Origin of the sequence: Ruminococcus sp. CAG:57 (assembly GCF_000435935.1) — a bacterium.
In the GTDB taxonomy this organism is placed as follows: Bacteria; Bacillota; Clostridia; order Oscillospirales; family Ruminococcaceae; genus Hominimerdicola; species Hominimerdicola aceti.
The window spans coordinates 1-44,949 of record NZ_FR890735.1; the positions used below are offsets into that span (position 1 = coordinate 1).

Annotated in this window: 46 protein-coding genes and 1 pseudogene; 27 read left to right on the plus strand and 20 right to left on the minus strand. The window is 44.2% G+C overall.

Annotated elements, in window-relative coordinates:
• The first annotated feature begins 64 nt into the window (after nt 1-64).
• From QVO88_RS06525 to QVO88_RS06550, 6 genes are all read left to right on the plus strand, one after another.
• Entirely contained in the window at nt 65-607 is a 543-nt protein-coding gene (locus QVO88_RS06525) for a metallophosphoesterase (protein ID WP_022287694.1), read from the plus strand.
• Nucleotides 604-1,302 carry a metallophosphoesterase gene (locus QVO88_RS06530; protein ID WP_022287695.1) on the plus strand — a complete coding sequence of 233 codons (699 nt, stop codon included), beginning with the start codon at nt 604-606 and terminating at the stop codon, nt 1,300-1,302. The genes QVO88_RS06525 and QVO88_RS06530 overlap by 4 nt, the downstream gene beginning before the upstream one ends.
• A gap of 166 nt (nt 1,303-1,468) precedes the next feature.
• The gene (locus QVO88_RS06535) at nt 1,469-2,158 is read left to right on the plus strand and encodes a leucine-rich repeat protein (RefSeq protein ID WP_022287696.1); all 690 of its coding nucleotides are present in this window, start codon (nt 1,469-1,471) and stop codon (nt 2,156-2,158) included.
• Nucleotides 2,159-2,524: 366 nt separating this feature from the next.
• Nucleotides 2,525-3,088 carry a hypothetical protein gene (locus QVO88_RS06540; protein ID WP_288177849.1) on the plus strand — a complete coding sequence of 188 codons (564 nt, stop codon included), beginning with the start codon at nt 2,525-2,527 and terminating at the stop codon, nt 3,086-3,088.
• 122 nt (nt 3,089-3,210) lie between these two features.
• Nucleotides 3,211-3,819: a recombinase family protein gene (locus tag QVO88_RS06545; RefSeq protein WP_022287698.1), complete on the plus strand. Its 609-nt coding sequence runs from the start codon at nt 3,211-3,213 to the stop codon at nt 3,817-3,819.
• Between the two features lie 129 nt (nt 3,820-3,948).
• On the plus strand, nt 3,949-4,134 hold the full coding sequence (locus QVO88_RS06550) for a hypothetical protein (protein WP_022287699.1): 186 nt from the start codon (nt 3,949-3,951) through the stop codon (nt 4,132-4,134).
• Here QVO88_RS06550 and QVO88_RS06555 read toward each other — a convergent pair.
• Nucleotides 4,126-4,527, minus strand: a complete 402-nt coding sequence (locus tag QVO88_RS06555) for a helix-turn-helix transcriptional regulator (RefSeq protein WP_288177850.1) — start codon at nt 4,525-4,527, stop codon at nt 4,126-4,128. The genes QVO88_RS06550 and QVO88_RS06555 overlap by 9 nt on opposite strands.
• 194 nt (nt 4,528-4,721) lie before the next feature.
• The gene (locus tag QVO88_RS06560; RefSeq protein WP_022287700.1) at nt 4,722-5,069 is read right to left on the minus strand and encodes a sigma-70 family RNA polymerase sigma factor; all 348 of its coding nucleotides are present in this window, start codon (nt 5,067-5,069) and stop codon (nt 4,722-4,724) included.
• Nucleotides 5,070-5,325: 256 nt separating this feature from the next.
• On the opposite strand from QVO88_RS06560, the gene ptsP reads away from it, so the two are divergent.
• From ptsP to QVO88_RS06585, 5 genes are all read left to right on the plus strand, one after another.
• Complete coding sequence (ptsP, locus tag QVO88_RS06565) at nt 5,326-6,993, plus strand: phosphoenolpyruvate--protein phosphotransferase (protein WP_022287701.1); 1,668 nt, start codon at nt 5,326-5,328, stop codon at nt 6,991-6,993.
• A gap of 282 nt (nt 6,994-7,275) precedes the next feature.
• Entirely contained in the window at nt 7,276-8,007 is a 732-nt protein-coding gene (locus QVO88_RS06570) for a hypothetical protein (protein WP_022287702.1), read from the plus strand.
• Nucleotides 8,000-8,956 carry an ABC transporter ATP-binding protein gene (locus QVO88_RS06575; RefSeq protein WP_022287703.1) on the plus strand — a complete coding sequence of 319 codons (957 nt, stop codon included), beginning with the start codon at nt 8,000-8,002 and terminating at the stop codon, nt 8,954-8,956. Before QVO88_RS06570 ends, QVO88_RS06575 begins: the two co-directional genes overlap by 8 nt.
• On the plus strand, nt 8,949-10,271 hold the full coding sequence (locus QVO88_RS06580) for an ABC transporter permease (protein ID WP_022287704.1): 1,323 nt from the start codon (nt 8,949-8,951) through the stop codon (nt 10,269-10,271). The genes QVO88_RS06575 and QVO88_RS06580 overlap by 8 nt, the downstream gene beginning before the upstream one ends.
• Before the next feature lie 178 nt (nt 10,272-10,449).
• Nucleotides 10,450-11,301: a putative manganese transporter gene (locus QVO88_RS06585; RefSeq protein ID WP_022287705.1), complete on the plus strand. Its 852-nt coding sequence runs from the start codon at nt 10,450-10,452 to the stop codon at nt 11,299-11,301.
• A 116-nt stretch (nt 11,302-11,417) separates the two neighbouring features.
• Here QVO88_RS06585 and QVO88_RS06590 read toward each other — a convergent pair whose 3' ends face one another.
• The 6 genes from QVO88_RS06590 to sfsA form a co-directional block, all read right to left on the minus strand.
• Complete coding sequence (locus tag QVO88_RS06590; RefSeq protein ID WP_022287706.1) at nt 11,418-12,749, minus strand: sensor histidine kinase; 1,332 nt, start codon at nt 12,747-12,749, stop codon at nt 11,418-11,420.
• Between the two features lie 25 nt (nt 12,750-12,774).
• Nucleotides 12,775-13,452 (minus strand): response regulator transcription factor, encoded by a 678-nt coding sequence (locus QVO88_RS06595; protein WP_022287707.1) that lies wholly within the window; start codon nt 13,450-13,452, stop codon nt 12,775-12,777.
• A gap of 435 nt (nt 13,453-13,887) precedes the next feature.
• Nucleotides 13,888-14,154: a hypothetical protein gene (locus tag QVO88_RS06600; RefSeq protein WP_022287708.1), complete on the minus strand. Its 267-nt coding sequence runs from the start codon at nt 14,152-14,154 to the stop codon at nt 13,888-13,890.
• A gap of 216 nt (nt 14,155-14,370) precedes the next feature.
• Nucleotides 14,371-15,762: an NlpC/P60 family protein gene (locus tag QVO88_RS06605; protein ID WP_022287709.1), complete on the minus strand. Its 1,392-nt coding sequence runs from the start codon at nt 15,760-15,762 to the stop codon at nt 14,371-14,373.
• Nucleotides 15,763-15,934: 172 nt separating this feature from the next.
• A complete protein-coding gene (gene spoIIP, locus QVO88_RS06610; protein WP_022287710.1) occupies nt 15,935-17,098 on the minus strand; it encodes a stage II sporulation protein P in 1,164 nt (387 codons plus the stop codon).
• Between the two features lie 59 nt (nt 17,099-17,157).
• Nucleotides 17,158-17,844 (minus strand): DNA/RNA nuclease SfsA, encoded by a 687-nt coding sequence (gene sfsA / locus QVO88_RS06615; RefSeq protein WP_022287711.1) that lies wholly within the window; start codon nt 17,842-17,844, stop codon nt 17,158-17,160.
• 222 nt (nt 17,845-18,066) lie between these two features.
• Here sfsA and QVO88_RS06620 point away from each other — a divergent pair, with 222 nt between their 5' ends.
• From QVO88_RS06620 to dnaJ, 6 genes are all read left to right on the plus strand, one after another.
• Nucleotides 18,067-18,891: a hypothetical protein gene (locus QVO88_RS06620; protein ID WP_022287712.1), complete on the plus strand. Its 825-nt coding sequence runs from the start codon at nt 18,067-18,069 to the stop codon at nt 18,889-18,891.
• Nucleotides 18,892-18,921: 30 nt separating this feature from the next.
• Nucleotides 18,922-19,659, plus strand: coding sequence for a hypothetical protein (locus QVO88_RS06625; RefSeq protein ID WP_022287713.1), 738 nt, complete (start codon nt 18,922-18,924; stop codon nt 19,657-19,659).
• A gap of 221 nt (nt 19,660-19,880) precedes the next feature.
• Complete coding sequence (hrcA, locus tag QVO88_RS06630; RefSeq protein WP_288177851.1) at nt 19,881-20,939, plus strand: heat-inducible transcriptional repressor HrcA; 1,059 nt, start codon at nt 19,881-19,883, stop codon at nt 20,937-20,939.
• A gap of 22 nt (nt 20,940-20,961) precedes the next feature.
• The gene (gene grpE, locus QVO88_RS06635) at nt 20,962-21,534 is read left to right on the plus strand and encodes a nucleotide exchange factor GrpE (RefSeq protein ID WP_022287715.1); all 573 of its coding nucleotides are present in this window, start codon (nt 20,962-20,964) and stop codon (nt 21,532-21,534) included.
• A gap of 63 nt (nt 21,535-21,597) precedes the next feature.
• On the plus strand, nt 21,598-23,472 hold the full coding sequence (dnaK, locus tag QVO88_RS06640) for a molecular chaperone DnaK (protein ID WP_022287716.1): 1,875 nt from the start codon (nt 21,598-21,600) through the stop codon (nt 23,470-23,472).
• A gap of 157 nt (nt 23,473-23,629) precedes the next feature.
• Nucleotides 23,630-24,781 (plus strand): molecular chaperone DnaJ, encoded by a 1,152-nt coding sequence (gene dnaJ, locus QVO88_RS06645; protein ID WP_022287717.1) that lies wholly within the window; start codon nt 23,630-23,632, stop codon nt 24,779-24,781.
• An 87-nt stretch (nt 24,782-24,868) separates the two neighbouring features.
• Here dnaJ and QVO88_RS06650 read toward each other — a convergent pair whose 3' ends face one another.
• The 5 genes from QVO88_RS06650 to QVO88_RS06670 form a co-directional block, all read right to left on the minus strand.
• Nucleotides 24,869-25,240 (minus strand): metal-dependent transcriptional regulator, encoded by a 372-nt coding sequence (locus QVO88_RS06650; protein ID WP_022287718.1) that lies wholly within the window; start codon nt 25,238-25,240, stop codon nt 24,869-24,871.
• 184 nt (nt 25,241-25,424) lie between these two features.
• A complete protein-coding gene (locus tag QVO88_RS06655; RefSeq protein ID WP_022287719.1) occupies nt 25,425-25,577 on the minus strand; it encodes a hypothetical protein in 153 nt (50 codons plus the stop codon).
• A 113-nt stretch (nt 25,578-25,690) separates the two neighbouring features.
• Nucleotides 25,691-26,266 carry a M15 family metallopeptidase gene (locus QVO88_RS06660; protein WP_022287720.1) on the minus strand — a complete coding sequence of 192 codons (576 nt, stop codon included), beginning with the start codon at nt 26,264-26,266 and terminating at the stop codon, nt 25,691-25,693.
• Nucleotides 26,267-26,649: 383 nt separating this feature from the next.
• Complete coding sequence (gene fabG, locus QVO88_RS06665; protein ID WP_022287721.1) at nt 26,650-27,381, minus strand: 3-oxoacyl-ACP reductase FabG; 732 nt, start codon at nt 27,379-27,381, stop codon at nt 26,650-26,652.
• 64 nt (nt 27,382-27,445) lie between these two features.
• A complete protein-coding gene (locus QVO88_RS06670) occupies nt 27,446-27,640 on the minus strand; it encodes a hypothetical protein (protein WP_022287722.1) in 195 nt (64 codons plus the stop codon).
• Between the two features lie 137 nt (nt 27,641-27,777).
• Here QVO88_RS06670 and QVO88_RS06675 point away from each other — a divergent pair, with 137 nt between their 5' ends.
• On the plus strand, nt 27,778-28,326 hold the full coding sequence (locus QVO88_RS06675) for a hypothetical protein (protein ID WP_022287723.1): 549 nt from the start codon (nt 27,778-27,780) through the stop codon (nt 28,324-28,326).
• Nucleotides 28,327-28,416: 90 nt separating this feature from the next.
• On the opposite strand, the gene QVO88_RS06680 is transcribed toward QVO88_RS06675, so the two are convergent.
• The 6 genes from QVO88_RS06680 to QVO88_RS06705 all read right to left on the minus strand — a co-directional run bounded on the left by QVO88_RS06680 (nt 28,417) and on the right by QVO88_RS06705 (nt 37,953).
• Nucleotides 28,417-29,889 carry a hypothetical protein gene (locus QVO88_RS06680; protein ID WP_022287724.1) on the minus strand — a complete coding sequence of 491 codons (1,473 nt, stop codon included), beginning with the start codon at nt 29,887-29,889 and terminating at the stop codon, nt 28,417-28,419.
• Nucleotides 29,886-30,446 carry an RNA polymerase sigma factor gene (locus QVO88_RS06685; RefSeq protein ID WP_022287725.1) on the minus strand — a complete coding sequence of 187 codons (561 nt, stop codon included), beginning with the start codon at nt 30,444-30,446 and terminating at the stop codon, nt 29,886-29,888. The genes QVO88_RS06680 and QVO88_RS06685 overlap by 4 nt, the downstream gene beginning before the upstream one ends.
• A gap of 214 nt (nt 30,447-30,660) precedes the next feature.
• Nucleotides 30,661-31,659 (minus strand): aldolase catalytic domain-containing protein, encoded by a 999-nt coding sequence (locus QVO88_RS06690; RefSeq protein WP_022287726.1) that lies wholly within the window; start codon nt 31,657-31,659, stop codon nt 30,661-30,663.
• A 316-nt stretch (nt 31,660-31,975) separates the two neighbouring features.
• Nucleotides 31,976-33,241 (minus strand): 2-hydroxyacyl-CoA dehydratase, encoded by a 1,266-nt coding sequence (locus QVO88_RS06695; RefSeq protein WP_022287727.1) that lies wholly within the window; start codon nt 33,239-33,241, stop codon nt 31,976-31,978.
• Nucleotides 33,241-36,219, minus strand: coding sequence for an acyl-CoA dehydratase activase-related protein (locus tag QVO88_RS06700; protein ID WP_022287728.1), 2,979 nt, complete (start codon nt 36,217-36,219; stop codon nt 33,241-33,243). The genes QVO88_RS06695 and QVO88_RS06700 overlap by 1 nt, the downstream gene beginning before the upstream one ends.
• A 207-nt stretch (nt 36,220-36,426) precedes the next feature.
• Complete coding sequence (locus QVO88_RS06705; RefSeq protein WP_022287729.1) at nt 36,427-37,953, minus strand: AAA family ATPase; 1,527 nt, start codon at nt 37,951-37,953, stop codon at nt 36,427-36,429.
• Between the two features lie 354 nt (nt 37,954-38,307).
• Between QVO88_RS06705 and QVO88_RS06710 the strand changes: the two genes are divergently transcribed.
• The 9 genes from QVO88_RS06710 (at nt 38,308) to QVO88_RS06750 (ending at nt 44,486) form a co-directional block, all read left to right on the plus strand.
• Complete coding sequence (locus QVO88_RS06710) at nt 38,308-39,150, plus strand: aldose 1-epimerase family protein (protein WP_022287730.1); 843 nt, start codon at nt 38,308-38,310, stop codon at nt 39,148-39,150.
• Nucleotides 39,150-39,611: a D-aminoacyl-tRNA deacylase gene (gene dtd / locus QVO88_RS06715; RefSeq protein WP_022287731.1), complete on the plus strand. Its 462-nt coding sequence runs from the start codon at nt 39,150-39,152 to the stop codon at nt 39,609-39,611. Before QVO88_RS06710 ends, dtd begins: the two co-directional genes overlap by 1 nt.
• Nucleotides 39,608-39,949, plus strand: a complete 342-nt coding sequence (locus QVO88_RS06720) for an arsenate reductase family protein (RefSeq protein ID WP_022287732.1) — start codon at nt 39,608-39,610, stop codon at nt 39,947-39,949. The genes dtd and QVO88_RS06720 overlap by 4 nt, the downstream gene beginning before the upstream one ends.
• A 104-nt stretch (nt 39,950-40,053) precedes the next feature.
• Nucleotides 40,054-40,848 carry an amidohydrolase family protein gene (locus QVO88_RS06725; protein ID WP_022287733.1) on the plus strand — a complete coding sequence of 265 codons (795 nt, stop codon included), beginning with the start codon at nt 40,054-40,056 and terminating at the stop codon, nt 40,846-40,848.
• Nucleotides 40,849-40,881: 33 nt separating this feature from the next.
• Nucleotides 40,882-41,508: an SH3 domain-containing protein gene (locus QVO88_RS06730; RefSeq protein ID WP_022287734.1), complete on the plus strand. Its 627-nt coding sequence runs from the start codon at nt 40,882-40,884 to the stop codon at nt 41,506-41,508.
• A 14-nt stretch (nt 41,509-41,522) separates the two neighbouring features.
• The gene (locus QVO88_RS06735) at nt 41,523-42,029 is read left to right on the plus strand and encodes a DUF6106 family protein (protein WP_022287735.1); all 507 of its coding nucleotides are present in this window, start codon (nt 41,523-41,525) and stop codon (nt 42,027-42,029) included.
• 2 nt (nt 42,030-42,031) lie between these two features.
• Nucleotides 42,032-42,415, plus strand: a complete 384-nt coding sequence (acpS, locus tag QVO88_RS06740) for a holo-ACP synthase (RefSeq protein ID WP_022287736.1) — start codon at nt 42,032-42,034, stop codon at nt 42,413-42,415.
• Entirely contained in the window at nt 42,408-43,931 is a 1,524-nt protein-coding gene (locus QVO88_RS06745; RefSeq protein WP_022287737.1) for a bifunctional ADP-dependent NAD(P)H-hydrate dehydratase/NAD(P)H-hydrate epimerase, read from the plus strand. The genes acpS and QVO88_RS06745 overlap by 8 nt, the downstream gene beginning before the upstream one ends.
• 60 nt (nt 43,932-43,991) lie before the next feature.
• The gene (locus QVO88_RS06750) at nt 43,992-44,486 is read left to right on the plus strand and encodes a hypothetical protein (RefSeq protein ID WP_022287738.1); all 495 of its coding nucleotides are present in this window, start codon (nt 43,992-43,994) and stop codon (nt 44,484-44,486) included.
• Between the two features lie 47 nt (nt 44,487-44,533).
• Here QVO88_RS06750 and QVO88_RS06755 read toward each other — a convergent pair.
• Nucleotides 44,534-44,949 (minus strand): annotated as a pseudogene (locus QVO88_RS06755) (hypothetical protein); the annotation flags it as partial.

The following is a 44,949-nucleotide window of genomic DNA, read 5'->3' on the forward strand; positions in this document are numbered from 1 at the left end:
AGCGATGTGGCTCAGGTTTTTATTGACAAAGGCACTTTCGTCTAAATACAAGGAGGTATTCGTTATGTCGAAATTATACATCTCAGATTTGCATTTAGGTCATAAGAATGCTATAGTGCACGATAACAGACCGTTTGCCGATCTTGACGAAATGCACTCCTCAATTATCGCAAACTGGAATAATGTTGTCAAGAAAGAGGACGAAGTATACATACTTGGTGACTTTGCGTGGAAAAAATCAGTCGCTAATAAGATACTTCCACAGCTTAAAGGACATAAGTTCCTTGTTCGAGGCAATCACGACAAAATAAATGATGAGATGAGATCGTATTTTGTGTGGATAAAGAACTATTCGGTGATAACTGATGGCGAAACCGAGTTGGTACTTTCACATTACCCTATTGCTCATTGGTATAACCAGTACCGTGGAGCTGTGCATTTGTACGGTCACGTCCATAATTCGAAGGACTATAAAGCGTATTTGCAGTATTCAGATATATGCAGTAAAATGGGTATTCCTTTTGAAAGCTATAATGTCGGCTGTATGCTGCCATATATGGGGTATTCCCCTAGAACGCTGGAGGATATAAGGAGAAACATAAAATGATTTTGATAACAGGCGATATACACGGCAGTCACGATATTTCAAAGCTTGATAATACCAAAAATCCGATTTTTAAGAAACTGACTAAAGAGGATTATCTCATAATCTGTGGAGACTTCGGATTGGTGTGGTATAATGATATGGCAGATACGTTGTGGAGAACGTGGCTTGATGAGAAACCCTTTACTACTCTTTTCGTTGATGGAAACCACGAAAACTTTGATCTGCTTTATGAGTTTCCAGAGGAAGAATGGCACGGCGGAAGAGTTCACAAAATCTCAGACAGCATACTCCACCTTATGCGAGGTCAGCTGTTCGATCTTCAAGGCAAAAGCTTTTTCACAATGGGAGGTGCCGAAAGCCACGACAAGGCTCATCGCACGTTAGGTCGCAGCATATGGCTTCAAGAGCTGCCAAGCGATGAGGAGTACGCTAACGCTTTGACTACGTTGGAAAAATGCAATTACAATGTTGACTATGTTATCACACATTGTGCTCCTACTGATATTCAGAATGAAATAGCTGAGGTCAAGCAAAATTTCACGTATACTGATAATCGGCTTACTAAGTTTTTCAGCGATATAGAACCCAAGCTTCAGTACAAGCGTTGGTTTTGTGGTCACTATCACAGAAACTATGTAAGTCAGATAAACCCAAACTTTGAGATACTTTTTAATAAAATAGTTAAATTGCCTTAATGGGCAAAAAGCGTTCCTTGCTGTAATTGACATTGCAGCAAGGAACTATTTTTTCAAAATGAGATGAACTGAAACTCTTTTAAGTCAAACTTTGTTTGAAACAATATAGACTTACGATTATTTTCAGATAGACTATAATCAAAAATAAACTTATGAGGTGGTTAAAATGGCACTTGTAGATATAATCAATTTACCAAAATACTATGTTTGCAAAAATAAAGAAACTGATGAAATGTTCGTTTGCTATGTGAATGGCAGCTGTCACATTCCAGAACCTACAGGCGATAGTGTTCGCTCGTGTATGCTAACGAGTAATTGCAAAGGAAAAGTGGTTTATAAGATAGATGCTGAGGATTTGAAAAAACTTGATAAGATGATCCTAAGAGCCGTATTTGCAGGCGTTACAGTATACAAATTCGGTAATAACGGTATTGAGCTTGTAGACGGCACTTGGTTTATCAATAATGGTAAGGCGGTAATACCAAAACCAATTACTCACATAGGCAGCAATCCTTTTGGTGCGGCTGCAAAAGAATTGAAGACACTTCAGCTGCCATCATCATTGCTGACTATTGATTATTTTGCATTTCATCAATGTGAGGAGCTTTCCGTGATCGTTTTATCAGAGGGTATCAAGGAAGTAAACTTAGGAAAGTTTTGGAGATGTAAAGGTTTGCGAGAGTTCTATCTACCCAGAAGTATTACTAGAATAAGCTGTAATAATTTGACTCATGATGAGTTGAAGAGAGCATTCAAGAAGTGTGTGTTCTGCGTTTATAAAAACTCTGAGGCTGAGAGGTTTGTTGATTTAGTCGAACTGAAATATAGACTGATAGATGAAACAAGCCCAACTTGATCTGTTTTCAGTTGTTCTTAAACGCATTATCAGCTTATAACGTACAAACTTTCTCCAATGGTCTGTGCTGTGATTATTATATTGATTACTAAAAGTTTTTGAGATAGCAGCGAATGATTATGATTTGCGATTATATATATGTGTGAAAAGTAAACACTTTTTGCTTTTCACACATTTTTTCTTTTGAGAGCGGCATTTAATGCGGCTTTTGTGAGTCAAAAAATAATTTATAATGATTGGAGGATTGATTAAAATATGTCGTTTTTTAGTAGTTTCTTTGCCGTTAGTAAGGATATTACCAATGATATTAAAAACAGTCAGAACGGAGTCTCTGAACGCAGATACTCTCAAAATTCAGTTTTGTGTATGAAACTGATATGGACTTATATGATGAGCTGTAAATGGCACAATACAGAGCGAACAAAGAGGCTAATGACTTTTATCACTCTTAAAGATTCCGAAATTGCAGAGAGGCTTAATATTGAGAACAATACTGTGCGTTGTCACAAAAGCAATTATTCCGCTAAGTTATACGAAAAATTGGGAGATGATTGTTTTACGATCGTGTGTTCAAGTGATGAACAAGCAAAGCGAAATCTTATCTATAAGCTGCGTTATTTAATTGATGGTTACAGCGATATAACCTCGTTTGTACCATCATCTGTTGTTGACAGTATTATGCTTGCACCAAGAGAGGGTGATCAAGTGTATGATTTTAAAGACTGCATAAAGGAGATAAAGTTTTTGGCAAGATTTAGCCTTATTGATATGGCTAGATCAATAGATAATCTGGACGAGGATAAACTGGCATTTATTTTTGAAGTTCTAATGGATGCCAATGCTCATACAAATGAGCTCCAGAAAGAGAGATTAATAAAGCTAATTCTTATGGGCGAAGATAAAATCAAAGAAAAGTGCAAGTTGCTTTGAGTTAGCAGTTCGTAATTCTATACATTTACGAACCACAAAGAAAACGTCCGCAAAGTCTGTGTTTTTGACTTTGCGGACGTTCGTATATAAAATGAACTTTTACGAACAGGAGGACAATTTTTATGGTGTTTGGGTATGCGAGGGTATCAACTAAACAGCAGAACGAAGACAGGCAGCTTGCCGCCTTGAAAGAGTACGGCGTTGCCGATAACTGCATTTACATTGATAAGGAGTCGGGGAAAAATCTCCAGCGTGAACAGTATCAGATTTTGAGAAATGCCATTCTCCGTGAGGGCGATACGCTGGTAATCAAGGAGCTGGATCGCCTGTCGAGAAATAAGTCTGACATAAAAGCCGAGCTTGAGTACTATCAGCAAATGAAAATTAAGGTAGTAATACTTGATATTCCCACTACCAAAATCACATACGAAAATGAGAATAAATGGGTAGGCGATATGATAACCGCCGTGCTGATCGAGGTGCTTTCCAGTATGGCAGAGCAGGAGCGGCTAAAAATCAGAAAGCGGCAAGCAGAGGGTATCGCCATTGCCAAAAAGCAAGGCAAGAAATTTGGCAGACCTAAGGTAAACAAACCACCTAATTGGAATAACGTGATAATTGCTCTTGATCGGGGTGAGATAACAGCTGTTGAGGCGATGAAAAAGCTGAGATTAAAGAAGACATCGTTCTATAAGCTTAAGAACGCCGATAAAAACGCTGAGATGGAATAATAAATCGAGATGAAAAGTGTACAACGAGATGAAACCTGAGATGAAATATTTCTGGTGTACGAAATCGGCAGAAGTATGCATATCGGACGAGCTTTTCGTATAAATATGTTTATAGGAGAGGTAATCTAAATGAGAATTGTTGTACACGAACCAGAAACTGAGTCGGGAGTTCTTGAGCTGCAAAAGCGTGTCACAGACCTACACGGACACATCATCAAGAATTACATAACGAGAAATGTTCCCGAAGCAAAGAAACGTGAAGATGTTTTGCAGGCAGTAATTTCAGCATTACAGACCAATGTCACCTCAGTCTAAATAGCTTTTTATTTTGAGGTAGTTTTCTTGGGTCATATTGGCTTTATTGTACTCCCATTGTTTAAGGGTCGAGTGACCCACGTTCAATAATTCAGCCATTTCGAGCTGCGTAAGCGATAATCGTTTACGCAGCTTTTTTATTTGCTTTCCTTGATCGTTATATAAGAATTTGTTATAATCGTCCAGCAAGTCGCAAACTTCCACCTTATATAATTTTGCCAGTAAGGTGATCTTATCGATAGGATATACACTTAATACGTTCTCTTCATATCTTATATAGGTTGTTCGATCAACATTAATGTAATCGGCAATTTCGCTTTGAAGATAGCCGTTTTTGCAGCGGTAAAATTTAAGCTTGTCCGAAACCGTTTCTGGACTTTCAGAACTCTGCATCTTATGCACATAGTCAACATTCTTGTGCTTAGGAAAAGGGTTATGAATAGAGATGGTGTGAATGTATACAGGAGTGAACAGGGGTATTTTGTCATTTGAATAAAAGATGAAGAAGTTGTTGCTAAACGCCTTATAAATTCGCCAATGTCGCCCAGATGGACTGTCCTTTGCAACATAGTGATAAAAATACGACTTTATGTTAGTGTTGCGTTCTCCACGCACCTGCTCCCATAGGTGGCGAAGCGACAGCCTTTCTTGTGGTCAAATGTTGACACAGCTTTTATTAGACCGATAGTGCCGATAGAGATAAGATCCTCCTGATCTGTGGAATTTGAATAATACTTTTTTATAATATGTGCCACAAGACGGAGATTGTGTTCGATAAGCTTATCCTTTGCCGCCTTGTCACCCTGCGCCATTCTCTCAAAACACTCACGCTCCTCCTTCGCTGAAAGCGGTTTTGGAAACACGCTGCGGCTGTCAAAATGCAGTGCGAAAAATAGAAAATTCCCCGTAAGCAGTTCAAACAGTGCTGAAAACATATTTGTCCCTCCTTATATAAAGTATCGCTCATACGCTTTTTAATCATATGATTTTTAGGGATTGTACTATTCTGATTTTGACATAAGGTCGCAAAATGTTTCTGATTTGTTAAATTTGCTGAAATATTGATTGTCTTGTTTGCTAAAATCACGAATATTGTTAACGTTTTGTAAACAGACGGCATTTTACTTTTATCGTTAATCAAAGGGTGATATAATTATATCAGATAGGTATGTTTTTTGGGGGTGAGCGCTCATGATAAGCATAAAAGGACGATCGGTATTCGGAAGCATTGCAAGAGGAAAGCTGACCTTTTATCATCGTGACGAATTTATCATCAACAAGATAAAAGTGTCCGACCCTGAACTTGAATACAAAAAATATGTTAAGGCTAAAAACGCTGCCCTTGTGGAACTTGGGGAGCTTTATGACCGTGCAAGGTTAAGCGTTGGGGAAGGCGACGCTCAAATATTTGTGATACACCAAATGCTTATCACCGACGAGCAATACGACAGCAGTATTCGCACAAAGATACTTGACGAGCATTTCAATGCCGATTATGCAGTTGCAAGCACTTCAAGAAGCTTTGCGGAGATGCTGGCACAAATGGACAGCGAATATATGCAAAGCAGAGCGGCTGACGTCAAGGACGTTTCAAACAGACTTTTAAGACACATTTTAAACTGCGCCGACACGCTTCCCATACTCAGAGAGAACGCCATTATCTGCACCGGTGACCTTATGCCCTCAGAAACCCTGCTCATGGACAAGACGAAGATAAAGGGCTTCTGCACAAGGTCCGGTTCTGTGAACTCTCATACTGCGATACTTGCGAAAAATCTTGGCATACCTGCCATTGTGAACGTTGGAGCGGAGCTTTCTGATGAATACGAGGGCAAGGAAGCCGTCCTTGACGGCTACAGCGGAACGCTTTACATAGAACCTGATGAGCATACTCTCAGACAGCTTGAATACAAGGAAGCCGTTGAGGGCAGGAAAAAAGAACTTCTCACAAGGCTCAAAGGAAGAAAAAACATCACTCGTGACGGACATGAGATAAAGATATATGCGAATATACTCAACTCTGAGGAGCTTGAATCGGCGGTAAAAAACGACGCAGGTGGGATAGGTCTTTTCAGAACGGAGTTTATGTGCTTTGACAGACCTGCTTTTCCTGACGAGGATTTTCAGTTTTACACCTACCGCAAGGCATTGGAGGCAATGGAGGGTAAAGAGGTCATAATAGGCACTTATGATATAGGTGCAGACAAGATACCTGATTGTGCAGACATGAGTGCTGAGAGAAATCCCTCTATGGGCTGTAGAGGCATACGATTTTGTCTTGAAAGAGAAAGCATATTCAAAACACAGCTAAGGGCGTTATACAGAGCGTCTGTTTACGGACAGCTTTCAATACTTCTGCCTATGGTCATAGACGTGAGCGAGATACTGAGGGTGAAAGAGCTTATCGTGCAGGTCAAGGCAGAGCTTATAAAAGAGGGCAGGAAATTTGCCGACAATGTTAAGCTCGGGGCAATGATAGAGACCCCTGCGGCGGTGATAACAAGCGATATCATTGCCAAAGAGGTGGACTTTTTCAACATCGGCACCAACGACCTTGAACAGTTCACCTTTGCACTTGACAGGCAGAACCCATGTTATGACAGGGTATCACCGAAAAATCACAGGGCACTGCTGAGAATGATAAAAATGGTTTGCGACAACGCCCATGCAAACGGCATAAAAGCAGGCATTTGCGGTGAGATAGCAGGCGACCCAACGCTCACGGAGATATTTTTGGAGCTTGATGTGGATATGCTGTCGGTAGTTCCGTCAAGGGTACTGCCACTGAGAAAGGCGGTAAGGAGCATAAGTCTTAAAGACCCGAAAAAGGCAGAGAATGACCTGAAGCTGTTTTTATAAAAAGGATAATTTTCCTCATTCCATACAGGCGGTGGGATACGCTATCGTGCGTGTTCCACCGCCTTTTTGCTTTGCTTGCAAATACGCTAATAAGGATAGCGAACTGTTCGCCACTACAGATATTTAAACAAAGAACGTATTTTATCTTATGATCTGTATGGTTGTCTTATGAAAATCTTAAGCGTTTCTTAAAGCGGTTGACAGTTGAAAAAGGCTATGATAAACTTATATATGCCACTAAAAAATACGTCTGAAAAAGATAAAACACAAGGAGGAGAAACAGTGAAACTAAGAAACATAAACAGAGGTTTGGTTCTTGGCGGTGTGCTTGCGCTGGGCGTTGTATGCTACACAGTGTATGATAACAACCAGTTCAAGACTTCAAAGCCTGAGATAGAACAGACCATGAGGGATTATATCGCAGACTTGACAAGTGCAAACGTTGGAAGCAGTGATAAGTTAAAAAGTCAACTGACAGATTTTGTGAATAAGCATTATACTGACTACACCACTTCTGACAATGAGTACGCTTCGTCAAAGTCAGGACTTCTGGACGAAATAAACCAAGCTGAAGTTGCAACGCAAGGAGGAGATATCACCTCGGCTGAGTATGACATAAAAGAGATGTCAATAAACAAGAGTGGAGCTGACGGAGCAAAGGTCACTATGATATACAATGTGTGCTATGACGTATCAAAGGGCGACCCAACTTTTCTCACAACCAACGGCATAAACACCATGACAAGCGGTAACTACACAAATTCCGACAACTATGAACCCAGCACATCTTCATACAAGGCGATTTTCAGTTATGAAAATGCTGAATTTTATCTTTTGCGTACATCTGACGGCTGGAAGATAGCAACGTCCAGCGACTATGGATATGGCGAGGATTACAGCTTTGATGATAACAACAGTGACAGCGTGGCTGATGAAAGCAAGGCTGAGTCTGAGATAGTTCCGGACAGCAGTGCAGAAAATACTGACAGCGAGGGGGCAGACAGCGTTGAGTGATACTATTCTAAAGATAAGGGGGCTTAACAAGACCCTTGGCAAAAAGCAGATACTTCACAGCATAGATATGGAGTGTTACAGTGGCGAGGTCTACGGCTTTCTCGGTCCTAACGGTGCAGGAAAGACCACAACTATAAAGATAGCAGTGGGACTTTTACAGCTTGACGAGGGGGAAATATCCATTAACGGAAAGGATATCAGAAAAGACTTTGAGGGCGCAATGGCAAACGTTGGAGGCATTGTTGAAAACCCTGAAATGTACAAGTATCTTTCGGGCATGGAAAATCTCCGTCAGTATGCAAGAATGAGAGAGGGAGTAACTGAGGAGCGTATCAAAGAGGTGGTGGAGCTTGTAAGGCTTTCAAACCGCATTAATGACAAGGTGTCGAAATACTCTCTGGGTATGCGTCAGCGTCTTGGCGTTGCGCAGGCTATCCTTCACAGACCAAAGCTTCTTATCCTTGACGAGCCTACAAACGGTCTTGACCCGCAGGGCATAAAGGAGCTTCGTGATATACTCAAAGAGCTTGCTCACAAGGAAGGCACTTGCGTTGTGGTATCGTCACATCTCATGAGCGAAATGGAAATGATGTGCGACAGAGTGGGCATTATCGCAAACGGAAAAATGATAGGCTCATACACAATGGAGGAGCTTATCTCACAGTCTGACAGCTCAATTGCTGAATATGTACTTGAAGTTGACGACCCGCAAAAGGCTATGAGTCTTATAATGCTCGCAGACGAGGGCAAGCGTATCGACAAGGAAACAGGTGCAGTTGTCCTTTCTATCCCTGCGGAGATAGAGAAGAAAAAGATAGCGTCGGTGAACAAGACGCTTATCGAGGGCGGAGTTTCACTTTACACTGTTCACCGCAGAGAGAACAAGAAGCTTGAGGACGTATTCATCGAGCTTACAGGAGGAAAGGAAGGGGGCGTACAGATTGGCTAGATTTTTCAGACTTGTGAAAAACGAGTACATAAAGGTTTTCAAAAAGCTATCAACAAAAATAATGATCGTGCTTATAATAATATGTGCGCTTGGACTTTCAGGCATTGCACTTTTTGCAAAGCACAATATGGAGAGCAATAACTATTCAAGCTATGACGCAACTGGTGATTATCAGCAAACCATAGATTGGCTAAAAAACACAAACGGCGACCCTAACGAGATCGCAATGTGGCAGTATCTTATAGACAACGATATCGACAGCGATGATTGGAGATATGATGTACTGTCAGCCGTGTTCGCAAACGGCACTGGTGATATGTCAGGAATAAAGAAGTATCTTGACGACAACGATTGGCGTGGCTTCTGTCAATACAGGCTGGATAATGACATACTCACAGAGGGCGAAAAGTGGGAATATCAATACAGGTTGGACAAGGATATTTCCTTTGACAAGTCAAACGAGAAGAAAAACGATCTTATCATGACAGTTGCAAACGCAAAAAACACCATTGCGACCATGGGCGACGCAAAGTCTGACGGACAGAACAGCAGAGCAAAGCTGGAGGATAATATAAAACTTGCACTCTATCAGCTTGACAATGATAAGCTCGACAACACAGCAAACCAAATGACGCTGTTTGAAACAGACGAGCCTGAGCAGATAACATTCTGGACAGTGTTTCTCACAAGCACTTCCCTTGTAACGGTAGTCGCTCTGCTTGCTATCGTTATCGCAGGCGGCATTGTATCCTCTGAATTTTCACAGGGAACTGTCAAGTTTCTGCTTATAAACCCTGTTAAGCGCTGGAAGATACTCATGTCAAAATACTTCACTGTCATCACAGTAGGTTACATAATGCTTTGCATACTTTTCGTGGTGATGATACCTATTACAGGGCTTATGCTCGGCTTTGACGGCTTCTCAACGCCTTATATCTATGTAAGCGGCGGCGATGTAAAGGAAATGCCTACACTGCTTTATGCGGCAGAGCAATATCTGATGAAAAGCGTTGAAATGGTGGTAATGTCAACACTGGCGTTTGCTATCTCGTCACTTGTAAGAAGCACAGCCCTTGCTATCGGCGTCAGCGTATTCACAATGTGCATAGGCTCAACGGTCACACAGCTTTTGGGTCAGCTTGGACAGGATTGGGCAAGATTCCTTGTGTTCGCAAACACAGACCTTGCTTCTATCTCAAAGGGCTACTCAATATTTGCTCAGCACAGCGTGACCTTTGCCGTAGGCGTTCTTATAGCACACATGGTGGTGTTCCTACTCACCGCATGGGACGGCTTTACAAAGCGTTCTGTATAAAACAGAATAAAAACATCAAACGGGCGGAGAAATTTCGCTCGTTTTTTGTTGCTGAAAAGGGTAAACAAATGAACAGATTATCATATAAACATAAGATTGACAAGGGTGAATAAATATTGTATAATAGTCGAGTTGATACAGAGATCGTTTTAATGGATATTTTACAGGAGATAGATATATGTTTGAAACTTTAGTTGACGTTTTTCTTGACGCATTAATAGACAGCCTTAAGATCCTGCCTTTTCTGTTCGGAGTTTATCTGCTTATAGAGTATATAGAGCATCGTTCTGCCGACAAGCTTGGAAAGGCTCTTAGAAAAATGGGACCTTTTGGTGCGATAGGAGGAAGCATACTTGGAGCAGTGCCCCAGTGCGGATTTTCCGTTGTGGCTTCCAACCTTTACTCAGGCAGGCTCATCACAATGGGAACTCTCATTTCGGTATACCTTGCCACAAGCGACGAGGCAATACCAATGATGATAGCAAACCCTGCATTTGCCGGCAAGCTTTGGCAGCTTATTCTTATAAAGGTAGCTGTGGCTATAATAGCAGGTGTGCTTGTTGACCTTATCTTAAAGCTTATGGGCAAAAAGCAGGACGAAGAGCCTTTCAAGGAGATATGCGAGGACTGCGACTGCGAACACCACAGTATTTTGCACTCGGCACTTCACCACACTGTAAGCATAATACTTTTTATATTTGCGGTAAACCTTATTCTCGGTGCGGTAATGGAGTTTGCAGGAGAGGACACAGTAAAGACCCTGCTTATGTCTGACAGCATAGTTCAGCCGTTCATAGCAGGAATAATAGGCTTTATCCCGAACTGTGCGGCTTCTGTTGTTCTCACTCAGCTTTATATCGAGGGAGTTGTGAGCTTCGGCTCGCTTATCGCAGGACTTTGCACAGGAGCAGGAGTGGGACTTCTGGTGCTTTTCAAGACCAACAAGCACAACATGAAAGAGAATTTCGCCATAATGGGAATACTTTATGTTTTCGGTGTGGCAGCAGGCTTTGTGGCAAGTCTGTTCTAAAATATGATAGACAGATAAAAGGAGCAATTCGCAATGAACTGCTCCTTTTTGTTTGCAAAAAATCTTCGTATGTATAATGGGCTGTGATAGGCAGGCGACCCAAGGTTGCCACTACACTACATCATATCCTCAATAAGATAAGGCAGGCTTATGCGGAAGCAAACGCCGCCTTTTTTCATATCGTTTTCTACCTCTATGCTGCCCTCGGAAAGCTCGATTATCCTTTTTACAAGTGCAAGTCCAAGGCCGTTGCCCTCTGTTGCACGGGAGCGATCGCCCTGATAGAACTTATCAAATATCTTCGCCTTTACGTCAGGAGCTATAGACGGACCGTTGTCCCATATCTCCGCCGAAATATTCTTCTCGTTGCGGAAAAGCTTCACGCTTATCTTTCCGCCCTCCGGTGTGAACTTGATAGCGTTGTTGATGATATTCTGCCATATCTGCGCCATAAGCTCCTCACTGCCCACATACATGATATCCTCAAGGTCGATATCAAGGTCGATTTTTTTCTTCGACCACTCAGGTTCAAGCACAAGAAGTATTTTTCTTATCTGCTCGTCAAGAGAAAATCTTGTCTTTTTGCCCACTGTTTTCTGATTTTCAAGCTTTGTGAGCCTCAAAATATTTGACGAAAGCTTTGAAAGCCGTGATGTTTCGTCGATTATTATCTGCGTGTATTCCTCACGCTCCTGCTCGGTTATATCGTCAGATTGCAGAAGCTTTGCAAAGCCCTGTATGGAAGCCAGAGGCGTTTTGAACTCGTGGGAAACGTTTGAGATAAAGTCACCTCTCAGCGTTTCCGTACCTGCAAGCTCCTCAGCCATTTTGTTAAAGTTCTGCGCAAGTATGCTGTATTCAGGATCAGACGGCTCTCTTACTCTTACCTTAAAATTGCCCTTTGCTATCTCAGCCGCCGCCGCACTAAGATCTCGTATAGGCTGTATAATGCTTCGGCTCATGAACGCTGTTATAATAGTACCGATAACGATACAGACCATAAAAGCTATGATGACAACAAGGTTTACTACCCAGTAAACGCTGTCACTTGAAAAGCTGTCTATGATAACGAACTTATCATAGACCTGAGAGATTATAGTTGCGTTAGGCACAACACCCTCTGAGGACACATAATATCCCTTATGCACGATATCTGCAAAATGGTCGTGTACTCTTGAATCGTTTTTATCCACCACTGACAGACTATAGGCTGAATTGTTCACAATGGAAACTATCTCGTCCACAGTGAAGCCGCCCTTTTCTTCAAGCTGATCCATTGCCATGGAAAGCTCCACCAACTGCTGTTCGGCATTGCTTTTCATTACAGGACTGCACACCATTACAAGCACTGACACCGATATAGAAGCCGACACCAGCATCACAAAGAAAAACATAAGAGTCAGCTTGAACTGCAAACTTGTTTTATTTTTGGTCTTTTTCTTATCCAAACCCCTCACCCCTCAAGCTTATCCGTCACTGCTTTTTCACAGCCTTATAGCCAAGTCCACGAACCGTGACAATATCAAATGACTCACAGCTTCCGTAACGCTCTCTCAGCCTTTTAACGTGAACGTCAACAGTACGCTCGTCAACGTCCTTATCCATGCCCCAAAGCTCGTCAAGGAGCTGACGGCGTGTGAATATCTTGTCAGGGTAGCTGAGCAGTTTAAAAAGCAGTTTGAACTCCATTTGCGGTATAGTTTCCGCCGCTCCGCCGTCAACCGCCACGCTCATAGCGTCATAATCAAGCACGCAGTTTCCCACAGTAAGAGAATGTTCCGACGCCATTTTTGAACGCCTTAAAAGCGCACCCACACGGAGTATCATCTCATTTATATCAATAGGCTTTACCATATAATCGTCTGTGCCGGCAGAAAAGCCCTCCTGCTTGTCCTCGAAGGTCTCCTTTGCGGTGACCATAAGTATAGGCAAGTTGAAATCAGCCTTTCTGAGCTGTCTTGTAAGCTCATAGCCGTCCATATTCGGCATCATTATATCTGAAATTATAAGGTCTATATTCGTTTTTTCAAGAACGTCCAAAGCCTCCAGACCGTCATTTGCAAGAAAAGTCACATAGCCATGCTGTTTAAGTGCGGCAGACATGAGCTTTCTAAGGCTTGCGTCGTCCTCCACCACAAGTATCTGAAACATAAAATATCCTCCCTCGTAAAAAAATTCCCCAATAATGACATTATAGCTTATAATTGTGAACTGGTGATTAACATTTATTTTTTTCAAAAAACTCTCCGAAATCCCCTGAAAATTCATATTCGGTTCACACAGAACTGGTATTATATAATCACAGCAGAAGATACAAAAAAAGCTTTGGTAATTGGTAAAACTTAAAGTCAGGTTTTTGTCTTCTTTCCCTCTGCGATTCCCCAAGTCGCTGATACATTTCCTCGTCTTTAGGTTTTACCAAATACCAAAGAATTCCTTTCATAATTCTATAAAAATTAATGCTCATTTCAGCCGATGGAAGTGGGTATTAATTTTTTTTTGCTCTTTTAAGACAAGATGCGACAAAAAAACCGCAGAAGCCATATAAAATGACCTCTGCGGATATTTTTTTGCCTTTATTAGCCGTTAGCTGCAAAGCTTTTCACGAAGCTCAGCCGCCTTTCCAAGAAGCGCACAGATGTAGCTGTCCACATCAGGCTTTGCAAATCCACCAAGCGCTGAACCTTTAAGCTTTCGCTGACCTGTTTCTCCGGGGATAACAAAGTTATCACCGTTCTTTTTCTTTTCGATAGCCGACTCCAGCATATAGATCTCGCTGGTTATGGTGTCGATATATTTTAATGTATCAAGCTTATCATAGCCGCCAAAAAAACACGTTTTCAGACTATCCATTTTTCTTCCCCCTGCCTTACTGCTGTTTTGCACAGCAATTGTTATCAAAGCCTACAATCTTTATTTGATTTAATTATATCACAAATACTTAGCTTTGTCAATAGGTTTGAAAATGAATGTTCACAGTTAAGTAATTTTATATGAATTTTCGTGGCGTTTTATGTTGAATAATTATAGATATAAAAAAACGCAGCCCTTGCAGACTGCGTTTTTACGTTATATAAGTCTTTTGATTATAGTGATGTTGTTGTATCTTGAAAAATACTCAACATTTGAAATAACGATACCAGTGGCAGTGTTCTGGGCGTGTACCATTTTGCCGTCGCCGATATAGATAGCAACGTGGTAAATGCTCGAGATCGACGCTCCGCCAAAGAAGATAACGTCGCCCTTCTTCATGTTGTTATATGAAACTGTAGTGCCGTATAAAGCCTGCGACGCCGCATAGTGCGGAAGATTTATTCCCACCTGTGCGAACGAGAGCATCACAAGACCCGAACAATCCGTTGCACCAAACTGTGAACCGCCCCATACATACGCTCCGCCCACCATGCTTTTGGCATATGAAACAACAGTGTCTATTTTAGAACTGCTTGAATAATCAGGCTTAGGCGCAGGAGCTGCTGTTGTGGTAGTGGTCTTTTTGCTTGTTTCAGGCTTTGGCTTAGCTGTTTCCTGGGGAGTTGTGGTAGTCTGAGCCGTAGTTTCGTCAGGCTTTTCCGTCTGAGCCGGCTTCTTCGTGGTAGTGGTCTTTTCACCGCTGTTGCCACTCTTTTTGGTGGTGGTAGTCTTTTTCTTGGTGGTGGTCGTAGTCGTGGTGGTATTCGCCTTTGAGGACACCTCCGAATACTTATTGTCCACCTGCTGTGACTTATCTTCAAGGTCGCTCTTATCGTTCTTTATCTGCTCGATAAGCTTGCCCGACTCCTGCTCCATTTTCAGAAGCTCTGCCTGCTCGCCCGCCAAAGTTTTCTGCTCCTTGGCATATTCCTCAGCCTTTGCTTTGAGCTGTTTTATCTGCTCATCAAGCTCCGCCTTGGTCTTTTCAAGCTTTTTATACTGATCCAAAAGCTCGTTAAGCTCGTCATTATCGTGCTTTGCAACTCTCGTCACAAGCTCTATCCTCATAAGAATGTCATAAAAATCAGATGAATTTATCAGCACGTTCGTGTACGAATCTGCTCCTCCTGCAACATACATTGCACGAATACGCTCCATAAAATCGTCCTTGCCCTCGTTTATTGCAGTTTCCTGCAAGTCAAGGCTGTGCTGAGTGTCAAGCTGTTTGCCGTCAAGCTCTGCCATTTGATCTTCAAGCTCAGAGGAATATTTCTCTGAATTTGCTATCTTTTTCTGTATGGACTTATATTTTTTCTTTATAGCCTCAAGGTTGTCCTGCTCGTCGGCAAGCTTTTTGTCAGCGTCAGCTATCTGCTTATCAAGCTCCTGCTGTTGCTTTTTTAGCTCTTCAAGCTGACTGCTGTATGTATCGTTATCCGCCAAAGCGATATCACTTACGCTTCCGTCAGAAAAACCAAAGGCGGCAAAAGCTATGCACAGAGCCATACAGCCTGCGGCTATTCTTTTCATGGGGTAAAAATTTTTCATAATATCAGTTCTCCAAAATATGAGCGTATTATATATTTCTCACGCTGTAACGTTTATGTAGTCCTTTTCATTATAACGCAAAACCCCGTTCTTGTCAAGAAACCAGCCGCTAAAAGCCGTATTTTCGGCATTTTAAGACAATTCGCCACACATATTTTGTGCGTTATTGCACCTATTCTCCTCCGAACATCTCACCCAAGGTCTTTCCTATAAGCTCGCCTGTATACTGTGCCTGAGTGATAGAATTGCCGTGACTTCCCACCTCTATAAGAAGCGAGCCGGTGGTCAAGTCCTGATTATAGTGGCGATAGTCAAACAGAATAGGCCGTGTAAGCCCCTGCCAATCGCTCTCCAAAGCCGACTGCAAGGCACAGGCAAAGTGAAAATTCTTCATATAGTCAGGCATACCCATAGTGCCGTCATCACACCCTGATATTATCATAAGCTGAGCCGCTTCCCTGCCCTCTATCTCCGTCACAGGTGCGAGCCTTGTGCCGTCCTCACGCTCTATGCCGTCACGGTGAACGTCAAGACATACCTTTATAGAGGGGTACTCCTCCAATATCTGCTTTACCGCCATTCGGCTTGAATCGTAAGAGCCGTCATAGCTGGGATAATCATGCACAAGTGTATCGTGGATATACGCAACGCCTGCTTTGTCAAGCTGTTCGCATATCTTGTCCCCTACCGACAGCATATTCATTTCAGGATTGGTGGTCTTGCAGGAAAAGGAGCTGTCATAGTGGTCTTTGTCTGTGGGCTCAAAGCTTTCCGTGGCGTGGGTATGATAAATAAGTATCTGCGGTTCAGAGGAATTTCCGTCTATTTGAAAATCATATGGCTTTGAGCTTTCCTCATAAAGCTCATCATTTGAAAGCTCAGTGCAGTTTCTCACCTGACCGCCGCCGTCAAGGTCGAAATACTGCTCGCCGTCATATCTGCCGTAGGTGTATTTTTCTATAACACCGTCATTTCCCTCCATGCTTGCAGGATATGGTATCTTGTCCGTCACGTCCTGAGCAGGCAAAGGACTTGGCACTTCTGCGCTTACAGAGGGCGTTTGCTTCTCCTGTGGCGCCATATCCATATCCCATATGCTATGCTTTGACACCACTGCCGCTTCAAGTTTACTTGGATATGCGGTCTGGGCAGTTGCTTTGCTATCATCATCAGCGGAAAAACAAGGTTTGTATTCTCCCATCGCCACCCCTGCCGCCACAGCCGCCACCCTGCCGAACCTGCTTGCAGATCTTGCATAAAGCCATATCCCCGTGGGCATAACGAACGCCACAATTATAACTGCAACACAACGCAGGCAGACTTTCTTTATATCCAATGCTGTCACTCCCATATACATCTTAGTATTATAATGTATATGCAGGACGAGCCGTCATATTACCTGCCCAGCTTCACCTTAACAGGCTTGCCCACTGTCATAGAGTCATGAGTCACGTTGCAGTCATAGCATAGTATCTTCACGCCCTTTCGTGAAGCTTTCTCCAAAGCCTCTCCGAACTCAGGGTGAGTGTCATAATTTGGAGTGAAATATTTCACATCGCTCATCTGAACGAGTATCATTATATAAGACTCATACCCCTCATCAAGACAGTGAGAAAGCTCCTCTATATGCTTCACTCCACGGAGGGTAGGAGCGTCAGGGAAAAGCACAACGCCGTCTTTCTCCAGCGTACAGCCCTTGACTTCCATGAAGATCTTCCTATCCTGCGACTCTAAGTAAAAATCAAAGCGTGAATTGCCGTATTTCTTTTCGGGATAGACCGAGAAACCCTCGCCAAAAGGCATTTTTTCTCTCAGCCACTCCCCTACCGCCTTATTCGGGGCTTGGCTGTCCATGTTTATGAGCCTGTCACCTTTTTCCACTGCAACAAGGTCAAAAGCAGTCTTTCTCGATTCGCTGTCTGAATGTTCAAGCCAAACAGTACACCCCTCAATCAAAAGCTCTTTGCATCTGCCCGTATTTTTCACATGGCAGACCTCGGCTTTGCCGTCTATCTCAACGTTGGCGATAAACCTGTTCGGTCTTGATAGAAATTTGCCTTTATGTATATTATCGTATCTCATAATTCGCTCCTTTTATTCTTACTATTCACATTATACCACAAATATGTTTGATTATAAATACCTAAATCATGCTTTCTTAGCTTTGTTGATTTGTGGTTCGATACGAAAAGGGAAAAATATTTCACAAAATCTATTGACGCTATTTTTGAAATATGTTATAGTTTTGAGTATAGGTTATATAACAATAATAATTTATTAAAATTTTAGAAAGAGGTATTTATAATGAAAAAAATAACTGCACTTCTCGTTTCACTTATAATGTCATGCGCAGTAATGGCAGGCTGTTCTGACAGCAGTTCTTCAAGCTCATCAAAAGCAGACAGCACATCAAAGGCAGAAACAAGCGCAGCCGCTGACGAGTCAACTGCTTCAGAAGCAGGCACAGCCACAGATCTCGAGGATACTCTCACAGCGCAGTATACAAAGAAGATACAGGGCGAGAGCCTTGCTATCGACATGACAGTGGCAAGCGAATATGACAATTCATCAGCTGTTGTTGAGATAGCAGGCGGCAATATGCACATGAAAATGAACTTTATGGGCGTGGATATGGACATCTATAATATCGACGGAGTTATGTACACACTTGACAGCGAGTCAAAAACGTATTACACTGTTGATATGGAAGAATCTATCGACGACTTCAAGAGTGAGATAGGCTACGGCATTAACGACAGCTACAAGTTCATAAGCTCTGAAACAACTGACGACGGTCTTATCTGCGAAACTTTTGAAAGCACAGAAGATCCTGATATCGAGCTTGAATCAGGCGTAACTCTCGACACAAGCGATTCTGACGATTATTCTTTCACAACAACATTCAAGTATTACTTCAATGCTGACACAAAGGATATTGTTAAGATAGAAACTATCTCTGACGGCTCAACGACTACTGTTACAGTAAACTCATTCACAACTGAAAACGTTGAAGTCAAGCTCCCTGACGATTTTGACAGTTGGACAGAGCAGTCTTTCGATAAGGACACTGAAGATATCCCTTATGACGCTGAACTCGATGTTGAGTCAGGCGCTGAGTCAGCCGAGTAATTCTTGTCATTTTTTCGGAGGCAAAATATTATGAACAAGAAAATGGTAACTATTATTGCAGCTTTGGCAATGTGTACAGCAATGGCAGGCTGCACTGGGAGCGATACTGCAAGCTCTTCAAAGGCTGAAACAACTACTACAACAACGGCTGCCGCAGAGTCTGCCGCTCCTGCTGAAAGCACTGCAGACGAAAGTGCTGTCACAAATGTTGGCACAACAGATTATGACGTTGACGGCGATTTCAGAGCTTTCGAGCAGATGAAAGACAAGTATGAGGGCAACTATCTTGCTAACCTTACAGGTCAGATGACAAACAACGGCACAAAGTATACTATCTGCATAAAGGACGGCAAGGCTTATCAGGCACTCACAGTTCAGGGCATGAAGTCATACACAGTTTGCCCTGGCGACGGAAAGCTTTACAACGTTTCAGAAGGCACGACCACCTACAGTATCGAGGACGACGACGGAAATCAGTGGAAGTCAGCCGACATACTTTTCGGTGCGACACTCGATTTTGACCACGCATATATTGACACAACAACAAACGTTGTTCACGAGTATTATAACCTCGACAGCAGTGTTTCAGGCGGTGAGGGTCAGATAGTTTACGGCTTTGACGGCGCTACATATGACCTTAAGCAGGTAGTTCTGCTCCCAGAGGGTGCTGACGAATCAAGCGCAGTTTACTTCACTGTAGATTCCATAGGCGAAGCAGACGACAGCCTGCTTACTGTTCCTGATCTTTCTGCTTATACAAAAGAATAATTTTATCTGATCTTTTTCCAACATCGGGCGGACAGACCACTGCGGTCTGCCCGCTTTTTTGCATTTTCAGCAAAGTGTTGTGCAATATGACGGAAAAGAAATTCAAATATTTTTAAAATTTGTGAGAAAAATAGTCTTAAACCCCTTGACAAAATCGTCAAAAGGGTATAAACTATACTTAGCACTCGAGAAGAAAGAGTGCTAACACTTAAATACAATAAGTGCTAACAAGAAGAACGGGTGGTGAGCAAATGGACGACCGCAAGCTGAAAATACTTTCAGCGGTAGTCAATGAATATATCGTAACTGGCGAGCCTGTAGGCTCAAAGGCGATAATGGCTCACGTCAAAGCGTCCTCAGCGACCATAAGAAATGAAATGGCAGAGCTTGAGAAGCAAGGCTATCTCGAACAGCCACACACCTCCGCAGGCAGAATACCAACATATAAAGGCTACAGGCTTTATGTTGACCAGCTCATGGAACAAAACCAGCTTACAGCAAATGAAAAGAAGATGCTGGATTCAATGATACCGCAGGAATATGTCACAGAGGAAGACCTTGTGAACAAGGCTTCAATGGCATTGGCGGATCTTACGAAATGTGCGGCGGTGGTCGCAAACGCAACGCCAAAGTTCTCGCTTATCTCAAAGGTAGAGGTAATACCTACAGGAAAGAGAATGTACGTTATTTTGATGATAACGTCCAACGGCTCTATTAAGAATAAGGTTTGCCGATTGGAGTTCGACCTCAGTCAGGATCAGCTTGAGTTTTTTGATAACTTCGTAAAGGAAAATCTCAACGGCGTGCCTATCGACAGTCTTTCGGACGCTTATCTTGAAAAGCTCACAGAAGCAATGGGAACGTACATGATGACCCTTTCACCGCTTGTTTCCGAGATAATGAAGATGACAAAGGAAATGAGCAGCGTGTCTATCAAAGGTCAGAGTAATCTTCTCACCTGCAAGGACTTCAACCAAAATGAGATAATAAGCTTTCTCGATAATCAGAAGGAGCTTAAAGGATTTATTGACGAAACGTTCTCAGGGCTTCACGTTATGTTCTCCCCTGAGCGTGACGGGTTTGTTATCCACAACTCCTCTATTATAACAGCTCCGTTCTCAAAGGACGGCAAAACAGCAGGTGCGCTGGGGCTTATAGGTCCTATGAGGCTCGACTATGCGAAGTTTATCCCATATCTCGAGTATTTCACAGGAAAGATATCGGAAATGATATCCGAAAAGCCACAAGAGCAAAACAAAGAAGATGACGAAAACGAATAAAAAGAAAGGCAGGCGGCGTAAATTGAGTAAGGAAACTGAAAAGGACACCGAGCTTGAAAAAGAGGAAAACACCTCTGCTGAAAGCGAAGAAGTGAAAGAAGCGGCGGATACCGCAGAAAATGCCACTGAGGATACAGAGAAAAAGGCGGAGGAGAGCGAAACAGAAAAGCTGAAAAAAGAGCTTGCCGAAGCAAATGACAAGTATCTCAGACTTATGGCTGAATATGATAACTTCAGAAAAAGAAGCGCAAAGGAAAGACTGGAGCTTACAGACACAGCAAAGGGAAATGTGATAAACGGCTTCCTGCCGGTGTTTGATAACTTTGAAAGAGCGTTAGGCACAGAAACTCAGGACGCAGTTTATAAACAGGGTGTTGAAATGATCTTCAATCAGTTCAGCGACGCTCTGAAAAAACTCAACGTTGAGGTCATGGAGCTTGCGGGCAAGGAATTTGACCCGAACGTTGCAACGGCGGTCAGCACAGTTGACGACCCTGACCTGGGTGAAAATATTGTGGCGCAGGTGCTTCAAAACGGCTACACCATAGGCGGCAAGGTAATAAGACACGCAATGGTAATAGTAGCAAACCCATAAACAAAGACATCGGGACTTAAGGTCTTGATATAAATTAAGTAAATTTTGAAAGGACTTGATCTTATGAGCAAAATCATCGGTATAGATTTAGGTACAACAAACTCTTGTGTAGCAGTTATGGAGGGCGGCGAAGCCGTTGTTATCCCTAACAGCGAGGGTGCAAGAACAACTCCGTCAGTAGTTGGCGTTTCAAAGAACGGCGACAGACTTATCGGTCAGGTAGCAAAAAGACAGGCTGTTACAAACTATGACAACACTGTAATTTCTATCAAGAGACATATGGGCTCTGACTACAAGGCTCACATGGGCGGCAAGGATTACACTCCACAGGAAATTTCAGCTATGATACTTCAGAAGCTGAAGGCTGACGCTGAGGCTTATCTGGGCGAAAAGGTAACAGAGGCTGTTATCACAGTTCCTGCTTACTTCACAGACGCACAAAGACAGGCTACTAAGGACGCAGGTCAGATCGCAGGTCTGACAGTTAAGAGAATCATCAATGAGCCAACAGCCGCTGCACTTTCTTACGGTATTGATAAGGAAGAGGATCAGAAGGTCATGGTTTACGACCTGGGCGGCGGTACATTCGATGTATCTATCATCGAAATGGGCGACGGTGTTACAGAAGTTCTTGCTACAGCAGGTAACAACCACCTGGGCGGCGACGACTTCGACCAGAGAATTATCGACTGGATGATTGCAGAGTTCAAGAAGACTGAGGGCGTTGACCTCTCAGGTGATAAAATGGCAATGCAGAGACTCAAGGAAGCTGCTGAAAAGGCTAAGATAGAGCTTTCTTCTACTGCTTCATCAACTATCTCTCTCCCATTCATCACAGCAGACGCTACAGGTCCAAAGCATCTTGAAATGACACTTACACAGGCTAAGTTCAACGAAATGACAGCAGACCTTGTTGAGTCAACAATGGGACCAGTTCGTCAGGCACTTTCAGACTCAGGTCTGTCAGCTAACGAGCTTCAGAAAGTCCTTATGGTCGGCGGTTCTTCAAGAATACCAGCCGTTCAGGAAGCTGTTAAGAAATTCCTTGGCAAAGAGCCATTCAAGGGCATCAACCCAGATGAGTGCGTAGCACTTGGCGCTGCATATCAGGGCGGCGTTCTCGCAGGCGACGTTAAGGACGGTCTGCTCCTCCTCGATGTAACTCCACTGTCACTTGGTCTTGAAACAATGGGCGGTATCTGCACAAAGATCATCGAGAGAAACACAACTATACCTACAAAGAAGTCACAGATATTCTCAACTGCCGCTGATAATCAGTCAGCCGTTGATATCAACGTACTTCAGGGTGAGCGTGAGTTCGCTAAGGACAACAAACAGCTCGGTATGTTCAGACTTGACGGAATCGCTCCTGCTCCAAGAGGCGTTCCACAGATCGAGGTAACATTCGATATCGACGCTAACGGTATCGTACACGTTTCCGCTAAGGATCTTGGCACAGGCAAGGAGCAGAACATCACGATCACTTCTTCAACAAATATGTCTAAGGACGATATAGATAAGGCTGTCAAGGAAGCTGAGGCATATGCAGCAGAGGACGCTAAGAAGAAAGAGGACGTTGACGCAAGAAACGCTGCTGACCAGCTTTGCTTCCAGGCTGAAAAGTCACTGGGCGAGTTCGGCGACAAGGTAGACGCTGCTGACAAGTCAGCTTGTCAGGCTAAGATAGACGCTCTTAAGGAAGCCCTCAAGGGTACTGATATCGAGGCTATCAAGGCTAAGCACAAGGAGCTTGAGGAAACATTCCAGGGCGTTGCAACTAAGGTATATCAGCAGGCTGCACAGGCACAGCAGGCAGCAGGCGGTGCCGCAGGCTTTGACCCTAACAACATGGGCGGAGCAAATGGTGGCAACAACGGCGGCGCTTCAAACAACGGTGGCGACGACGTTATAGACGCTGAATTTACTGACGCAGAATAAATTATAACGGCTGCCTCTGCTCCGATTTTTCGAGCAGGGGCTATTGCCGTATTAAAAGGCTGTGTGAAAAGCGTGAAAGGACTATACTTACAAAAAGGAGGCAAGCCCATGCCCCAAGACTTTCACGATCTGCAGCTTACAGAGCATGGGCGTTTATATGGCTGAAAAAAGAGATTACTATGAAGTGCTTGGCGTTTCTAAAACTGCCACAGACGATGAATTAAAAAAGGCATTCCGTAAGCTTGCAAAGCAGTATCACCCTGACCTTCACCCTGGCGACAAAGAGTGCGAGGAGAAGTTCAAGGAAGTAAATGAAGCTTATGAGGTGCTTTCAGATAAAGATAAAAGAGCAAGATATGACCAGTTTGGTCACGCAGGCGTAGACCCGAACTACGGTGCAGGCGGTGGAGCAGGTGCAGGAGGCTTCGGCGGATTTGGCGATATGGGCGATATTTTCGATTCCATTTTCGGTGGATTTGGCGGTGGCTTCGGTGGCGGACGTTCTGCTAACCCTAACGCACCAAGACGCGGCGAGGATATAAGAGCGAACGTTGTTCTTGACTTCATGGAAGCCTGCAAGGGCAAGACTGTGAAACTTCGCATAAACAGAGCCGAAAAATGTCCTGACTGTCACGGCACAGGCGCAGCCGCAGGTTCTTCGCCTAAGACCTGTCCTGACTGCCACGGCACTGGTACAGTAAGGATAACACAGAGAACGCCTTTCGGAAACATCGCTCAGACCACGACTTGCAGTCGCTGTGGCGGTAAGGGTCAGATAATCGACAACCCTTGCCATACCTGCAACGGTCAGGGCAGAGTAAAGAAGGTATCTGAAAAGGAGATAAACGTTCCTGCCGGCATCGACGATGGTCAGACACTTAGAGTAGGCGGTGAGGGCAACTGCGGTATAAACGGAGGTCCTAACGGCGACCTGCACATCAACATTACAGTTCGACCTGACCCTATTTTCGAGCGTGACGGCTATGACGTGTGGACAGAGATACCGCTTACTTATGCACAGGCTACTCTCGGTGACGAGATAACAGTTCCTACAGTTGATGGCAAGGTAAAATACACAGTGCCGGAGGGTACACAGACAGGCACAGTGTTCCGTCTGAGAGGCAAGGGCATAAAGAAGGTAAACAGAAACGACCACGGCGACCACTACGTTCGTGTAACAGTTGAAGTTCCACGCAATCTGACCAAAGAGCAGAAAGAAAAGCTCCGTGACTACGAAAAGTCTCTCGGTGAAAAGAACTACGCAAAGCGCAAAACATTCTTTGACAAGCTCAAAGACAAATTCAAATAACAGAAAAAGGAGAACGGCACAAAGCTGTTCTCCTTTTTGTTTGCAATAAAAAATGCCGCAGGAAGGCCCACGGCAATTATCATCTTATCAAGCCATACCTGTGTGCTTTTTGATAGCCGCAAAGGACTCCGCACTGATAACGTGTTCCATACGGCAAGCGTCCTCTACTGCAACTTTCTCGTCAACACCAAGCTTTATGAGCCACTGTGAAAGCAACGTATGACGCTCATACATTTTCTCGGCTATCTCCAAGCCCTTGTCTGTCAAACGAATATAACCGTCCTTATCGACAGTTATATAGCCGTTCTCACGGAGATTTTTCATTGCCACACTTACGCTCGGCTTTGAAAACTCAAGTTCGTTTACTATATCTATGCTTCTTACCTCGCCTTTGCCCTTGCGCTGGCTGAGAATAAGTATCGTTTCGAGATAATTTTCAGCTGATTCTCTTATCTGCATTATAACGTCCCTCCCTAGAACAAGTTTGTCATCAGGTCATTACGACTATTATATCACATTTCAAACCGCATTTCAAGTGCAAGCACGCTTTTTCAGCGATTTCGATAAACTTTACATCAATGAATTGTGTTGATATACAAAGGCACTGCTCACAAAAAGCAGTGCCTTTAAAGCTGTCTGTTATTTACTGTATACCGCACTCCTCATAGTCTTTCCACTTTTCGGCATGCTCCTTATCCTCAAAATATTTGTATACAAAAAGCGCAGTTGACGCAACAACAAGTATCATCGCACCCATTAAAGTCCAGAACGACTTTTTTCTTGAATAGTTTGACATAACAAAACTTCCTTTCTTTCGCAATAGCATACAAAAACTTGCGGCTATCGCTCATAGCTTTGTTATAATTATACTACACAATGCTCTTTCTGTCAATTATTTTCACAGGATTTTCAGATATATTTTTCCGAGTAAAAGTGCAGAAATTCCTCAAGGCAAAGCCCGCCTGCGGCAATGATACGAGCGGCTTCAACGCCCACATAACGATAATGCCACGGCTCAAAATCAATGCCGGTCATCTGCTCTTTAAGGCGAGGATAGCGAAGGATAAAGCCGAAATCTGCGGCATTTGCACAAAGCCACCGTGATTCAGGCGTCTTGTAAAAATCGTCGCTCACATCATTGTCACCCTCTCTGCCGAGATCCACAGCAAGCCCGGTGTTGTGTTCGCTTGACCCGGGGAGAGCGAGAGTTCTGCCCACCTTTTCCACAGCCTTTTCATAACTCAGACCGCCCCACATTTCGTGAGATACTTCACGCTCCCAAAGCATCTGCTGATATTCAAAAGAGCGATAGGCGGAAATAATTTTCAGCTTTATGCCGTCAGCTTCCGCCTTTTTGAGCAGAAGCCTGAGCCTGTTTCCTGCCTGAGATTCCATAAACTTGCCGTTCACCTCTGTCAACTCCACACGATCGTAAAATCCCATATCTATGGGATTGAATTTATCCACAAGCATAAGATAATCCATATACTGACCTCCTTGTCCTGATGGGGAAAAATGTTTTAACTTAGTATATGCAGATGTGTGTGGAGAGTATACACGGCGAAGCTAAATGAGGAGTGAGGAATGAGGAGTGAGGAATTGGCATAGCAGACCAAAGTTGTACACAAGCATGAGGTAAAAATAAAGCACCGAGCGTAGCGATTTTGCGGCACAACAAACCTGCCCGAATAATCTGTAGGGGCGAACATCGTTCGCCCGTTCTCAAAACTTGTAGAAATTCAGAATTGTAGGGACGTCGCATTTCTGCAAAGCAGAAATTGCATCGCTCCCCTACACATTTCAAAAAGCGGTGCAAAATTACATCATATCACAAATTGCAGCGTAAAATGCCCGTCACGGCGAGTGACCTATATCCAGCAACCGTCAACTCTGACGACCTGCCCGTGAATGTAATCTGCTCCCTCTCCACTGAGAAAACGCACAACATTCGCCACATCTCTCGGCTTGCCTATCCTGCCTGCCGGTATGTCATCAACTATCACACGAACATCTTCCTCCGTCAGCTCGCCGTTCATTTTCGTGTCTATCATTCCGCAGGATACGCAGTTCACCCTTATACCGCTTATGGCAACTTCCCTCGCCAACGCCTTCGTAAATCCTATAAGCCCAGCCTTTGCCGCCGAGTATGCAACCTCGCAGGAAGCTCCCTTTTCGCCCCATACTGAGGTTATATTTATCACATTTCCACTGTGTTCCCTTATCATCTCAGGAAGCACCGCCCTGCTCATACGCATTGCACCAAGCAGATTCACGTTCATCATCTCGCATAGCTTCTCGTCAGTCATGTCAGTGAAAAGCTCTATATCCGCTGTGCCTGCGTTGTTTACAAGAAGCGTAACAAAGCCCAAACTGTCCCTGACTTCCGCCACGCATTTATCTATACTGTCCTTGTCGCCAATGTCGCAGTAAAAAACCTCTGCACATAAGCCACGCTCTTTAAGCTCAGATACCAAAGCTTCCGCCGCTGCCCTGCCATTCTTGTAGCATACAGCCACCTGCCAGCCGTCCTCAGCAAGCACCCTGCATATCTCCGAGCCTATCCCACCAGAGCCACCTGTTACCAATGCTGTCTTTTTCATAAAAATACCCCCGCAGATCATGATATACTGTAATTATATCACACCTGCGGAGGTTTTTCAACGGCTACTTTTCGTTCTCGTCTACCCATTTTCTCGCCCAGCCTGCATTCTGCTCCTGACGATTGTATACTCTGCCGTTTGGCGCAGTGTAATTGTCCGTCACAACATATTCCTGACCTGCCGAGATAACGTCATGGGGCTTGTATACCTTTGTGCCGTCTGACGCCTGCGGGAAACGGCTCTTGTCACGCTTTTTCATGGCTATCACTCTCCTTTTTATGTTATTATCCTGCCCGAAGCTTTTGTGATTATCAGATGAAAAATCTGCATAACAGTTGAAAATATCACGATAACGTGGTATAATCATCTTATACTAATTTTATCGGGAGTATTAAAATGGAAAAATACAACAAACAAAAAGCTATACTCACCGCACTGCTGAAATGGGTTGAAACAGAGTTCTTCGGAATTTTCGTATTCCTCTTTTTTATCGCAGTTGCAAAGCCTTTCGGTGCATTGGCAAATATAATTTTCGGTCTTACAGGACTTCTCACAGTGGTCTGCCTTATGGCTGACTTTGGTCTGAAACAGGGAGAGGAAGCCAGAAATAAGGTCACATTCCACGGTGAAAAGGATTGCCCTAACTATGGCTTCACACTTGGTCTTATTGCAAGCATACCATGCTACATAACAATGATACTGCTGATGATATCAAAAATCAGCGGCTCGTTCAACTTCATGCCTGCCTATAAGCTTCTCGACGCCTGCTTCTATCCTCTTATAGATTGGGCTGCCCACTCTGCCGACGTAAAAGATATGTCCCCATTTGTTTTCATCATGACCGCCATATTCCCTCTACTCTATCCATTTGCCACATGGATAGGCTTCAAAATATCCTACAAGCAGATAGACGTAAAAGAGCGTGTGGTCTACAAGCACAAATAAAATCAAGCCTGCCGTATCAGTCCGATACGACAGGCTTTTATCTTTTTTATCGAAAAAACTCAGTTCTCCACTATACATTAAACTATTTCATTACTGAAAATCTATCTCTATATCTTTTAGCGTCACATAGTTTACTCCATTGCAGTTTTTATCGCTTGCAGTGTTTGCGATAAGCGTTATCTTTGCCGTGCCTTTCACGTAGTCGGCACCAATATCCGTCTTGTTGTCATACGTGTAGCTCTCTCCGGCTTTGAGCAAAGTGTTCATGGTGTTTCTGTCGCCATTTTCGCCATAGCTCGTGGAATTGCCCTTACTGTCCTCTGTGGTGATATACTGGTCAGTCGTGAAGTCAAGCGCCATGTCCTTGTCCCAGTTGTTTGTGTAGGTAATATGGCTTATGAACTCGCCTCCGCTTACCTCATAGGAGTATTTCGCCGTGAGCCTGCCGTCCTTTGTTGTAAAGGTATTGTCCCCAACGTCCTCAAAATAGTCGATATATCCAATATCAACTTCGTCGGCCATATCAGGATCGTCCTTGGCGACAGAAGTCACCGCTTTCTCACTAGGGTCAACATCGTCAGCGACCTCAGCGTTTTTCTTTACGTCAGTGTATTCGCAGTTCTCATTGAGCCAGTTTTCAAGCTTTTCTGCCTTTTCACCGCCTATATCAAATTTTAATATATCTCCTGCAAAAAGCTGAACATACAGATCTCCGTTAGCAGTAAAATAAGCCGTACCGTTGGCGTCAAGTCTTTCTACATAGAAGCTTATTGTTATTCCGCCCTCAATGTAATATTCATCATCATTTGTTACCGACAAATTAATATCAGGGTCGCTCTCATAAGCATCGCCCTCATAGACCGCATTGTATGAACCATTATCGTCCTTTAACAAGTCAAGCAGCTTTGAGATGTCAGTATTAGTATACTTTCTGAGCCTGCCCGTTTCTGCATCATTGTAAGCATAGTCCACATGAGCCGTTTTTTCAAGACTTACGTCATTTATTATGTCATCAAGGGTCATATCGGTCTTGCAATCAGGTGAGTATTTCCAATCATCATACCACGCCACAGAGCCGTCATCAAAGACCACCGCCAAATAAACGCTTGGTGACAAGTCCTTTATTGAATAAATATCCGCTTTTGTTGTTTCCTTTTTGTTTGTCTCATAGTTTTCCGTTTCAAGAGTCATGGTGGTGAGCTTGCTGTCAAGAAAAGACTTATCAACATGACCCATTGAAACATATTCCACATCGTTATATTCAAACGTCTCATATTTTGCATTCATTGCATATTCGTCCCAAGGAACTCTATATGACACTGTTGCTTCCTCGTCTGCCATCTGCTGGTCAGCCGCAGACTTTGCCTTTATATCTTTGTCCGACCTGCCTGCAAACATCATAACACCCGTCGCTGCAGCGATAACACCGCAAGCCGCCACAGCCGCCCACTTTGTCCATATGGTTTTTATCTTTATGCCGCTGCCGCTCTGTCTGCATTCTTCAATGTAATGCTCGTCAGCATTTTCCAAAGCCTTGAAAATATCCTCTCCTGTTGTTTTCATAAAAGAACTCCCTCCTTTTCAAGCAAAGCCTTTAACTTATTTCTGCTTCTGAAAAGGCTCGCCTTAACTGTGTTCAGGTTCATAGCATACTTTTTTGATATCTCTTTTATAGGCGTTGCAAACCAATATCGCTGGAGAAATATATTTCTGTCTCTCTCCTGCAACTCACCAAGAAATTCGTTTATAAGCCCTTCAAGATGTCTGCCGTCGCAAAGACTCTCGGTGGTGTCATTGTCAGGTATGCACTCGTCAAGCTCCTCCAAGACCGCCGCTATCTCACCTTTTCCACGCTTTGCGGCCTTTGACGCACGATATCTGTCAAATGCGATATTTCTTGTTATCCGCCCGAAAAATGCCGACAGCATTCTGGGTTTCTGTGGCGGGATGGAGTTCCATGCCCTGAGCCAAGTTTCGTTCACGCACTCCTCCGTGTCCTCCCTGACTCCAAGAATATTGTAGCCCACAGAATAACAGTATCCGCCGTATTTCATATCCGATTGTGAAATAGCCTGCTGATCTCTGCTTTCATAAAGCTCAATTATCCTGCTGTCCTCCATTTTTCCGCCCCCTTACATTTAAGCAACACCTCACAAGGCACGCCTAACTTCATTGAAAGTCCTTTCACCTATAATGACGAGATATCCGCCAAAAGGTTTTATGAAAACATAAAATAATTATAACATATGATAAAAAATTATGCAACACAAAAACGACGTCCCACATCACTATGGAAACGCCGTTTATATGAAAGAATGATTTTATGACATCGTTTTATGACAACTCGTTAAGAAGATCCATGTACAATTCGTTGTAATCTGTTCTGTTATCCTTCAGGAATGCGATAGCCGCACGAGGGTGGCGGTTGAGCGCACCTGTGAGCATATAAGGCACGTCATAGCCCCACTGTGAACCCTTTGCCCTCTCCTCAGCAACGTACTTTTCAACAAATTTCAGTGTAGGAGTAAGCTTGTAGTTAGGGTTTCTCAGGAAGCTGAGCATCTGCTCCATAAAGCAGTTTCCTGCACCTCTGCCCATTCCGCTCATTGTAGCGTCCGCAAAGCTTGCGCCGTGAGAAATGCTCTCGATAGTGTTTGCAAAAGCGAGCTGTTGGTTGTTGTGCATATGAACGCCCACCTTTTTGCCACTAGCCTCAGCCACCTCGCAATACTGCGCAGTAAGTCTTCTCACCTGCTCTGGGAAAAGTGAGCCGTAGCTGTCAACAAGATAAATAACGTCAACAGGGCTTTTTGCCACAAGGTCAAGAGCCTGTGCGATATCGTCCTCACGGCTTGCAGAAACAGCCATTATGTTGATAGTCGTTTCATAGCCCATATCGTGGCAGTAGTTTATCATCTCCAGCGCACCAGGCATCTGATGAGTGTATGTTGCAATCCTTATCATGTCGATAACGCTCTCGCTCTTTGGCAGGATATCTTTCTTGAAATCACATCTGCCAACATCAGCCATAACAGAAAGCTTCAGAGGGCTGTCATTCTCGCCCACGATAGCTCTGATATCCTCCTCATCACAGAACTTCCACTTACCGAACCCCTTGACGTCAAAAAGCTCCTTAGAAGCTTTGTAGCCGAACTCCATGTATTCAACGCCTGATTTTATGTTAGTTTTATAGAGTTCTTTTACAAACTCGTCTGAAAATCCAAAATTATTTACAAGACCTCCGTCACGGATAGTTGCGTCCAGAAGCTTTATATCAGGACGATATGACATAAGGTCACCTTTCTGATTTATCGTCTTTGCCTGATTTGCCATTGTGATTACTTCCTTTCCAAAAGCAGGTTCTTATCACGCCTGTATAAAATTTATCACTTTAAAGATTTTATGCTTTTAAGCTTTTATGTATTAAAGTATAACACTATTTTTCTTCCCTGTCAATAGCCCCAAAGCCCTTTAAACACATTTTTTACATTTTAATAATATTTCTCGTCATTTTACACCCAACTTTTATATACTTCTCCCTATGAAGCTTCTGCCCATTTGTAAAATTCGCCGAAAAATCATCATACGACTTGACAAAATACCCCCCTCAGAGCCACGCTCCAAGGGGGTTTTATCTTTCTGTTCTCTATTAATCCATGACCGCATTAGCAAGCATAAGCTTGATACGGTTCTCCTGATTGACCTTTGTCGCACCCGGGTCATAGTCGATAGCGACTATATTTGCGTCCGGATAAGCCTGCTTGATAGTCCTTGACATACCTTTTGCAACAATATGGTTAGGCAGACAGCCGAATGGCTGAGTGCAGATTATGTTTTTTGTGCCTGTTTCTGCAAGAGCCGCCATTTCAGCAGTGATGAGCCAGCCCTCGCCCATTTTTACGCCCTGACTAATATACTTGTCAGCACACTTTCTAAGGTGTTCAAAATCATGAGGCGGCTGGAAAATGCCCTGCTCGTTGATGACCTTTATCTGCTGCTTCTGGAACTTGTAAAGCACATCATAACCAATGCCGTACATAAGAGTGCGGCTGGTTTTCTTGTCATAAAGCTTCTCGTCATTGATAGCGTCCGACGCACAGTAAAGCACGAAGTCCAACAGTCCAGGCACGTTAGGCTCACAGCCCTCAGACAGCAGAAAATCGTTCAGGTGATTGTTCGCAAGGGGTGAATACTTAACGTATATCTCTCCCACGATACCGACCTTAGGCTTCTTCTCCTTTGTCCTGGGAAGCGCCGCAAAGTCTTTGAGCATAGCATTGTAAATGCTCTTTGTGTGCATATATCTGCTCGGGGTAGCAAACAGCTTTCCAAGCCTGTGCTGCCACCTTGCCAAAAGCTCGTCCGTAGAATTTTTCTCTATCTCGTAAGGCTTGCACTGATTGTACAAAAGCATGAGCATATCACCGTAAAGTACCGCATAAATAAGCTTCATTGCAATGGCAGGGGTGATATCTATGGAAGCGTCCTTTTCAAGTCCGCTGAAATTCAGCGACAGAACAGGCACTTCAGGGAACTGCGTTGACAGCGCCTTTCTTATAAGGTGGATATAGTTTGAAGCACGACAGCCGCCGCCCGTCTGTGACATAAGCAGAGCCGTGTGTTCAAGGTCATATTTGCCGCTTTTGAGAGCGTCCATAAACTGTCCGATAACAAGAAGCGCAGGATAGCAAGCGTCATTATGTGTGTTTTTAAGTCCCTCGTCTATAACGTTTCGTGAGCAGTTTTGCAAAAGCTCCATGTTATAGCCATATTTTTTGTATATCGCCATGATAAGCTTGAAGTGTATAGGAAGCATATCAGGTATAAGTATAGTGTATTCCTCACGTCTTGACTTGTCAAAATAAGACCTTTTTACTCTGTCCGAGCCTGCGTGTTTTATCTCTTTTTCAGCCATTACATTGCCTCCTTGTCCATTTTCTTCTCAGCATTTGCGCTGGCTTCTTTTTCCTCCAGTGCCGCCGCCAAAGACCTGAGTCTTATCTTAGCCGCACCGAGATTCGTTATCTCGTCTATCTTTAGCTGAGTGTAAAGCTTGCCCTTTTCTTCAAGTATCGCTCTCACCTCGTCTGTTGTAACAGCGTCGATACCACAGCCGAAGGATACCAGCTGAACGAGCTGCATATCATCATTTTCGCATACATACTCTGCCGCTCTGTAAAGCCTTGAATGATAAGTCCACTGATTAAGTACGTCAAGTGGAGGTGTATCAACCTTCATTGCCACGCTGTCCTCAGTGATAACAGCAAAGCCAAGAGAAGCGATAAGCTTGTGTATGCCGTGGTTTATCTCAGGGTCGATGTGGTAAGGTCTGCCTGCCAGAACGATTATTTTCTGACCCTTTGCCCTTGCCTCAGCGATTATCTCCTGCGCCTTAGCCTCGATATCCCTATGGTATCTCACCTGCTCAGAATAAGCCTTGTTAAGCACTCCAAGCACCTGCTTTGCAGTGATGTTATACTTTGAAAGCGCTCTTGCCATTGCCTTTGCAACGTGCTTTTTGATGTTTATGTCAAGATAAGGCATGATGAAATTATCATCATTCAGCTTGTCATTGTTAGCCTTTAGAAGCTCAGGATAATAAGCAACAACAGGACAGTTATAGTGATTGTCCGACTGACCCTCGTCAGCATTGTAGCTCATGCAAGGATAGAATATAAAGTCCACGCCCTTGTCAAGGAGGCTCTCTATATGACCGTGACAAAGCTTTGCAGGATAACATACCGTATCAGACGGAATAGTTTGCTGACCCTTGTAATATGTATCTCTCGTTGACTCCTCAGACAGCACCACCTCAAAGCCAAGGCTTGTGAGCAGTGTTGAGAAAAACGGCATAAGGTCATAATAAGACAGCGCAAGCGGCAGACCTACCTTTGCAATAGGCTTTGCAGGCTTGTTGTCAGCATAAGAAAGTATCTTGTTATACTTATACTCTATCATGTTTTCCGTTCTGTCGGTTATCTTTATGCCTGCACCCTTTTCACAGCGGTTTCCGGAAGTAAATCTTCTGCCGTCATTAAATCTTATTATAGTAAGGTTACAGTGCGCACCACAGCCACCGCACTGAACGGCTCTTGAATTGTAAGCAAATTCTTCAAGCTGAGCCTTTGTAAGAACGCCTGACTTGCCGTCCCTGCCCTGAGATTTTTCTTTTGCGAAAAGCGCACAGCCGAACGCACCCATAAGTCCCGCAATGGCAGGTCTTATAACGTTTCTGCCAAGCTCCATTTCAAATGACCTGAGCACAGCGTCGTTAAGGAACGTTCCGCCCTGAACGACTATATTCTTGCCAAGCTCGTCAATAGACTTGGCTCTTATTACCTTGTAAACTGCGTTCTTGATGATAGACGAAGAAAGTCCTGCAGAGATATCCTCAACGGAAGCTCCGTCCTTTTGCGCCTGCTTTACAGATGAGTTCATGAACACTGTACATCTTGAGCCCAGTTCCACAGGTGCTTTTGCAAACAGACCGAGCCTTGCAAACTCTGCAATATCATATCCCATTGCACCTGCAAAAGTCTGAATGAACGAGCCACAGCCTGATGAACAAGCCTCGTTAAGCATAATGCTGTCGATAGCATTGTTTTTTATCTTGAAGCACTTGATATCCTGTCCGCCGATGTCGATGATAAAATCAACGTCAGGGCAGAAATAAGCCGCCGCCTTATAGTGCGCAACAGTTTCAACTATACCATAGTCAACGCCCAGACCTGCCTTTATAAGATCCTCACCGTAGCCTGTTACCGCAGACGCCCTGATGTTAAGCTCAGGGGTAGCAAGACTGTAGATCTCCTCAAGCTTTGAAGCGATTATATCCAGCGGCTGACCCTTGTTTGAGCAGTAGTGCTGATAAAGAAGCTTTCCGTCAGGTGTGATAAGCACAAGCTTTGTGGTTGTCGAGCCTGCGTCGATGCCAAGATAAGCGTCGCCCCTGTAAGTTCTGATGTCTTCATATTTAAGGTCAGACTTCTTGTGTCTTTCCACGAAAGCATTATATTCCTCACGGCTTGCAAACAGTGGCTTGCCTACCACGATATTGTCAGTAGCCTTTGCGTTCACTATCTTGTCAAGGGCTTCGTCTATAGTCATTTCCTCAGCAAGAGTGTCAGCATGAAGTGCCGCACCGAAAGCCATATAGCATGAAGAATTTTCAGGAAGTATAGCGTGTTCCTCGTCAAGGTTTAAAGTAGTTCTGAATGCCTTTCTCAGTGCACTGAGATATGTAAGCGGACCCCCAAGGAAAAGCACCTGACCGCCGATCTTTCTGCCCTGCGCCAGACCTGAAACAGTCTGATCCACAACAGCCTGAAAGATAGACGCAGATATGTCCTCTTTTCTTGCGCCCTGATTAAGAAGCGGCTGAATATCAGACTTTGCGAAAACACCACATCTTGAAGCGATAGGATAAGTCTTTTCAGCCTTAAGAGCAAGGTCGTTCATCTCGTCAGGGGTAACGCCCAAAAGTCCTGCCATTTGGTCGATAAAAGCACCTGTGCCACCTGCGCAAGAGCCGTTCATACGCTGTTCAACGCCCCCTGTGAGGAAGATTATCTTAGCGTCCTCACCGCCAAGCTCAACCACAACGTCAGCCTTTGGATACTTCTTGTTTACAGCGATAAAAGCAGAAAAGACCTCCTGCACGAAAGAGATACCGCTTGCCTCAGCGATGCCAAGACCTGCCGAGCCTGTTATGGCTATCCTGAACTTGTCCTCAGGATAAAGCTCTCTGATAGCACGCAGCTGCTCAGCCACCGTTTCCCTTACCTTTGAAAAGTGTCTTTCATATTTGTTATAAATAAACTCGCCCTCGTCAAGAATTACCGTCTTGACCGTGGTCGAACCTACGTCTATGCCTAAATCATAAATCTTGCCCATAGTAAAAACCTCACTGATTCTCGTTTGTACACTCTTAGTTATTATATCACACTTTTTCGCAAATTACAAGCTTTTTATATTAACAAATATGTATCTGAAAACTACCTATAAAGCTAAAACGGGCGAACACTGTTCGCCCCTACAATGCAACTATTACAATGTATGGCAAAATGCGTTCGCCCGTAAATATTCATTTTTTATCTATGCTTATTCCTGCTCTAAAAGGCAATCAGTAAGATTAAGGTCATAGAGATTGTTGTAGGTAGGCTGCTGAACAGGCTCACCTGCAAGTCTGTAGAACTGCTCTGAGCCGTACTTCTTGATGAAGTTTGTGGTGTGGCAATTTATTTTCAGCTCCTCGATAAACTTCTTCATAACATTGCTGTCAGCGCCATAAGCATTCTCAAGGAAGTCAAAAGCGTATTTCAGACCATTCATAGACTGCTGTGTAACGTTGTTTGCGCCATGGAGCAGATTGTTGAAGGAGTTCTGCAAAATAACAGTACAGCGGTTTTTGTTATCTCTTCCCTCGTTCGTACACTTATCAAGATAAGCTTCCAGATTGTGGAGTATCCAGTGCTGGATCTTCTTGTTAGACGGCGAGATGTTTCTTGCTCTTACCGCCTTGTCAAGGCTCTTGTTGCAGTCCATGATGTGTTCACTGATTATCTGACGGCATGAAAGACCATTGTTTATCTTCACAAGGATATCTTCCATTCTTGGGTGGATAAGTCTTATCATCTTCTCCATTTGGATACAGCTTCTCATTGTGTATGTGATGCCGTCCATAAGCAGATTCATAAGAGCCACAGCTTCCTCAGTGCCTGCCGCTCTTGCGTCAGCAATGTTCTGTGCAGTTATACCGCCCTCGAGGATAGCGTCAACGTCATATTTCTCACGATAGTAGTTGAATCTGTCATAATATTCCGCAAAGCCCTTTGAGAACTCTGGGTTCTGTACATACTGAGCAGCCAGAGCGTGGTCAACAAGGATACCGCTCTCCTCATAAAGCTGCATCATTTCAGAAAGGTCCTCCCAGCCACGGGCAGTAACAAAGCGGTAGTTGTTCTTATCGCTTGCGTCTACCATATAATAATGGTCAGGGTGAAGCTCAAGATATGATATGATAGCTGGGTGAACGCCTGCATAGTAAGCATATTCTTTCCAAACGTCGAAATCAGGCTGACACTCGACCCTCTTAACACGGTCGAGAGTAACGATATCGAACTCAGAAACAGACTTGTTGAACTCAGGCGGGTTACCTGCTGTAACAACTACCCAACCTGCCGGAACCTGATGAAGTCCGAAAACCTTATACTGCAAGAACTGGAGCATTGCAGGAGCAAGGGACTCGGAAACGCAGTTGATCTCATCGAGGAAGAGAATACCCTCTTTGATGCCAGTGGCTTCGATAGTGTCATAAAGAGTAGCCACGATCTCACTCATCGTGTACTCGGATATCTGCACGTCAGCACCGGTGTAGTTTCTATGTACAATAACAGGCAGACCGAGGGCAGACTCTCTTGTGTGGTGGGACATCGAGTAGGTAACAAGGTTTACGCCAGTTTCCTGAGCTATCTGCTCCATAATAGCGGTCTTACCGATACCAGGTGCGCCAAGCAGGAACACAGGTCTCTGATGTTCTATGCTAATTCGGTAATCGCCAAATTCGTCTTTAATGAGATAGGCTTGTATTGCATTAAGTATCTGTTGTTTTGCTTCTTTAATATTCATAATCATTTCTCCTCAGTGCAGTCTGAAGCTGTGAACAAAAAGCACTGCACAATTAAATAATCTTACCATTTTATTATAGACTATCTCCAAATTAAAGTCAATAGTCATCACAAGTTTTGTCAGCTTACACAAACAATTGAAAATATTTTAGTTATTCTGTATCAAAGTCATAAAATTTAACTGTTAAAATATTGATATCAAAACAGAATTTTCAACAGACTTTTAAGTTTTTTCAAACGTTTTCGCCCATACCCCAGCAGACCTCATAACCTCACTGCTCACTTGGTTTTGACATCTCCCAAACAATGTGCTATAATAATAAGGTATAAAATTTATCCCTCGGAGGTCTGATCTATGCTTTATGAAATAAAAAATGATAAACTCTCTATCTCAGCCGACACTTTCGGTGCTGAGCTTCACTCTATCAAACTGGACGGCAAAGAATATCTCTGGCAATGCGGTGACGCTTGGAAACGCTACGCTCCTATCCTCTTCCCGTTCATATGCTCCCCTAAAGACCGCACCTACAAGGCTGGCGGTCAGGAATATCACATGGCTGCAAACCATGGTTTCGCTCGTGACAGCGAATTTGCTTTCTCAGGCAGCACAAAAAATTCCCTGAGCTTTATCCTCAAAGACAATGACGTTACCCTTGCTCAATACCCATATCACTTTGAGCTTGAAGTCACCTACTCCATAAAAGGTTCAAAAGTCACCGTCACAAACACAGTAAAAAACACTGATGAAAAGGCTATGTACTTCTATCTCGGCGGTCACCCTGCTTTTATCTGCGATATCCAAGGTGGCAAATGCACAGTTGAGTACGAGAAAAACGAGCATATCGTTCAGCCTATCCCAAACGGCGAGAGGACTATCCTTGACGGTGAAAAGACTATCACTCTCACAAGAGAGCTTTTCGACTATGACGTTATCATGAAAGACCACCCTGCTTCAAAGGCTGTCACCCTGAAAAAGTCTGACGGCGGTTTCGTAAAGCTGTCATTCCCACACTCTGACTGCATTGCAGTATGGACTTCCACAGGCAACCCTGACGCTCAGTTTATCTGCCTTGAGCCTTGGACTAGCGTGCCTGTTTACGAGGACGACGCTTTTGAGGATATTGAAAACAAGCCTCACGCTATCAAGCTTGCACCTGAAGCTGTTTACACCTACAGCTACACCGTGGAGGTGGGCTGATGAGAGCGGTAATACAGAGGGTCACAAGTGCAAAAGTTGAGGTCGAGGGCAAGGTCACAGGCGAGATAGGAAAGGGCTTTCTGATACTTTTCGGAGTAGGTCAGGAGGACACTGAGGCTGACTGCGACAAGCTTGCAGACAAGATATCAAAGCTTCGCATTTTCGCTGACGAGAACGACAAGACAAATCTTTCTATAAACGATGTTGGCGGAGATATTCTTTGCGTTTCACAGTTCACCCTTTATGCAGATTGTCACCACGGCAACCGCCCGTCATTTATCTATGCAGGCAAACCTGATGAAGCCAACAGACTTTATAAATACTTCTGCAAGGTCTGCGGTGAGAAAATTTCAGGCAAGGTAGAAAAGGGCGTTTTCGGTGCAGACATGAAAGTTTCACTGCTCAATGACGGTCCTTTTACTATCATTCTTGAATGCAGAAACGGAGAGATAATTCCATGAACATACAGATATTCGGCAAGTCAAAATCCTTTGACACAAAAAAGGCCGAGCGTTATTTCAAAGAGCGTGGAATAAAGTTCCAATCTGTTGACCTGCCTACAAAGGGGCTTAGCAAGGGCGAGCTTAACTCAGTGCTTGCGGCTGTTGGCGATATTGACAAGCTTATCGACCCAAAGGCAAAGGGAGAGCAGGCAATGCTCATAAAATATCTTGGAAGCACCGAGGAAAAGATAGAAAAGCTTCTTGACTATCCCGAGCTTTTTGCCGCACCTATCGTAAGAAACGGCAAGAAAGCTACAGTAGGCTTCTGCCCCGAGGTGTGGAAAAGCTGGGAATAGCCCTAGATGAAAATACTGTGAAAATTGCCGATATTCGTTGAAAGAAGCTTGAAAGTGTGGTATAATACCATATGGAAAAGTATTTTCAGAAAGAGATGTTTTAAATGGTAATTGATTTTCACGTTCATGCCTTTAATCCAAAGGTAGCGGAAAAGGCTGTTGAAAAGCTTCAGGCTTGCAGTGGAATAACTCCTTTCACAAGAGGCACTGCAGAGGAAACCATACAGCGTTTTGACGAATGGGGCATTGACAAGGGCGTGCTGTTATCAGTGGCAACAAAACCTACTCAGCAGAGAGTTATAAACGATTGGTGCGCTGAACAGGACGGCGGAAGATTTATAAGCTTCGGTGGAATACACCCTGACGCTGAGGACTATGAGCAGGAGATAGCCCACATAAAGGAGCTTGGACTTCACGGCATAAAGCTTCACCCTGATTATCAGGGCTTTATGATAGATGATGAGCGCATGGACAAGATATATGACGCCATTGAAAGGGCCGACCTGCCTGTTATATTCCATTCGGGCTATGACTGCGTTTCCCCTGACCTTATCCACTCCACACCTGAGAGGGCGCTGAACATGATAAAAAAGCACCCTAAACTCAAGGTCATTCTTGCACATCTTGGTGCAAACATGATGTGGGAGCATGTGCGTGACGTTTTGGCAGGAGTTGACGGTGAAGTTTATTTTGACACCGCTTTCACAAGTATGTGTCCTGACGAGCTTATGCAGGCTATCGTTGAAAAGCATGGGGCTGACAGGATACTTTTTGCAAGCGACTGCCCTTGGGACAGTTCCTACCTTATAAAAGAAAAGATACTGCACTTGAACATTTCCGAGGATAACAAAGATAAAATTCTCGGCGGCAACGCAGAAAGACTTCTTGGCTTAAAATAAAATTGTGTAAATTCTGAAAAGAGGATATAAAAAATGAGATCAAAACTGCTTGTGGCTGTGCTGGCTTGTTCTGCGGTTTTCGGGCTTGCGTCATGTGGGGCAATGCTTCCAGAAAGCTCCTCCGAAACGGAGACCACCACGGGTACTGCCGCCCAGAGAGTTATAGAGACCACAAAGACCGCCACAATGGGCGACGATTATGATGAGGACGATGAGGATTACGAGGGCTACACCACCACCACTTCTGTGACGGCAGGTACACTTGAAAACCCTGACGTGAGCATTGACGAAGGCTACGACCCTGACATAATCGCAACGGCAACAAAGAGGACGACCACCACCACAACCACAACATCTGCCGAAACAAAGGCGACTAAAAAAACCACCACCACAAAGTTCAAAAAGGACGCACTTTTCCCTTTGGGTGATGATGTGAAATACCCTGATTCTATCCCATTTCTTGTAAAGTCAGACACCTCTTACCTTAATCTCAGATACGGTCCGTCAAAGAAATATGACGTGATAGAAAAGATACCTGACGGAAAGACCATAAACGGCTACGGCGAGAGAACAGACGGTGACGGAAACATATGGGTATATGTAAAATATAACAATAAAAGCGGCTGGGTAATGAAAGAGCTTCTCAGCGGCACTGAATAAACGGAGGACAAATAATGGACAGCTTCAAGGAACAGATAGTTCGCAAGATTCCCACAAAGAACGATAAGATACAGAAAATTTTCATCATGATAGCAAGCGTGGCACTTGCCGCACTGTGCTTTATCTTCCCTTTCGGCACGCAGTTTTCTGTAATAGGCATTTTTCTTGCCGCCGCCGCACTTTATGGCGGTTATTATCTTACAACAAAACTCGATGTGGAGTATGAATACATTTTCACAAACGGAGAAATAGACGTTGACAAGATAACGGCTCAGCGTTCAAGAAAACGCCTTATCACATTCCGTTGCGGCAGTGCGACAGATTTCGGCATTGCTGACGAGAATTTCTCTGTACCTGAGGGCGCAACACAGGTCCTTGCCTGCGCTTGTGACGATAGCCTTACAGACTACTACATAACATTCAACCACAAAAATCTCGGGCTTACAACTGTTATTTTCACACCAGATGACGATATGCTGGCACTTATGAAGCCTGCGCTTCCGAGAACACTGAGGAAATAAAAATGAAAATATTTGTCGGAACTGATCTTATTGAGATCGAACGCATAAAAAAAAGCTGTCAGAGCCGACGTTTCTGTGAAAGGGTTTACTCCGAAAAGGAGCTGACCCTTTTTTCACAGAAGAAAAACCCATACGAATCCATGGCGGCGAATTGGGCGGCTAAGGAAAGCTTCGCAAAGGCTTTAGGCACTGGGGTCGAGGGCTTCGCCTTAAACGAGGTGTCCTGCTTGCGTGACGAGCTTGGCTGTCCTTATCTGGAGCTTACAGGGAATGCGCTTTTGGCGGCTGAAAATAGGGGGCTGACCTTTGCGGTGTCACTTTCCCACATCAAGGATATCGCTTCGGCAGTGGTGATAGCTTATGAAAAGGAGGATAAAAATGGATAGGATATTAACAGTGGAGCAAATGACATTTTGCGAGCATGAGGCTGAAAAATATGGCGTGAGCCTTGCTCAGCTCATGGACAATGCGGCAGCACAGCTTTCGGAGGTCATTGCAAGCAACTCGTCTTCGTCCTCAAAGATAGTGCTTCTTATTGGCAAGGGAAACAATGGCGGTGACGGACTTGTGGCGGCAAATTTGCTTGCGGAACAAGGCCTCAAGCCTGCGGTGGTCCTATGCTGTGGTGAGCCTGACACTGACCTCTCCTCGGCAGCGTATGCTAGGCTCGATAAGAGCGTAGAGGTGCTGAAAGCTGAAAATGCGCTGGATTTTATCGAGGGTGCAGACGTGCTTGTGGACTGCATTTTCGGAACGGGTTTTCACGGAAGCCTGCGTGAAAATATCCTGCCAGTGTTCAGAGCTTGTGAAAAATGTGAAGGCATGAAGATAGCCTGCGACCTGCCGTCGGGAGTCAATGCACGGAATGGTCAGGCTGACAAGCTATCGTTCATGGCTGACGTGACAGTGACCTTTCATCGTGGCAAGCTGGGTCTTTATTTACAGCCTGCGGTGGACGTTTGCGGTGAAATTCTGGTAAAAGATATCGGTATTGACGAGCGTTGCGAGAATACCCTATACCCTGTTATAACGCCTTTTGACGTGGTAAAAGCAAGGGCGGCACTGCCTTTTAGACCTGCTGACGGACACAAGGGCACGTTCGGCAAGGTGGTGAGCGTGGCAGGCTCGGAGAGCTATATAGGTGCGGCAGGACTTTCAGCAATGGCGGCAATGCGAACAGGCGTGGGGCTTTTTGAGCTTTGCACTGCAAAAAGCGTAGTCAACTCCCTGTCGGCTGGTATGTATGAATGTACATACTCGGCAATGAAAACCGACAAGGACGGCTTTATGGTGGCTGAAAATGCGGAGACGATACTGAAAAAGTGCGAAAAGGCAAGCTGTTTGCTGATAGGCTGTGGGCTTGGTCACACGGCTCAGACAGAGAAGCTTGTGGCGGAGCTTATTGAAAATGCGGAGATACCCATAGTTTTGGACGCTGACGGAATAAATTCACTTTGTCCGAATATAGATGTACTGTTGAAGAAGAAAAGTACAGTTATCCTCACCCCTCACCCTGCGGAGCTTGCAAGGCTTTGTGGCGTGACGGTAGGCGAGGTCATGTCGGACAGACTTGGGTTTGCATATCGGCTGTCAGAAAAATATGGTGTGACAGTGCTTGCGAAGTCGGCTGACACCTTTGCTGTGGACGGTGGAAAGGTTTATCTTTGCACCGAAGGCACAACTGCGCTTGCAAAGGGTGGCTCAGGGGATATGCTTGCAGGCATTGTTTCCTCCTATGTAGCTCAGGGGTGCGACGCTCTCGATGCAGCCGCACTTGGGTCGTTCACACTTGGCTCGACGGCTCTACTTGCAGGATACAAAAGATCTGAGCGTGGAATCATTGCAAGAGATGTTATTGACGCTTTGCCACGATTTTTGTATGACCTTGAAAACGCCGACTAGGCTGTACTAAAAACAAAGACCTTCTTCTTATGAAGAGGGTCTTTTTTAATGGAGGGCAAAATGAAAAGAACAAAGGCATTTTTTCTCACGATTTTGGCGGTAATGGGCTTATGCTCATGCGGTAAAAGCACCGAAGTCAAACCCGTAAAGCTGGCAGAGGATTACAAGACCCCGGCTGAGTTCACCATTGACGGCACGGAATACGTCGCAAGCTTCACCCGTGAGGGTGCAGATATGTGGGAGTGTGAGATAACCGCGCCAGAAACTGTCAGCGGTATGGCGATAACCTGCTCAGGAGAAAGCGCACGACTTGAATACAAGGGTTTGACCTACGAAACTGACCGAGGGAACATACCCGAAAGCTCCGCTGTCACAATGACTGCCGCTGTGCTTGACAAGCTTATTTCGCAGAAAGGCGTGACGTATCTCAAAAATGACAAGGGAGATATCACCGCCACGGGACAGATAAAAGGGCAGGATTTTTCGGCTAAAATCAAAGGCGGAAAGGTAAAAAGCTTGGAGATATCAGGGGAGATAAGCGTAAAATTCACATAAAAAAAGGTGCAGAGAAAATCTGCACCTTTCTTATGTATGGAAATGAATTATTTACCAAACTTTGCACAAGCGATAACGTTACCGTCCTCGTCCTCAAATCTGAGGTCAGCAATGTAGAAATCAGCCTGGTTTGGAATGCCCCATCTCATAAGTGAAACATACTGTGGTTCAGTTGAGTTTACAAATGTAGCGCCGTCCTTGATACCAGGTCTCATTGTAAGCTCATAGGAACCCCACTCAGAAGTCCACTCAGCCTCGCCGAAGTCATAGAGGTCGTTCCAACTGTTTTCACCTTCACCTGTTGTAGGCTGTGTAACGAATGCACCCATGAAGTTACCAGGAACGAGTGATTTTGTGCCGTCGTCACCAGTGAACTCGCCAACTGCCTTTGTAACTACGTCAGCCTTGATAGTGAAGATCTTCTCAAGATCAGCTTCCTGACCCTCGAAGAGCTTCTCCATGT

What these genes read in the sequence shown, in the direction of transcription:
- QVO88_RS06720 (WP_022287732.1), top strand. Translation starts at nt 39,608, where the DNA reads ATGAACATACAGATATTCGGCAAGTCAAAATCCTTTGACACAAAAAAG.
- QVO88_RS06550 (WP_022287699.1), top strand. Translation starts at nt 3,949, where the DNA reads ATGAGAATTGTTGTACACGAACCAGAAACTGAGTCGGGAGTTCTTGAG.
- QVO88_RS06540 (WP_288177849.1), top strand. Translation starts at nt 2,525, where the DNA reads ATGAAACTGATATGGACTTATATGATGAGCTGTAAATGGCACAATACA.
- QVO88_RS06555 (WP_288177850.1), bottom strand. Translation starts at nt 4,527, where the DNA reads ATGCAGAGTTCTGAAAGTCCAGAAACGGTTTCGGACAAGCTTAAATTT.
- ptsP (WP_022287701.1), top strand. Translation starts at nt 5,326, where the DNA reads ATGATAAGCATAAAAGGACGATCGGTATTCGGAAGCATTGCAAGAGGA.
- sfsA (WP_022287711.1), bottom strand. Translation starts at nt 17,844, where the DNA reads ATGAGATACGATAATATACATAAAGGCAAATTTCTATCAAGACCGAAC.
- QVO88_RS06560 (WP_022287700.1), bottom strand. Translation starts at nt 5,069, where the DNA reads ATGTTTTCAGCACTGTTTGAACTGCTTACGGGGAATTTTCTATTTTTC.
- QVO88_RS06745 (WP_022287737.1), top strand. Translation starts at nt 42,408, where the DNA reads ATGGATAGGATATTAACAGTGGAGCAAATGACATTTTGCGAGCATGAG.
- QVO88_RS06675 (WP_022287723.1), top strand. Translation starts at nt 27,778, where the DNA reads ATGGAAAAATACAACAAACAAAAAGCTATACTCACCGCACTGCTGAAA.
- QVO88_RS06695 (WP_022287727.1), bottom strand. Translation starts at nt 33,241, where the DNA reads ATGGCTGAAAAAGAGATAAAACACGCAGGCTCGGACAGAGTAAAAAGG.
- QVO88_RS06655 (WP_022287719.1), bottom strand. Translation starts at nt 25,577, where the DNA reads ATGTCAAACTATTCAAGAAAAAAGTCGTTCTGGACTTTAATGGGTGCG.
- QVO88_RS06705 (WP_022287729.1), bottom strand. Translation starts at nt 37,953, where the DNA reads ATGAATATTAAAGAAGCAAAACAACAGATACTTAATGCAATACAAGCC.
- QVO88_RS06730 (WP_022287734.1), top strand. Translation starts at nt 40,882, where the DNA reads ATGAGATCAAAACTGCTTGTGGCTGTGCTGGCTTGTTCTGCGGTTTTC.
- QVO88_RS06690 (WP_022287726.1), bottom strand. Translation starts at nt 31,659, where the DNA reads ATGGCAAATCAGGCAAAGACGATAAATCAGAAAGGTGACCTTATGTCA.
- QVO88_RS06625 (WP_022287713.1), top strand. Translation starts at nt 18,922, where the DNA reads ATGAACAAGAAAATGGTAACTATTATTGCAGCTTTGGCAATGTGTACA.
- QVO88_RS06735 (WP_022287735.1), top strand. Translation starts at nt 41,523, where the DNA reads ATGGACAGCTTCAAGGAACAGATAGTTCGCAAGATTCCCACAAAGAAC.
- fabG (WP_022287721.1), bottom strand. Translation starts at nt 27,381, where the DNA reads ATGAAAAAGACAGCATTGGTAACAGGTGGCTCTGGTGGGATAGGCTCG.
- dnaJ (WP_022287717.1), top strand. Translation starts at nt 23,630, where the DNA reads ATGGCTGAAAAAAGAGATTACTATGAAGTGCTTGGCGTTTCTAAAACT.
- QVO88_RS06525 (WP_022287694.1), top strand. Translation starts at nt 65, where the DNA reads ATGTCGAAATTATACATCTCAGATTTGCATTTAGGTCATAAGAATGCT.
- dnaK (WP_022287716.1), top strand. Translation starts at nt 21,598, where the DNA reads ATGAGCAAAATCATCGGTATAGATTTAGGTACAACAAACTCTTGTGTA.
- QVO88_RS06620 (WP_022287712.1), top strand. Translation starts at nt 18,067, where the DNA reads ATGAAAAAAATAACTGCACTTCTCGTTTCACTTATAATGTCATGCGCA.
- QVO88_RS06585 (WP_022287705.1), top strand. Translation starts at nt 10,450, where the DNA reads ATGTTTGAAACTTTAGTTGACGTTTTTCTTGACGCATTAATAGACAGC.
- QVO88_RS06710 (WP_022287730.1), top strand. Translation starts at nt 38,308, where the DNA reads ATGCTTTATGAAATAAAAAATGATAAACTCTCTATCTCAGCCGACACT.
- QVO88_RS06595 (WP_022287707.1), bottom strand. Translation starts at nt 13,452, where the DNA reads ATGTTTCAGATACTTGTGGTGGAGGACGACGCAAGCCTTAGAAAGCTC.
- QVO88_RS06530 (WP_022287695.1), top strand. Translation starts at nt 604, where the DNA reads ATGATTTTGATAACAGGCGATATACACGGCAGTCACGATATTTCAAAG.
- QVO88_RS06725 (WP_022287733.1), top strand. Translation starts at nt 40,054, where the DNA reads ATGGTAATTGATTTTCACGTTCATGCCTTTAATCCAAAGGTAGCGGAA.
- QVO88_RS06650 (WP_022287718.1), bottom strand. Translation starts at nt 25,240, where the DNA reads ATGCAGATAAGAGAATCAGCTGAAAATTATCTCGAAACGATACTTATT.
- dtd (WP_022287731.1), top strand. Translation starts at nt 39,150, where the DNA reads ATGAGAGCGGTAATACAGAGGGTCACAAGTGCAAAAGTTGAGGTCGAG.
- QVO88_RS06605 (WP_022287709.1), bottom strand. Translation starts at nt 15,762, where the DNA reads ATGAAAAATTTTTACCCCATGAAAAGAATAGCCGCAGGCTGTATGGCT.
- QVO88_RS06670 (WP_022287722.1), bottom strand. Translation starts at nt 27,640, where the DNA reads ATGAAAAAGCGTGACAAGAGCCGTTTCCCGCAGGCGTCAGACGGCACA.
- QVO88_RS06700 (WP_022287728.1), bottom strand. Translation starts at nt 36,219, where the DNA reads ATGGGCAAGATTTATGATTTAGGCATAGACGTAGGTTCGACCACGGTC.
- QVO88_RS06750 (WP_022287738.1), top strand. Translation starts at nt 43,992, where the DNA reads ATGAAAAGAACAAAGGCATTTTTTCTCACGATTTTGGCGGTAATGGGC.
- QVO88_RS06680 (WP_022287724.1), bottom strand. Translation starts at nt 29,889, where the DNA reads ATGAAAACAACAGGAGAGGATATTTTCAAGGCTTTGGAAAATGCTGAC.
- QVO88_RS06535 (WP_022287696.1), top strand. Translation starts at nt 1,469, where the DNA reads ATGGCACTTGTAGATATAATCAATTTACCAAAATACTATGTTTGCAAA.
- QVO88_RS06660 (WP_022287720.1), bottom strand. Translation starts at nt 26,266, where the DNA reads ATGGATTATCTTATGCTTGTGGATAAATTCAATCCCATAGATATGGGA.
- QVO88_RS06545 (WP_022287698.1), top strand. Translation starts at nt 3,211, where the DNA reads ATGGTGTTTGGGTATGCGAGGGTATCAACTAAACAGCAGAACGAAGAC.
- QVO88_RS06600 (WP_022287708.1), bottom strand. Translation starts at nt 14,154, where the DNA reads ATGGATAGTCTGAAAACGTGTTTTTTTGGCGGCTATGATAAGCTTGAT.
- QVO88_RS06685 (WP_022287725.1), bottom strand. Translation starts at nt 30,446, where the DNA reads ATGGAGGACAGCAGGATAATTGAGCTTTATGAAAGCAGAGATCAGCAG.
- acpS (WP_022287736.1), top strand. Translation starts at nt 42,032, where the DNA reads ATGAAAATATTTGTCGGAACTGATCTTATTGAGATCGAACGCATAAAA.